This window comes from Streptomyces tyrfis, assembly GCF_037034285.1.
Lineage (GTDB): Bacteria > Actinomycetota > Actinomycetes > Streptomycetales > Streptomycetaceae > Streptomyces.
The window spans coordinates 114,680-172,350 of the sequence record NZ_JBAGJZ010000010.1 but is presented as its reverse complement, the minus strand read 5'-3'; the positions used below and the strand labels follow the sequence as shown (position 1 = coordinate 172,350).

Below are 57,671 nucleotides of genomic sequence, written 5' to 3'. Positions count from 1 at the left end.
AGTCGCCGCCGGAAGGCTTCGGCGGATACGCGCGGTGCGTGCTGGAGAGCCTGGCGCTGGCGCATCGCAGAACGCTGCGCCGGGCCGCGGAACTCGCCGGGTACCAGCCGGACCGGATCCATCTGGTCGGCGGAGGCTCGCGCAACGAACTGCTGTGCCAGTGGACCGCGGACGCCACCGGGCTCCCCGTCACGGCCGGCCCCGCCGAGGCGACCGCGTTGGGCAACATCCTGGTGCAGGCTCGGGCCCACGGCCTGGTGGGCGGCTTGACGGACATGCGGCGACTCGTCGCCCGGACCCAGAAGCTGCGCCACTACGCCCCGCTCGGGAACCGACGGGCCTGGGACCGGGCCGCCGAGCGGTTGGAGCCGCTCGGGACTGCGCAGGCCCGGCGGCCGGCCGGTTGACCGCCGGAAGGCGGCATCGCGGAACGGCTCCGGCTCCGGCCCCGGCTCCGGCGGGTGGGCCGGTCGGGCCTCGACGGCGGCGCAGACGCCGGCGGCCCCGGGTGACGCACCGTGCCGCGCGTCGGCGGCCACGGCTGCGGCGGCTCCTCCGGCGCGCTCCGGTCGTCCCCCTCCTCTACGACCCCTGCGACGCGTGACGCGAGGGGCCGCACCGCGGGCCCGCCCCGGCGCCTGGCACCTGTGCCAGGCGTCAGGCGTCAGGCGTCAGGCGTCAGGCGTCAGGCGTCAGGCGAGAGACCGGTCGCCCCGTGCGGCGTCATCGGCCCGCGCCTCCCCCGAGCCGCCCCCGGGAGCGGCGGCCAGGCCGAGTTCGCGGCCGCCCAGCGGAGCGAAGAAGCGCGTCACGTCCTCGTCCGTGACCTCGGCCAGCGCGGCCGGGCGCCACCGGGGCCGGCCGTCCTTCTCGATGATCCGGGCGCGCACGCCCTCCACCAGATCGGGCCCGGCGAAGGCGGTGCACGAGGTGCGGTACTCCTGGTCCAGCACCGCCTCCAGGCTGCCGAGCCGACGGGCCCGGCGCAGCGCGGCGAGGGTCACCTTGAGCGCGGTGGGCGACTTGGCGCGGATCGACTCGGCGGCCTCCTTGGCCGCGGGAGCGCCGCTGCCGTCGAGCCGGTCGAGGATCTCCTCGACCGTGTCGGCCCGGTAGCAGCCGTCGATCCATGCGCGGTGCTCCGTCAGCACGCCCTCCGGCGCGGGCGAGGCGTGGGCCCGTACGGTCGCCTCGATCTCGTGGGGCGTACGGCATCCGGCGAGTGCCGCGGTGAGGGCCGTGCGGGACCGCGTCGGCACGAAGTGGTCGGCGAGCCCGCACAGCAGGGCGTCGCCCGCCCCCACCGCGTCCGCCGTCAGCGCCAGATGGGTGCCGAGTTCGCCGGGGGCGGAGGCGAGCAGGTGCGTGCCGCCCACGTCGGGGACGAAGCCGATGGCGGTCTCGGGCATGGCGACGCGCGAGCGCTCGGTGACGACGCGGACACCGCCGTGGGCCGAGATCCCGACGCCGCCGCCCATCACGATCCCGTCCATGATCGCCACATAGGGCTTGGGGTACCGGGCGATCCGGGCGTTGAGCCGGTACTCGTCGCGCCAGAACGCCAGGGACGCGGTGCCGCCCGCTCTGGCGTCGTCGTGGATCGAGCGGATGTCGCCGCCCGCGCACAGGCCCCGCTCCCCCGCGCCGCTGATCAGGACCGCGATGACGGTGGCGTCGCGCTCCGCCTCGGTGAGCTCTTCGTCGAGGCGGCGCACCATGGTGTGGTTCAGCGCGTTGAGGACGTGGGGCCGGTTGAGCGTGATGTGCCGGATGTGTCCCTCGGTGTGCGTCAGAACGGGGTCGTCGTCATGGTTCATGCGTGCGCTCCGGTCAGCCGTTGTGCCGCGTCGTCCGTCGCTCCCGGACGATCTTCCAGCGTTCACATTGTCATGGGCGGGTCCAGGGGGTCGGCGGCAGGGGTCCCGAGGCGGCGGGGCCGGAGGCAGGGCGTCGCGGCCGGGCGGCGGGCCGGGTCCCGGCGGCCGGCCCGCTGTGGCGGCCTTCCGTCACCGGCTCGACAATTGAGGGACCCGTACGGGCCGTGCCGCCCGTGAGCCCCGCCGGACGACCTCCGGAGCAGGAATGAGCGATCACGACCGGCAGCCGAGCACCCACGCCGCGTCCCGTCGGCTGATCGGAAAGCCGCCGGGACGCGGATCCGCGACGGCGGAACGGCTCGCGATGAACCGGACGGGCAGTTTCGAGTGGGATCTGGACGCCGGGACGCTGGACATCGACGACGCCGGCCTGCTGGTCGTCGGCCTGGACCCGGTGTCCTTCGACTCCAGGCCCGAGTCGCTGATGGAACGGCTCGACCCGTCGGAACGGGCCCGGCTCGACGAGGCCGTCGGCGACGCGATCGAGTCCGGCCGCAGCTCCTACAGCGTCCATGTCCGGGTTCCGCTCGACGGCGGCCGGGACCAGTGGACCCATGTCCAGGCCCGTGTCCTGCGCGACGACGACGAGCGGCCCCACCGGGTCGTCGGGGTGGTGCGGGACGCGACGGCGGAGGTGGCGCACACGGCGTTCTTGCTGGATCTGGAGAAGTGGCGGCAGCGCCAGACCAGCATCGTCGAACGCACCACGAGCGCGTTGTCGCGGGCGGTGACCGTGGACGACGTGACCGCGGCGCTCACCGGGCCGGGCGGCCTGGCCCGGCTGGACGCGGACGGGCTCGCGCTCGCCCTGGTGGACAACGCGGCGCTGAACGTCATCGCGCTCAGTGGCGACCCGCTGGAGGCGATCGCGGAACTCGGCTCCGGCGGCGAGCCGGACCGGAGCCTTCCGCTGGCGGACGCGGTGCTCAGCGGCCGACCCCGGTTCCTCTCCTCCGTCTCTGCGCTGGTCCAGCGCTACCCCGCGGTGGCGCCGTACGCGGACCGGCTCGACTTCCGGTCGGCCGCCTATCTGCCGCTGGTCGCCCAGGCGCGCACGCTCGGTTCTCTGGCGCTCTACTACCGCGAACCCACGGCCTTCCACGCGGACGAACGCAACCTGTGCCTGGGGCTGGCCGCCATCGTGGCGCAGTCACTCCAGCGGGCGAAGCTGTTCGACGAGGAACGCGAATTCGCCACCGGCCTCCAGTCGGCCATGCTCCCCCGGCGCATCCAGGAGATCCGGGGCGGCGAGATCGCCGTGCGGTACCACGCCGCCTGGAGCGGACGCCAGGTCGGTGGGGACTGGTACGACGTGATCGCGCTGCCCAAGGGGCGGTTCGGGGTCGTGGTGGGCGACGTGGAGGGTCATGACACGCACGCGGCCGCCATCATGGGACAGTTGCGCATCGCGCTGCGCGCGTACGCCGGTGAGGGGCATCCGCCGTCGACGGTACTGGCCCGGGCCTCGCGCTTCCTCGCCGAGCTGGACACGGAACGCTTTGCGACCTGCGCATACGCCCAGGTCGATCTCGCTTCGGGCACCGTGCGCGCGGTGCGTGCGGGGCATTTCGGCCCGTTGATCCGGCACATGGACGGACGGGTCGGCAGTCCGCAGGTGCGGGGCGGTCTGCCGCTCGGCCTCTCGACGGCTCTCGGGGACGAGGAGTATCCGGAAACTCGCCTGGACCTGGTGCCGGGCGAGACGCTCGTCCTGTACACCGACGGGCTGGTGGAGGAGCCGGGGGCCGATGTCGACGTGGGCGTACGGGCACTGGCACATGAGGTGAGCGCGGGGCCGGAGGGCGCCCAGGCGCTGGCCGACCATCTGTCGGACCGGCTCTGGGAGCGCTGGGGATCGGGGGACGACGTCGCCCTGCTGGTGCTGCGGCGGCACCCGGACCCCGGTTCGCCGCGGGCTCCGAGGCTGCACCAGTACGTGCACCAGGCGGATCCGGAGGGGCTGTCCGACGCCCGCACCATGGTGCGTCAGGCGCTCTGCGACTGGGGCATGGCCGAACTGGCCGACGACACCGAGCTGGTGACCGACGAACTGCTGGTGAACGTGCTGCTGCACACCGAGGGCGGCGCGGTGCTGACCCTGGAAGTGCTGCCGGAGCCCGTCCGCCGGGTCCGGCTGTCGGTCCAGGACCGTTCCAGCGTCTGGCCCCGGCGGCGCAGCCCGGGTGAGACCGCGACCTCGGGGCGGGGGCTGCTGCTCCTGGACGCCGTCACCGTGCGCTGGGGCATCGAGCCGCGCGGCGAGGGCAAGGCCGTCTGGTGCGAGATCGGGCCGTCGGCGTCGCCCGGCCGCCCTGCGGCCCCGCCGCCGGCGCGGATCTGACGGATGCGCGAAGGGGTGCGCCGCCCGGCGCGGGACGGCACACCCCCGACCGGCGGTCCCAGGGGCACGGTCAGGTGCCGGGACCACCGAGTGGCATCAGTGCTGGACGGTACGGCGCTTGCGCACGGACCACATGATGCCGCCGCCGGCCAGCAGGACGGCCACCGCGGCCCCAGCGATGACCGGCGTGGCGGACGAGGATCCCGTCTCGGCCAGGTCCGGCGCGCCGGGGCCCGGGGAGACGGGCGCGGTCACGGACTCCGACGGCGTCCCGGAGGGCGACGCGCTTTCGGTCGGCGCCTCGGAGGAGGGCGTCTCCGAAGGCGTGGCCTCGGACGCGGACGGCGTGGGGGTGGCCTCGGACGGCGTGGGCGACGGGCGGGAGCCCTCGCAGACCGGCGCCCGCTTGGTGTCCTCGCGTGAGAACTGGTCGCCGTCACCGGCCTTGACGACGAGGTGAACGGTCAGTTCCTCGTCGTGCGCCGGCAGTGCGAGCTTCTTGTGGAACTCCTTGCCGAAGGTCTCGGTGGGCAGGAGGTCCTTGCCGTCGACGGTGACGGTCACCTGGTTGGTGACCTTGCCGTTGTAGGCGGTCAGGTCGAGGCTCACCTCGTCGCAGGTCACGGCCCAGGTGGGGGTGTGAGCCGCGGCCGGGCCGGCGGTGAGTACAACGCCGGTCAGGCCGACGACCGCCGCGGCCGCGAGTGTCCCCGCGGCGCGCAGCGATCTCCTGGGTATGGTCATGAAGTTTCTTCCTCCGCGTATGTTTCACCCGCCGAACGGCGGTGGGGCGCAGAGTACTGCCCCTACGGATCCGGCTCATGACCGCCCCATGAACGAACCGACGTCACAACTTCCCTCGTGTGCACGCTGGTTGGGGCATTTCGGACGGCGCGTCACGGCTCCGTCGGGCCGCGGCGGGCGAGGAGCCCCCGGCCGGCGCCGGGCATTCGGTCACGGTCGGTGTGCGGCCGACGCCGGTCCGGAGCCGGGATGCCCGCCCGTCGGCACGCGCCCCGGCCCTCCCGGGGTTTCCGCGTTCCCCGGCCGCTCCCCTGCGGCTCCCCCGCCGCTCCCCCGCGAAGTACTCAGATCTGGCCGTCCTCCTCGTCCCCCGACTGACGCACGGCGACGCCGAGGTGCTCGCCGACCCTGTTGACGAGCAGGGTCATCTCGTAGGCGACCTGCCCCACATCGGCGTCGGCCGCGCTCAGCACGCACAGGCAACTGCCCTCGCCCGCGGCGGTCACGAACAGCAACGCCTCGTCGAACTCCACCATGGTCTGCCGGGCACGTCCCGCGCGGAAGTGGCGTCCCGATCCCCGGGCGAGGCTGTGCAGCCCGGACGAGACGGCCGCGAGGTGTTCCGCGTCCTCACGCGCCAGTCCCGTGCTCGCGCCGGTCACCAGCCCGTCGTTCGACAGCACCAGTGCGTGCCGTATGTGCCCGACCCGGTTGGTGAGATCGTCAAGGAGCCAGTCGAGTTCCTTGTCCAGCGCCATGTGCCCGCTCCTCCCCGTTCATGTGTTCCCCGTACCCCACGTTTCGCGTAAGCCTTGCGCACGGGTCACGAACGGGCAAGCACTCCTCGGTCATGTGGCCGGGGTTCCGGTCATCCGTAGGAGAGGTCGGCGCAGGGGTCGTCGTCGGCCGAGCGGGCCTCCTCGGCGACGGTGGGCGGCACCGCGGATGAGGGCGCGGTGCGGGGCGCGTCCGCCGGGTCCGCCGCGTAGGAGGCGCCGAGAACGACGCGCAGGCCGGAGGCGTCGGACGCCTCCGTCGTGGCGCCGGGCAGCAGCCGGGCGGTCTTCTCGGCCTCGTCCCGCAGCCCCGGCCCGTACTCGACGACGGTCGAGGCGTGGTCCTGACTGCTCGCGGTGGCCGTGGCGGTGACAGTGAACCCCTGGGAGCGCAGCACTCCGGCGGCCCGGGCCGCGAGCCCGCTGACGGTGGTGCCGTTGTAGACGGCGACGCTGACGCCCTTTCCGGGGAGGGGGTCGGCGGTCGCGGACGGGTCGGGGTCGCCGTTCTTCCCGTCCCGTCCGGCGGACCGGCTGCCGCTGGCGTCCTCGCCGTCGACCGTGCGGTCGGCCTTCAGCGCCGCCCACAGCGCGTCGGCGTCGGGTTCGACGATCGCGACGCGGGCTCCCTCGTACCGCCAGGGGACGGTGACGAACTTGGTGTTGTGCAGGTCGACGTTCTTCATCGACATGGCGAAGGAGAGCAGCCGGTCCGCGGAGCCGAGCCCGGGGTCGACCGTCATCGCGTCGGAGGCCGCGTCGGCGAGCGGCAGCAGCGTGCCGGGGTTCATGCCGCGCGACTTGACCTTCTTGATGAGGGAGGCCACGAACGCCTGCTGGCGCTTGATGCGTCCCAGGTCCGAGCCGTCGCCGATGCCGTGTCGCAGCCGGACGTAGTCGAGGGCCCGCTTCCCGGAGACCGTCTGCGGCCCCTTGGCGAAGATCAGGGGCCCCTGGGTGGGCAGCTTGGGGCTGAGGTCTCGCTGGTGGATGTCGTGGGGCAGGCAGACGGGCACGCCGCCGACCGCCGAGGTCAGCGCGGAGAAGCCGGCGAAGTCCACGACGACGGTGTGGTCGACGCGCAGGCCGGTGAGGTGTTCGACGGTGTTCTGGGTGCAGGCCGGATTGCCCTCGGCGGTCTCGCCCACCGAGAACGCCGCGTTGAACATGGCGTCGTGCTGCGGGGCGGTCCAGGCGCCGTCGGGAAGTCGGCAGGCGGGGATGTCGACCAGCGAGTCCCGGGGGATCGACACCGCGACGGCGTGCCTGCGGTCGCCGTACACGTGGAGGAGGAAGGCGGTGTCGGAGCGGCCCACCGCGCCGGTGCCGCCGCCCAGTTCGCCGTTGGATCCGGCCCGCGAGTCCGATCCGATGACCAGCACGTTCTGTCCCATCGACGAACCGGGCGGCCGGTCACCGGAGATGCCGTCCGCGCTGAAGGTGTCGATGCCGCCGCCCAGTTTCAGGTAGACCCATCCGGCGCCCGAGACGAGCAGCACGAGGAACGACAGTCCGGTCACGGCTGTCCGACGCAGGCGGCTGCCGCGTGTCCTGCCCGTTGCCGCCTTGCGGCTTGTTGTCATGGGCCACCCCGTTCGTCCGGTACAAGGAGGAGGATCCGGCTCCCGAGGGGGAGACGCGTTCGACCGCCCTGTGGTTTTACAGTTGCGCGATGTGGCGAGTGCCGTTGGTTCGAGTGGATCACCGGACCTGCCCACAGCCAGCCTGAAGCACTTCCCGGTGGGACCGGGTGCAAACACCGGCCGAACCGCCGGAAGATAGAGAAATGTGACAGACACCCGCTCCGCCGCGGGCCGGAGTTCCGCGCCGGCCGCACCGCGACGACCGTGACGGGACGCGGGGACGGCGGGTCGGCGTGGCCCCCGCCCGCTTTCACTTCAGGAATTGCGCAATCATGGGAACCATGGGCCCGTCGACGGCGTTCACCCTGGTGACGACCGAAGGCGCGCCGATCGCAGGATCGCCGAAGCGCTGTATCAGTGGAGGATGTTCATGGGTGTGAGCCTGGCCAAGGGCGGCAATGTCTCCTTGTCGAAGGAGGCGCCCGGCCTGACCGCCGTGACGGTGGGCCTGGGCTGGGACGTGCGGACGACGACCGGCGCGGACCATGACCTGGACGCGAGCGCGCTGCTGTGCTCGCAGTCCGGAAAGGTCCTCTCCGACCTGCACTTCGTCTTCTACAACAACCTGACGAGCCCCGACGGCTCGGTCCAGCACACCGGTGACAACCTGACCGGTGAGGGCGAGGGCGACGACGAGTCGATCAATGTGGACCTGACGGCCGTGCCCGCCGATGTGGCCAAGATCGTGTTTCCGGTCTCCATCCACGAGGCCCAGAGCCGTGGTCAGAGCTTCGGTCAGGTCCGCAACGCCTTCATCCGCGTGGTGAACCGGGCGAACGGCGTCGAACTCGCCCGCTACGACCTCAGCGAGGACGCCTCGACCGAGACCGCCATGGTCTTCGGCGAGCTCTACCGGCACGGCGCGGAGTGGAAGTTCCGCGCGGTGGGCCAGGGTTACGCCTCGGGGCTGGCCGGAATCGCGTCCGACTACGGGGTCAACGTCTGATCCCGGATCTCCGGCAAACGTCGCGCCCGGCCCTCCTCGCGGTCCTTGCCCCGCCATCGGATCGCGGAGCGGGCCGGGCGCGCCTTCCGTTCAGGTCACTGCTGCTCCGCCGCGCCGGCGCGGCGGCCGTGCGGAACCGGGCACCCGCGCACGCCCGGGGTGGGGAACGTCCCGAGCGCGGAGACCTCGTAGCCGTCCGGGTATCCCTTGATCTCGGGGTTCTGCCGTGCGTAGTGCGGGCTGGTGCGCGGCGGCAGCAGCCGCACGGCCCGCGCCCGCAGACGCAGCGCGCCCTGGGTGAGGCCGCGGGCCACCGGGCCCGGGCGTTCGTACCGGAACGCCTTCAGCAGCGAGTCGTCGAGAAGCGCGAGGGCCGCCTTCCGCGCGAGAGGGGCGAGCGGGCGCGGATACCAGGAGCCCATCAGGTCCAGCGTGGCGTCGGAGACCCGGCGCCCGCCCTCGTCCCAGCCGAAGTGCTCGGCCTCGTAGGAGTCCAGCGTGCGCTCGAAGTCCTCGTACGTCTCCGGCAGGTCCTTGATGCCCATGTGGGCGCCGAGCGTGCGGTAGTAGGCGGCGCACGCCCGCAGTTCGTGGGGGGACAGCCGGCGCCAGCCGTAGGCGTCGATCCACCGCTTCGGCGTGACGACGAAGGTGCACAGCACATAGCGCATGTCGTCGTTGCCGATGTCGTAGCTTCGGTGCATCTGGTTGATGCGACGGATGGCCGTCCGCCCGGTCTCGTCCGCGAAGCCGTGCTCCACGACCGTGTCGAGCAGGAGCGCGGTGTCGTCGTAGCGCTTCTGCGGACGGTCCGTCAGTTCTGCGGTCTCGGCGAGCAGCCGGCCGATGCTGGGGACGGCATAGGTGCGGTACAGGGCGAGTTCGAGGGCGCGGGTGATGTCCCAGGGGAACTCGTAGGTCGCCGTGATCCGGTAGATCCGCAGGAAGTCCCGCTCCGGGTCGAGACGTTGGATCTCCCTCAGGCGGTCGTACCGTTTCACCGCTCTGCCCCCCTTGCGTCGTCCGGAGCGCCCACTCTACGACGACGGGAGCTCCAAGGGACGGAAAGCGCCGGTCCGGTGGACCGGATCGGGTCCGTCCGCCGTCGTCCCGGGAACGCCGCGCGCCGGTCCATGAACCGGTTGTCAGGACCTCGACGAGCGGGTCGCCACCTCGTTAGGGTGCGCCGACGACCACCGTGACGGACGAGGAGGACGCCGTGGCAGGGACGAGCGACGCGGTCGCCGACGACGCGCTGTATGTGCTGACCGCGGCGCTGCTCACGCCCGCGCAGTTCCCGAGCCTGCTCGGCGACGACTATCCCGCCGCCTGCGCGGTGTTCGGCCTCGAACCGTGGGAGCGGGGGTACGGCCTGGTCCTGGGCCAGGACGGGGACGGTGCGCGCTGGACCGTGGTCGTGGACGACGTGTCGCCGGTGGCCGTGGCGATCGCCGCCTGGGACTGCGGAATCGAGCACGACCTGTCGCCCGACGATCGTTCGATGGTCTGTGCGCTGCCGGGCTGGCCGCTCCCGGTCGCGGTCGCCGCCCCGGGGCTGGACGCCCCGCACGATCCGCCGCCGGATCCGGAGGTGGAGGGCGCCGGTCCGGCCCCGCTGTCGCCTCCCGACATGGAGTCCTGGGGACCGGCCCAACGACGCCTGGGCGCGGACGAGATCGCCCGGCAATGGACCTCCTGGCGGGAACGACTGGACGACGAAGCGGCCTCCGACGATGCGGCCTCCGACGCACCGGACACCGCGAACGGCTCGGGAGGCAGCCCGGCGAACGGGCCGGGGAACGGTCCGGGGAACGGAACCGCGTCCGCGCCCGCCGCCTCCCCGCCCGCCGTGTCGCACCCCGGTCTGGGGCGGGTGTTGGCGGAGGCCCGCGCCTATCTGGACGCTCCGCCTCCCCCGGGCAGGGTCAGGTCCTCCTTCGCCGCGGGCGACGCCCGGATGCTGCGGGTCGACGGCCCCGGCTGGTCCCTGGTCGCCAGGACGGACGACATGGCCTTCGTCCTCCTCGACGACGAACCGGGCACGGTGCTTCCGGTCGGGCGCGGCGCCGAACTGCCCGGTCTGCTGGGGGCCCTGGACGCCCTCGCGGTACGGCCGGCCTGACCGGACCGCCGTCGACGGGCTGGCCCCTCGGCAGGCCGGGCCCGCGCATCCCGCGCTCGGCGGCGACAGCTCGCGTCACCGCGCCCCGGCGTCGGCGGCCCGCCTCGGCCCGGCCGGCTCCGGGCGCACGGCGGGCGACCGGCGCCGGGCGATGCCCTCCCGGCGCGGGGCGACGTCGCAGTGCGGTACGCGCCCCGCACCGTGCGCGCCCCGCTGGGTCAGCGGCCCAACTCCTTGCGGGTGATCCTGCGCAGTCTGCGCCGCTGGCCGGGGTCGAGCGCCAGATAGCCGACCGCCGGCACTCCGACCAGGACCAGCAGCGACAGCCAGAAGCCGATGAACGGCATCAGGATGACCGCCGCGGCGACTCCTCCGAGAGCGATCTTCGCACTGTTCGACATCGTCCACGCCTCCTTCGCGGCCTCAGCCGCTCCTGCTCCGGGAACGTCCGCGCGCGCCCGTCGGTTCCGGCCGCGGCCGGATGTCACCTGAGCGGCTCCCCGACCTCGTGCATGTGCCGGAGCGCCTGCCGGTACGACTCGACGATCCCGGTCTCCGTGTACGGCATGCCGAGCGCCTCGCAGTGGGCCCGTACCAGGGGCTGCGCCAGGCGCAGGTGCGGGCGGGGCATGCTCGGGAAGAGGTGGTGCTCGATCTGGTAGTTGAGTCCGCCGAGGAACCAGTCGGTGAGAGCGCCGCCGCGTACGTTGCGCGACGTGAGCACCTGCCGCTGGAGGTGTCCCCAGCGGTCGCCGTTCGGGTCCGGCATCTCCATGCCCTTGTGGTTGGGCGCGAAGGCCATGCCCAGGTGGAGTCCGAAGAGCGCGTGGTGCAGGAGTGCGAAGGCGACGGCCTTGCCCGGGGACATGGCCGTGAGCAGCAGCGTCGCGTAGAGACCGAGGTGGGCGACCAGGAGCAGTGCCGACAGGGCGCGTTCCCGGGCGGGCTGGCGGCTCAGGTACTGGAAGCCGGAGACCTTGAGGGCGATGCCTTCGAGGAGCAGCATGGGGAAGAAGAGACCGGCCTGGTGGCGGGTGACGAAACGGGCGAGTCCCTCCCGCCGGGCCGCCTGTTCCCGCGTCCAGACCAGGGCTCCGACGCCGACGTCCGGGTCCTTGTCGATGTGGTTGGGATGAGCGTGGTGGCGCACGTGCTTGTCGTTCCACCACGCCTCGTTCATGCCCAGCAGCAGATTGCCGTGGAAGAGGCCGATGGCCCGGCTCGTCCCGCGGCGGCCGGATATCTGGGCGTGCCCGGCGTCGTGTCCGATGAACGCGGTGCGGGACCAGAAGAGCGCGAGCGGAAGTGCGAGCAGCAGGGTCAACCAGCGGTCGCCGATGAGCTGCATTCCGGCGGCCACGGCGCCCAGGGCGAGCAGATTGACGGCGATGCCGACCGCGTACCAGCCGGTGCGGCGCTCCAGGAGTCCCTGCCCCCTCACCGCCTGGAGCAGGGGGGCGAAGTCGCTCCCCCGGCCGGGAACGGCGCCGCGGCCCCCCGCTCCTGCGACGTCTCCCGCGCCGTCACGGGCGTCTCCCGTAACGGTGGTCATGGCCTGGGACATGGGGTCTCCGGTCTCTGGAGGCTGCGCTGACCCGTCGAAACGTACGGCCGACGGGGGTGGGGCGGCCATGGCGCCACCACCCCGGCCCCACGGGGGCCAGCCCCCCTTCCGCTCAGGGGGGTTGGCCGCACCGGGGGCCGCCCGGCACGGACACGGGGCCGCCGGCACGGACACGGGGGCGGTGCGGCGAGCGCGCGAGGACCGCGACGCGAGGGCGCGGAGGCCGCCGGGAGCGGACAGCCGAAGGACACGGAAGTGAGGCGGATCACAGTATCCTCCGCAACGGATCGCGCACCGATGGAGTACCCTCGGGCCCCTACCACTCACTAGTCAAATTTGAGGAATTCGGCCATCGCTGTGCACAGGTTCCCTGCCGCAACGCTTTCCGAGGTCTCCGCGCTCTCCGTCTGCTCCGTGGTCTTCCTGCCCGGGGAGCCCTTCCGTACCGGCCGTATCGCCTTCTGGCACCCGGACGGGAGCGGGCCTCCCGAAGGGCCCGGTTCCATCGAGGAGCTGACCGTCGTCGGCTCCGACGCGCAGGTGTACACCGTTCCCTCACGGGCGCTTCCGATCCGGGACGCGCTGCCTGTGCTGACCCGCGCCAGGCTCTCGCAGCACGCCTCGGGCGCCGCCGCGTTCTGGGGCGCCGCCGCTCTGCTCGCCCTGCGGTTCGCGGCGCGCGGACTGCTGCTGCCCGGGCTCACCGCGAACGGTCACGACGTCTGGCGGGCCGGTCCGCTGACGGCGGAGGACCAGTCGGGCATCCGCAGGCTCGCCGCCTCGATGCCGCCGCTCGCCCATGCCGTGCCGCTCGACGCGTCGGCGCGTCCCCTGCTGCTGCCCGAACCGGAGCGGCTGCTGCGCGCGTTCCTCGACGCGGTGGCGGACGGCCTGCCGCGCACGCCGGCCGCGGCGCTCGCCGCCGGGGGCCCGGCGTTCGCCTCGGACGAGCCGCACCGCCCGTCCGGCGTACGCGCCTGGGCCGCCGACGTCGCGGCCGGGCTCGACGCGGGCGTCCGGCTCTCGCTGCGGGTGGAGGTGACAGGCCTCGTGGCCCCGGAGGCGGAGGCCGTCTCGTCCACCGGGTGCGCGGGCGGCCCGTCCTTCCGGGCCGTCCTGCAAGTCCACTCGACCGGAGACCCGGCCCTGGTCGCCGACGCGGCCGACGTCTGGGCGGGGACGGGGCCGGCCGCCGCGTTCGGGCCCCGCGCCCGGATGGACGCGCTGCTGGCGCTGCGGCGGGCCGCCCGGGCCTGGCCCGCGCTGACGCCCCTGCTGTCGGCTGCCGTGCCCGATTCCGTCGAACCGGCCGACGAGGAGATCGCGGACCTCCTCGGCCCGGCCGGGCGGGCCCTGGCCGCGGCCGGGGTGCCGGTCCACTGGCCCCGGGAGATGGTCCGCACCCTCACCTCGGGTGCGGTGGTCGGCTCGCCCGAGGACGCCTCGGAGCGGGGAGCGCGGGGGCCGGCCCGAGCCGGGTCGGAGCCGCCGTCGCTGCTGTCGGCCGACGCGCTGCTGTCGTTCGACTGGTGGTTCGCGCTGGGCGACCAGAAGCTCGGCCGCGCGGAGCTGGACCGGCTCGCCGAGGCCGGCAGGCCGGTGGTGCGGCTGCGCGACCGGTGGGTGCTCGTCGATCCCGAGGAGGTGCGGCGCGCCCGGGAGACGCAGGACCGCAAGGTCGCTCCGATCGACGCGCTGAGGGCCGTGTTGACCGGTTCCACCGAGGTCGACGGCCGCCGGGTCGCCGTAGAGGCCGGCGGCCGGCTGGAGCGGCTGCGCCGCGCGCTGGCCGATCCGGAGTCCGACGTGGCACGGGGTGAACGACGGACGGTCGGTCAGCCACCGGGCCTGGCCGCCGCCCTGCGCGACTATCAGCTGCGCGGTCTGAACTGGCTGCACACCATGACGTCGCTCGGCCTCGGCGGCTGCCTCGCCGACGACATGGGGCTGGGCAAGACCATCACCCTGATCGCCCTTCATCTGCACCGGCACGACGCCGACCCGGCCGCCGGACCGACGCTCGTGGTGTGCCCGGCCTCGCTCCTGGGGAACTGGCAGCGGGAGATCGAGAAGTTCGCGCCGGGCACGCCGGTCCGCCGCTTCCACGGCGGCTCGCGCAGCCTCGCCGGTCTGGCGGCCGGCGAGTTCGTCCTCACCACCTACGGCACGATGCGGCTGGACGCGGCGCGACTCGCCGGGGTCGGGTGGGGGCTGGTGGTCGCGGACGAGGCCCAGCACGTCAAGAACCCCTACTCGGCGACCGCCAGGCGGCTTCGGTCGGTCGGCGGGCAGGCGCGGGTCGCGCTCACCGGCACCCCGGTGGAGAACAACCTGTCGGAGCTGTGGGCGATCCTCGACTGGACCACGCCCGGTCTGCTGGGCCCCCTGGGAACCTTCCGCACCCGGTACGCACGGGCGGCGGAGGGCGGCGACCCGGCGGCGGCCGAACGGCTCGCGGCGCTGGTGCGTCCGTTCCTGCTGCGGCGGCGCAAATCGGATCCCGGCATCGCCCCGGAGCTCCCGCCGAAGACCGAGACGGACCGGACGGTGTCGCTGACGGCGGAACAGGCCGGGCTCTACGAAGCGGTGGTGCGGGAGACGCTGGACGCGATCGCGGGCGCCGACGGCTTCGCCCGGCGCGGGCTGATCGTGAAGCTGCTGACGGCCCTGAAGCAGATCTGCAATCACCCGGCGCAGTACCTCGACGAGGACGAGCCGCGGATCGAGGGCCGTTCGGGAAAGGTGGAGCTGCTGGACGAACTCCTCGGCACGATCCTGGCGGAGGAGTCGAGCGTGCTCGTGTTCACGCAGTACGTACGGATGGCCCGGCTGCTCGAACGGCATCTGGCGGCGCGGGGCGTGCGTTCCCAGCTCCTGCACGGCGGGACACCGGTCGCTCGGCGGGAGGCCATGGTGGAACAGTTCCAGGCGGGCGAGGTCCCCGTCTTCCTGCTGTCGCTGAAGGCGGCCGGCACCGGTCTGAATCTCACCCGCGCCGCACACGTCGTGCACGTCGACCGGTGGTGGAACCCCGCGGTGGAGGCGCAGGCGACCGACCGTGCGTACCGGATCGGCCAGACCCAGCCGGTGCAGGTCCACCGGCTCATCGCCGAGGGCACGGTCGAGGACCGGATCGCTGCCCTGCTGGCCCGGAAGCAGGGGCTGGCGGACGCGGTGCTCGGCTCCGGCGAGGCGGCGCTGACCGAGCTGACGGACGCGGAACTGGCCGAACTGGTGGAGCTGCGAGGGGACGCGCGATGAACGACGTGTACGGGAGCGGGGCGTACGGGAGCGACGGGTACGAGGCGGACGACCCGGCGCCGGAACGCACCTTCGCCGCACTGCCGCCCGCCCGCGGGCGCGGCTTCGCCGAATCCTGGTGGGGCCGGGCGTGGCTGAGGGCCCTGGAGGACTCCGCGCTGGACCAGGCCCAGCTCAAGAGGGGGCGCGGGGCCGCCCGCGAGGGCCGGGTCGGCGCGGTCTCGGTGCGGCCTGGCGGGATCACCGCGATCGTCCGGGACCGGAACTCATCGGCGTACCGCGCCGACGTGCTGTTCCAGGAGCTGGGCGGGGCGGACTGGGAGCGCTTCCTGGACGTGGCCGCCGCCCGCTCCGGGCATGTCGCGGCGCTCCTCGACCACGAGCTGACACCCCATCTGGTCGAGGACGCGGCGGCGGCCGGGGTGGAACTCCTGCCGGGCATCGGCGATCTGGAGCCGGAGTGCGCCTGCGAGGCGTGGGACCACTGCCCGCACACCACCGCGTTGTGCTACCAGGTGGCGCGGCTGCTCGACCGGGACCCGTTCGTGCTGCTGCTCATGCGGGGGCGCGGCGAACGCCGCCTCCTGGACGAGCTCCAGACGCGCATCGCGGCTCGCGCCGCCGAGCACGGCCCGTCCGGCCGGGACGCCCCGTCCGACGGGCCGGACGTCGCGGAGACGGGGACAGGGACAGCGACGGGGACGGCGGAGCGGGGCGTCCGGGCGGACGAGGCGTTCGCCGCGCGGGACATCCTGCCCCCGCTGCCCGCTCCCCCGCCGCTGCCGGAGGAGCCGGGGCCGGTGCCGTCGCTGGACACGGAGGCCGAGCCGGGACCCGGCATCGATCCGGCGGCCCTGGAGACGCTGGCCTCGGACGCCGCGGCGCGCGCTCTCTGGATGCTGGGGGACGCTCTCGCGCCCGGCCATGCACGGCAGCCGCCGCACGCCGCGCTGACAACCCGTCAGGACGCTGTGCGGCTGGCCGCGGAGGCCCGGCCGGAGCCCCGGCTCGTCCAGCGGCTGGCCGCGGGATCGGGGCGTTCCCCGGCCGGGCTCGACGCGGCGGTGCGCGCGTGGCGGTACGGCGGGGCGGCGGGGGTCGACGTGCTCGACGAGGAGTGGACGCCGGACCCCGAGACCCTGGCCGGGGCACAGGCCCGGCTCGCCGGCGCGTGGGAGGAGGACGAGCGGCCCCGGCTGCGCGCGGCGGGCAACCGCTGGACGGCCGAGGGCCAGGGCGTGCAGCTCCGGTACGGGAGGGACGGCCGCTGGTGGCCGTACCGCGAGGAGGACGGGCAGTGGGTGCCGGCCGGACCGGCGGACGACGACCCGGCGGCGGCGCTGGCCGGTTCGACCGGCTCGGAGGGCTGAGGGAGGCTCACCGCTGGTTCGCCGTCATCACCCTGGCTGCGGCGTGCCGACGACGGGGCGGGCGAGGACCGGGACCGAGGCGTCGAGGGCCGGGAGCCGGGGTTTCGAGGGCCGGGAGCCGGGGTTTCGGGGCCGAGGGCCGGGGTTTCGAGGGCCGGGAGCCGGGGTTTCGGGGCCGAGGGCCGGGGTTTCGAGGGCCGGGAGCCGGGGTTTCGGGGCCGAGGGCCGGGAGCCGGAGCCTTCCGCCCGGGCCGCCGTCGCCTGCCGCCCCGGCGCCCACCTCGGCGTCACCCTTCTTCGTCGGACGGAGGGACGAGACCCGGTCACGGCGGAGTACGCCCACCGGTTCGACCTGGTGGACGCCTTCAACCCGGGCGAGGACGACGCATCCGAGTTGGAGATCTCCTCCGTCGTCGCGATCGGCCGGGACGGTCTCCTGGCCGAGTCGCGCACCGACGAGGCGGCCCGGCCGCACCGGGTGCCGTACTCCCGCGGCCCCGCACCGCCGGTGCCGTACCCGCCCGTCACCGCACCCCGGCCGGTTCCGCGGGCCGCCGGTTCCCGCCCTCCCCGCGCACGCGCTTGCGCCATCTCACGTCTTCCGCCGCTCGCGCGCCGCCCCGTACGGTTGGGCGCGCGAAAGCTCGGTCGTACATCGGGCAACGCCTTCCGGACATCGGACGAAGGGGGACGCGGGTGCCGGTGGATTCGGGCAGCGGGCTGTTACACGACGCCAACGGGCCGCGCGAGGGCCTCTGCCGGAGCATCAGTGACGCCGTCGCCGGACGCGTGCACCCGGTCCCGGCGTTCGCGCTGCTCGCTCCGCACCGCCGCTCCGCCGCCGCCGGGGTGGCCGCACGGCTCGTGGTCGCGGTCGGCCCGGAGCCGGACTTCACCCTGGCCCCGGTGATCGCGTCCGTTCCAGCGACCGCCGTGATCGTCACCGTGAACATCGAGGTATACGTCGCACGTCCTGGCGACCCCGGTCCGCGCCGGGCGCTTCCTGCGGCGGCGACGAGATGCCCTCCGCCTCGTGCCCCGCCTCCTCTTCCCGGTTCCGAGCAACGCGGCGCTCGTGCCCGCGCCGCCGACTCCCGCCGGGATCGCGGCATTCGACTGGCGAACGTGCACGACACGAAGCACGAAGATGTGCGGCACGGAACACGAACGTGTGTGCAACACGCACCACACCGATGTCGCGCCGATCCGCAAGGAGCGATGGCGCGATGGTCGGCAGGTGTTCCCCCTCGCGGGGGCACGCACCGCCGTCTGCGGAAACCCGCGGTGCGGTCGTCGGGCCGCCGACCGCACCGCCCCCTGCCCCCCCCCCACTCCCTGTTCCTATTCCCGCCCCCCTCCCCATCCCCCACACCACAGGAGTTCTCATGCACCGCAGAAGGATCCTTCAGGGCGCGGCAGCCACGGCCGCGGCTGCACTGCTGCCTGCCTCCGGCCGCGCCCTCGCCGCCATGGCGGGCGACACCGACTACCCGGGAGCCCACTGGACGCCCGCGTCCGCGTCCAACTACACGGCGTCGAACCGTCCTTCGGCCTATCCGGTCGGCTACGTGATCATTCACGTCACGCAGGAGACGTTCACGAACACGCTCGGGATCTTCCAGAATCCGGCCAAGCAGGTCTCCGCCCACTACGTGGTGCGTTCGGGGGACGGCTACGTCGCCCAGTGCGTCCGCGAACAGGACATCGCCTGGCACGCGGGCAACTGGGACTACAACACGCGCAGCATCGGCATCGAGCACGAGGGCTGGGTGGATCAGCCCTCGTACTTCACCAACGCCATGTACGAGCGGTCGGCGCTGCTGACCGCCTCGATCTGCGACCGCCACGGCATCCCCAAGGACCGCGCGCACATCCTCGGTCACGCGCAGGTCCCGGGCACCGACCACACCGATCCCGGCCCCAACTGGGACTGGGTGCGCTACATCCGTCTCGTCAACCTCTACTCGACCGGCTGACGCGTCCCGCCGTCACGCCCGGTCGGCCTGCCGGGGCACGCGCCGCGGTTGCCGCGTCCGCCGGCCGGCGGTCACCATGGGTGTGCACGACGCGCCTGGACGGGAGAGTGAGTTGACGGATCCCTGGGTGGCCCTGGCAGCCGGCACGGACCCGGGACGGCGGCTCGGCCAACTTCGCCGCGCGCACGAGGCGTTCACCACGGCCGGGCGGCTGGAACGGCCGGTGCGGCCGGTGGTCGGCGAGTCATGGCTCCGCTCCGCCCGGGCGCGGGTCAGCCCCGACGGCACGGCCCCGGTCGAGCTGGGCGCGGACGACCTGGGGCCGTACCGGGACGGACACCCGCTGGCCCGGGTCATGCCGGTGATCCGCGAACTGATGTGCGCGTACGCGACGGACGGGGAGCACCTGCTCGCCGTGTGCGACGCGCACGGCAGGCTGCTGTGGGTCGAGGGCCATCCGGGAGCCCGACGGGCGGCGGGCCGCATGAACTTCGTGGAGGGGGCCCGCTGGGCGGAGTCGGTGGCCGGGACGAACGCGCCGGGCACGGCCCTCGCCGTCGACCGGCCGGTGCAGGTCTTCGCCGCCGAGCACTTCCGGCGACCGGTCCAGCGGTGGACGTGCGCGGCGGCGCCGCTGCACGACCCGCGCACGGGGCGGGTGCTGGGCGCGGTGGACATCACCGGTGGGGACCGGCTCGCACATCCGCACAGTCTGGCGTTCGTGCAGGCGGTGGCGCGCGCCGCCGAGTCGCAGCTGGCCCTGCTCGTGCCCGCGCCCGACGGGGAGACCGTGCAGCTCACCGCGCTGGGCCGGGACGAGGCGCTGCTCGTCGCGGGCGGCCGCCGGATCCGGCTCAGCCGACGGCACAGCGAGATCCTGGTGACCCTGGCCCGGCACCCCGAGGGCCTCGGCGGCGACGAGCTCCTCGTCGAGCTCTACGAGGACGAGTCGGTGACCCCGGTGACGTTGCGGGCCGAACTCTCCCGGCTCCGGCGGCTGCTGGGGCCGGAGCTGCTGCTGTCCCGCCCCTACCGTCTCTCGGCCCGTGTGGAGGCCGACTTCGAGACGGTGGCGCGCAGGCTGGCGTCCGGGGCGGTGGCGTCGGCGCTCGGCGCGTACACGGGCCCGTTGCTGCCCGGTTCGCAGGCGCCGTCCGTCGTACGGTTGCGGCGCCGGCTGGACGAACAGGCGCGATCGGCCCTGATCGCGCGCGGTGACCCGGGGCTGCTGGCCGACTGGGCGCACAGCCCATGGGGCGAGGACGACCTGCCGGTCTGGCGCGCGCTCGCGGCGGCCGTGCCCGCGGACCGGCGTCCGGCGCTGCTGGCCAGGGTCCGGGCGCTGGAGACGGAACAGGGATAGGGATAGCGGGGCGCGCCGCCGCGTGTGTGCAACGGGTTCGCAACGTGCCGCGGTCTACGCTCGCGCCCAGAGCCGTCCAACGGCGGGCGGCACCGGAGCCGGGAGGCCACAGAGATGACCCGATACGCCGCGCCGGGCACCGAGGGCGCCATCGTCTCGTACGAGTCCCGCTACGACCACTGGATCGGCGGCGCCTATGTGCCGCCGTCCCGCGGCCAGTACTTCGAGAACCCCAGTCCGGTGAACGGCCGGCCCTTCACCGAGGTCGCCCGCGGCACCGCCGAGGACGTCGAACGGGCCCTGGACGCGGCGCACGCGGCGGCCCCGGCGTGGGGCGCCACGGCCGCGGGCGACCGGGCTTCGCTGCTGAACCGGATCGCCGACCGGATGGAGGCGCATCTGGAGGAGCTGGCGGTCGCCGAGAGCTGGGACAACGGCAAGCCGGTGCGGGAGACCCTGGCCGCCGACATCCCGCTGGCCATCGACCACTTCCGTTACTTCGCGGGTGCGCTGCGCGCCCAGGAGGGTTCGCTCAGCCAGATCGACGACGACACCGTCGCGTACCACTTCCACGAGCCGCTGGGGGTGGTGGCGCAGATCATCCCGTGGAACTTCCCCATCCTGATGGCGACGTGGAAGCTGGCGCCCGCGCTCGCGGCGGGCAACGCGGTGGTCCTGAAGCCGGCCGAGCAGACCCCGGCCTCCATCCATGTGTGGCTGAAGCTGGTGGCCGACCTCCTGCCGCCGGGCGTCGTCAACATCGTCAACGGCTTCGGCGCGGAGGCCGGCAAGCCTCTCGCGTCCAGCCCGCGCGTCGCGAAGATCGCCTTCACCGGCGAGACGACGACGGGCCGGCTGATCATGCAGTACGCCTCGGAGAACATCAAGCCGGTGACGCTGGAGCTGGGCGGCAAGTCCCCGAACATCTTCTTCGACGACGTATGGAACGAGGACGACGACTTCCGCGACAAGGCTCTGGAGGGCTTCACCATGTTCGCCCTCAACCAGGGCGAGGTGTGCACCTGTCCGTCGCGCGCGCTGATCCAGCGCGGCCACTACGACGACTTCCTGCAGGCCGGCATCGCCCGTACCGAGAAGATCGTGCCCGGCCATCCGCTGGACACGGACACGATGATCGGCGCCCAGGCGTCCAACGACCAGCTGCAGAAGATCCTTTCGTACCTGGACATCGGCCGGCAGGAGGGCGCGAAGATCCTGACCGGCGGCCAACGGATCGAGCACGGCGGCGAGTTGGCGGGCGGCTACTACGTGCAGCCGACGGTCTTCGAGGGCGACAACCGGATGCGGGTCTTCCAGGAGGAGATCTTCGGCCCGGTCGTGGCGGTGGCGTCCTTCACCGACTTCGACGACGCGATCAGGACGGCGAACGACACCCTGTACGGTCTCGGCGCGGGCGTCTGGACCAGGGACGTCAACACCGCGTACCGCGCGGGCCGCGCCATCCAGGCGGGCCGGGTCTGGACGAACTGCTACCACGCCTACCCGGCCCACGCCGCCTTCGGCGGATACAAGCAGTCGGGGATCGGCCGGGAGAACCACCGCATGATGCTGGAGCACTACCAGCAGACGAAGAACCTCCTGGTGTCGTACTCCCCGAAGAAGCTCGGCTTCTTCTAGAGGCATAAAAAGAGGCGCCTGACCTGGGCTTTTACCCGTCAGGCGCCTTTTGCTCGCCCCGCGTGGGCAGGGGCCGCGTCTACGCCGTGACTCCCGGTTCATCCCACCGGTATCCCACTGCTGACCAGCACCTCCGGACCAGTCGCGGACCAAAACTCCGGCTCAGTCCGCAGGGGGCCTCACCTCGGCTGACGCGGTCCCACTCCTCCATGGACTGCTCGATGAGGCGGTTGGCCTGCTCCCGCACGCCGTCCAGGAACTTGGCGTAGTGCCGGAAGAGGACTTCGATGCTCTGACCCGCGCGGCAAGCACATTCGGCCGGGTCCACACCGGAGTACAACCAGAACGAGATGCCCGCGTGCCGGAGATCGTAGGGCCGCTTGGCCGGCCCGGAGGTGAGCTCCACTCGTGTCAGCACGTACTTCCGCGCCCGCGCCCACGTCGTGCCATAGGCCGCCGGGTCCACGTAGTTGCCGGCCTGGTTCCGGAACAGCCGGCCGTCCGATGCCACACCCAAGCGTTCGATGTGTGCGCGGAGGATACGTACGCACTGGGGCGAAATGGGCACAGGCCGAGTCGCGGTAGCTGCGCGACGCTTGAGCGAGTGCACCCCATGCACGGCGCCGCCATGTCAACGAGCATGAATCCAAGGCGTTTCGGATCAATAGGGAGCAGGCAGCACCGGGGACCGGCTGTCTCTGCGGGGCCCGGCGCCCTCGCCCTCAGAGAGCGGCGAGACGTGAAGGCCGTAGAGTCGCGCAAGAGGACTGCCGCTGCCGACCGTACCCATCAAACCAACGTTCATTTGCTGGACCCGCTGACCGGCCGCGCCAACGTCCCGGACCTCATCAGTCGGCGCCGACCGCTCCCCTGGATCGCGCCGGCTCCATTCGCGGGACTTCGGCGCGGCACCTTGTTGTCGCCTGACTTGAACTGGTGAAATGCCAGAGTTTCCCGCCAATTCGGGGCTCCACTCACCAAGGCGACCGGAGGATGGATGGACGCGCAAAGAATCGCTCCAGAACAGATCGCGAGGGCTGCCGCCGAGGGCGTCGCAATCGCGCTCGCCGCCCGGAACATCTCGGGCGACATCGAGTCCCTCAGACCTGTCGTTGCCGGATATTTTCCCGATGCACTCTTCGAAGTGACGCTGGAGCGAGATGCAGCCACGGGAGGATTCCAGGTGAGGAATATTGAGCCGCACCAGCCTGGTCAGTAGCATTCATGCCGCACGACGAGACGGGCAGAAGCAGTGAAGAACTCCTCTGTCCCAGTGCACCGGCGCAGCCCGAGTCGGTTCTGATCGGAGTCGTTTCCGGATCAGTGGATGACACGCGGATCATTCCGACCGAACGTGCGATGCCGGTGACTCCCGAGCTCATCGATATGACAGGGCCTGTCGCCCCCACCGAGGTCTTTCGGTTCGCGGCCACATGCCGCACCAATGGCTGTATTCACTTCAAGAATGCAGCCTGCCAAATCGCCGTACGCAGCGCCGCATTGCTGGATGAGGTGGTCACCGAACTGCCAAAGTGTCCGATCCGGACGCAGTGCCGCTGGTTTCATCAGGAGGGCGGAGATCTATGCCGACGCTGCCCGCAGATCGTGACAAGGCAGTTTGCACCCTCTGCCGAAATGCTGCATATCGTGAATGAGACCGATCCCCCGCCGGCGGCCTCCGGGTGCGAGTGAATCCACACGGCCAAATGGCTTAAACCAAATCCGCCGGCGGTCGACGAGGGCCGGGCGTGCCCTGTTCGGCCTACGACGGATTCGGTTCTACGACCAATGCAATGGGCCGTCAGTTGCACTACATGAGGACTCTCTCGCACACGCACTGTTCGTCCTGGTATCCACACAGCCACCCCCAGCTGCTGGACCCGGGCAAATCCCGGACAACTGGATCGTCCTGGTCGGTGATCCACCTCTGCTTGCTGGTTTCCCAGACGTGATCTTTCACGACGACCGACACGTTGTTCACCGGGTGGCCAAGCTCCCTGAGCGTGCCTGTGGGGTTCTCGAGGAATTTCGGGAACTCCTCCTGGTCGAACTTGAGGTAGAACACGGGCGGCAGATAGCCATCACCGTTCTCCGGCTGCAGTTTCACGATCTCAGGCAATGGAGTCACTCCTTCAGTAGCTCGGCGTCTTTCTCACTGATCCTTCCTCTCAGGGTTCGCGCGCTACCGGATCTCATTCTCCTGCGCGGGCATTCCAGCGATTGAAGTGCAGTCCGCCCCTGGCCGGAGTACACGAAGCGACCTGCCGGGCCTGAACTCCGCAGCACCCTGGACGGCGCTCCCGCACGCAGCCCTTCTTCGGCCGTGGTCCTTCCCTTCCCCGGGAACGGTCGACCGGTCACCGACGACGCTGTCACCGGGCCGCTGCCGGGGCGACCGCTGCTGGCCGATTGGAGTGAAACGGCCCGCGTCGGGCCCGCGGCCTCGTCGTTTCGGGCGTACGTCGACGCGCCGCGCCTCGAAGGTTTGTGCACGCTTGACTGGGGTCCGGAAGCCGCGAGCGGCGTCGACCGAGCCGGTCCGCCGGCCCCGAGCGACCACCGCACCGACGGGAGCACACCATGACCGGGACCCCCGAGCCCTTCGACGACACTGCGGGGATGCCATCCCTGCCAGGCTGTGCCGAGGACGCGATCGGCGCCCTGAAGCAGATGTTCGTGGACCTGACTCAGGGCGCGCGGATGGCCCGCGGCCAGGATCCGGTAAGGCGGCCGGTTTTCCTCAAGCCGCACGGCATTGCCTGCGGCACGCTCACGGTCGCCGACGACCTGCCGCCCGAGATGCGCGTCGGCTTCCTGGAGAACGCCCGTACCCAGGCCGGCGGCCTGAACGCCTGGGTGCGGTTCTCCAGCGACACCGTGCCCGGCCTTCCCGACCTGAAGACCACCCTCGGCATCGGCCTCAAGCTGTTCGGCGTGCCCGGCCCGAAGCTGCTGGAGGGCTACACCGAGGCCGGCACCCAGGACCTGCTGCTGCAGAACCACGACGTCTTCTTCGTCGACACCGCCCAGGACATGTGCGAGTTCACCAAGGCCGGTGTCATCGACGGCAGTTACGACAATTACTTGGAAGCCCACCCGGTCACCCGCGAAATCCTCGACGCGATGGCCAAGTTCGAGCCGAGCGTGCTCACCGCCACCTACTGGGGCGTGCTCCCCTACGCTTTCGGACCCGAGCGCTTCGTCAAGTACAAGCTGGTGCCCGCGGGTTGCGAGCCCGGCGACCCGGCCGCCACGCCGCCCGACGAGAACCCCGCCTACCTCGGCGCCGACCTGGCCCACCGGCTCGCGGCCGGTCCGGCCGTCTTCGATCTGATGCTCCAGTTCCGCACCGACGACGAGACGATGCCGCTGGACATGGCGACCGTGCGCTGGAAGGAGTCCGAGAGCGTTCCCGTGAAGGCGGCCCGGCTGACCCTCCAGCAGCAGGACATCACCGCCCGCGGTCAGGCCGCGTACGGCGAGAACCTCGCCCTCAACCCCTGGCACAGCCTCGCGGAGCACCGCCCGATCGGCAGCATCGCCGACGTGCGCAGGGCGGTGTACCTGGCCTCGGCCGAACAACGTCGCGATGTGAACGGCGTCCCGACGGCCGAGCCCGGCCCCGCCCGCCCGCAGATCACCCCGCCGGCGGCCCGCGACACCCGGATCGTCCGGGCCGCCGTGCACCCGGCCATCGGTGTGGCCCGGGTCGGCGACAGCACGATGGACGACTTCGTCCTCGCCCCCGAGGTCGACGAGCCGTCCCCGCTGCCCGCCGGGAGCTACAAGGACGTCACCGGCGCCCTCAAGCGCCAGGCCGTCCGGTTCCGGGTCTACGGCTACAACGCCGCCGGCGAGCCGGTCGCCGAACTGACCGCCGACAACGCCGACCTGCGCTGGACCGTGCACATCGCCAACTCCAAGGCGGCCTGGTACCAGTTCCAGATCGCCCTCGACATCCCGGAGGCGGGCCAGGCCGACGACAGCAACCTGCGCAACCCCACGATTCCGGCCGCCCAGCGCGACCACCTCCTGACCATCGACCCCGGCCCCCGTTCGGTACGCGGCCGTAGCCGTTCAGCCCCCGAGCACCGCTTCGACACCGGCACATTCATGGGCAAACCCGTCTACCTCGGCGAGCTGCGCACCGACGACAAAGGGCGGCTGATCTTCCTCGGCGGCCGCGGCGCCTCGGCTTCGGCGACCGGCGCCCCCGCCGACACCTTCGCCAACAACGACGGCTGGCACGACGACGTCTCCGACGGCCCGGTCACCGCCGAGGTGACCATCGGCGGACGGCCGATCCCGGTCGAACCGGCCTGGGTGGTGACCGCACCGCCCAACTACGCGCCGGAACTCACCTCGGTGCGCACGATGTACGACCTGGTGCGGGACGCCTTCGTGACCGAGGGCCGCCTCCCCGAACCACAGCAGGTTTCATTCACCCGCGACATCCTGCCCGTGCTGCGCCGCCTGTGCGATCTGCAGTGGGTCAACAAGGGACTGGCCATCCAGTTCGGCTTCGGCGGACGCGAGGACCTCCTCGCCCCCGCGCGAATCACCGAGTTGGCGGACCCCTCGCCGGTTCAGCGGGAGTTCCGTCGGCAGATCTGGCTCGCCGTCCGCGACTACGACCGCGACAGCATGTCACCGGTGCCCTGGCCGGCGGTCTACGGCGACGCGATGAACGTGCCGCCCCAGTCCGTACGTCAGCATGTGACGCTCTCCGCGCTCCAGTACCGGTTCCTTGAGCGGTGGGCCGGCGGGGACTTCGTCAACGACTACGACCCGCACGCCGCGCCGCCCGCCACCCTCGACGACGTCCCGTTCCCCGACCAGCCCGCGACCCTCGACCGGGCGGCCCTGTCGTTCTGCCTCGCCGACGCCTTCCACCCCGGCTGCGAGCTCACCTGGCCGATGCGCCACACCACCTTGTACACCAGCCCCTTCCGGATCCGTCACCGCGATCCGCTCACGCCCAGGCCCTCCTACGGCCCGAAGCTCACCGCGGAGATCGCGCTCTCCTTCGACGGACCGCTCTACGCCCAGGCGCCGGGTGACCTGACCCGGTGGATGGCCGTGCCCTGGCAGACCGACACCGCGAGCTGCCGGGCCGGTTACGAGTACGGCTCCGGCCTCGGTCCCTACGACCCGTTCTTGCCGACCTTCTGGCCGGCCCGGGTGCCCAACCACGTGCTCGCCGAGGAGGACTACGACGTCGTGGTCGACGCCTCCCGCCCGATCGCCGATCGCCTGGCCGCGTTCCAGACCCGGCGCACCTGGCTCCGCTGGCTGCCCCGCGACTACCTGGCCGCCATCAACGCGATGGTGCAGGACTTCGGCAAGCTCGGTGTGGTCGAGCGCCGCCCCGGGCCCACCGACGATCCCCGTCTCCCGGCCGAGGTCCTGGTGGAGTCCGAGGTGAGCTTCCCGCCCGAGCCCGCGCCACCGGCCGGGCGCAACCTGATCACCGTGCACGTGGACCGCGGCGCCGACCCGGTCCTGGGCGCGGCCGCCCTGGCCACCGCGGTCGCCGTGGCGGACGCTCCCGACGAGGAGGTCTCGGCCGGGTTCATCGACAAGGTCAAGCGCTTCCGGCCGAGCCGGTGACCCCCGACCCGCCGCATCGCGTGCGCCCGCCCGGACGCGTCGACGCCGTCGTGGCGGGCGGCGGTCCGGCCGGCGCTGTGGCGGCGCTCGTCCTGGCTCGGGCCGGCCACCGCGTCCAGCTGCTGGACGACGGCGGCCGGGCCCCGCCACGCGCCGCGCCCCGCGGCCGGCCCGTGTTCAAGATCGGGGAGTTCCTGCCGCCCGTCGCCCGGCCGCTGCTGAGCGACCTCGGACTGCTGGACGGCTTCCTGGCCTCCGGCCACCCCGTCTCCACCGGCACATATGCTGCCTGGGGGTCGGCGGCGCTGCACGGTCGCAGCCACCTGTTCGACCCGTACGGGCACGGCTGGCACCTCGACCGGCTTCGCTTCGACGCCTTTCTGCGGGACGCGGCCGTCGCGGCCGGCGCCGAACTTCGGCAGGCCACCGCACTGGACCGGCTCGACGACCGCCTGATCGTCCGCGAAAGGGCCACCGGCGCCGTGGCGGAGCTGTCCGCCCGCTGGGCGGTCGACGCCACCGGCCGACGCTGTGTCATCGGCCGCAGGCACGGCCACCGCCAGCGGCAGGACCGGCTCGTAGCCGCGTACGTCGTGTTCTCCGACCGCTGCCCGGCGGACCCGGCAGCACAAGCAGACGCCGACGCCCGCACCTTGGTGGAGGCGGCTCCGCACGGCTGGTGGTACACCACCCGGATCCCGGCCGGGCGCCTGGTCGCCCACCTGACCGACGCCGACCTCGTGGAGCCGCCGCTGCGCACCCCGCAGGGTTTCTGGCACGCGCTCAGCCGCACCGTCCATGTCCGGCGTCGCCTGGCCGGGCACGGTCCGGCCGTAGCTCCCGTACCGTGCTGGTCACCTGCGCACGGCCTGCGGCTCACGCCGACGGCCGGGCCCGGCTGGGTGGCGGCGGGGGACGCCGCCCTCGCCTTCGACCCGCTCTCCTCGCAGGGCATCCTCACCGCGCTGCACACCGGTGCCCGCGCCGGCCGGACCGTGGCCGACTGCCTCGCCGACGAACGACGCACGAGCGCCGCGCTCGCCGACTACACTGCGTTCCTGGATGGGATCGCGGCAGCCTACCGAAAGAACCATGCATATGCGTACGGCCAGGAGCAACGCTGGCCCCTGAGCCCTTTCTGGGCTCGCCGCCGAGCGGGCGCGCAGCCTCCGCCCGGCGTTGCGTGAACGCGCCGGAACATCCGTCCAAGGAGTCAGCCATGACTGCTCGGACGCTCGCCATGCTGCATGCGACGGAGGTCGCCCAGGCCATACAGGACCGCCGGCACAGCGTCACCCCGATCACCGGCAAGGTCACCGTGATCCGTGCCCACGTGAGCGGCACGAGTGGCCCCGCCACCGAGGCGTTCAATTCCCGCGAGCACGGGCGCCTACCTCGACTTCGGAGACGTCGGGCGCGACCGGGCCGTCGCCGCCGTGCAGCTCGACCTCGGCGACCGTGACGGCGCGCTCGGGAACCTGTCCCACGGCTTCGACGCGGGACCCCGGATGGCCCGCATCCGTCCACGTGAAGACCCTCCTGAAAGCCCTGCGCACCCACCGCCGTGTTGCCGAGGTCCGCGATCTGGAAGACCGCGCCCGGCACGTCGCCGCCCTGGAGGCCGTCTGACACCGGACACCGGAAGAACAGCGGCCCCCGCCGACGGGTGGGTGAGGAACCGCTGCTCTCCTGTGCCGGGTCAGGCGTCAGCCGCCTTCTTCGCAGTCATGGCCGCGTCGGCGGCCTCGGGGCCATCGTCGGCCGACCGCAGGCCGACGGCTGGGACGACGACGGCCTTGATGACCTCGACGACCTGCCCGACGGCCCAGAGCAGGCCGAACGACGAAGCCGTCACGAGCCACGGCACCACGACCGGCCAGAAGCCGACCTGACACGGCGGCCCTGGGGCGGGCGACCAGCTCGTCGTGCCCGAGTCGTCCAGCCGGTCGGGTGACATGCACACACGTCCCGGCGGACACCGCGGCCCTGGCCCTCACCAACCCCCCTTCGTCGCCGCGTACATGGTCGGTCTCAACCGCGAGTTCGTCCGCGAGCTGCGCCGGCGCGAATACCCGACCGACCAGCGCGGCACCTGCTTCGCCTCGTTCTGGGGGTATGGCACGGATCTGCCGCCGCTGCACACCTGGCAGCTCGACCTGCCGCTGGGCGCGCACCTGACCGCCCCGCCCGACCGCGTCGTCCTGCTCCTGCGCGGCGCACTTGCTGCGCCGCTGCCCCGGGGCGGTCATCTACGCGGCGCCGCTGACCGGCACCGACCCCGACGAGGACCACGCCCGGTATCCGGTCTTTCGCGGCGGCCTGAACCCCGAGACGGCCATGCTGGGCTTCGACAGGGGCCGCTTCACCGCCCACGGCCGAACCGGCAGTGGGTCACCGACCTGACCACGATCCCCGCCCGGGAGGGTCCGTTGTGGCCGTCCGCGATCCGCGACGCGGTCTCCCGCGGGTCGTGGCCCGGGAGACCTCCGCCCACGCGGGCGCCGACTGGCCCTCACTTCGCTCGAATACGCCCTGGCCGGCCGCGAAGTCACCCCCGGCGAACTCGTCGACCCACGCCGGCCACGGCTGTCGACACACGTCCGTGAAACTCCACGGCTTCCACGACCCCGGCCGCATCCAGGGACGGCTCGGCCGCCTCAGCCCCATCGAGTTCGAGGAGGAGCACTACGCCGGCCTGGCAGGGATGGAACCAGTGCACCTGAGACCACGTCTGCCCGCCCTGACCACCTGGTCGGCCATTTCCGCGCAACGGCGGACCTCACACCGGTGAGGCAGCGCCCGTCCGGCTCGAAGACGCGTCTGCGTCTGCTGCGCTCGGACGCCGGACCAGGTACTTCGACGAGGACGTCCCGTCACCGCCGAGTGTGCGACGGAGCGGTTCGTTCGACAGACCCGATGGACACGGCTGGCGGCGGCAGCCCTCTTCCGCCCTGATGGGACCGACAGCACTCCGTCGGTTCATCGGCTGCTCGGGTTGGCGCATCTCCGAGCCCGGGCGGACGATGAAGACAGAGGCACTCGGCACCGTGGGCCGTACTCGGACCGCGGCCGGCACGTGGAGGTCGGACATGGCCCGATCCGGTTCCCTCGCATCGTCCACGATTCCCGGCTCGCTCAAGCCCGGCGGGACCGAGTCGGAGTGCCACCCCTGGAAGATTCGGCTGGTCGAGCACCCCGAGCGCTTCGAGTCGTCGTTCTTCCGTGCCGCGAAGAGGACGGCGCACAAGATTCTCGACGAGATGAGCGACACGGATCTGCCGTACGGGCCCCGGCCCGTCGGCTCCGAGCACTGGGAGATGCACCACGGAGGCAGCCTCTGGGTCAAGGGAGCGGGCGGCTGGCGGATGTACCGGGCCCGGGTGGGCGTCGAGTGGAGCATGCAGTTCTGCGCTGAGCCGGTGAAGGTCGACCGGCTCAGGCAGGACGCTGCCGAACTCATCCATGCCTTCCCGCTGACCCTGCCGGCCCTCGCCGGGCTGGGATACGAGGAGGCCGACGCACTGCTGCGCACCCCGATCAGGGACGCGGACGGGGTGGAGGCGTGGACCGACGCGTTGTTCAACGCGTGCGTGCCCATGACCCACGGCAACCACCAGGGGATTCTGCCCAAGGTGCCCGGTGAGCACCACTATCCCTGGCCCGTCAAGGGGGCGGACTTCGTCCGGTACGACGACTTCCAGCTGTGGGTGACCCTGCCCGACGGTACCCATGGCGCCGTCGCTCCGGTGGACCGGCGGGGCTCCGGAGACGGGCACGTCCGCCTGGTGCACGTGCCTGAGGGCAGCAGGGCGGCGGAGACAGTGGCCGAGGCGCAGGAGCAGGGGCTGATGGCGGTCCTGCCGCCGAACAGTTCCGCCGCGCTCCAGGCGTTCGCCGGGCAGATCGACCCCGAACGACGCACCGCGGCCGGCCACCTGGCTACGGGCCGGGCCCGCGGGAACGGCCGAGGCTCCCGCCCACACAAGGCGCGAGCGTCAGGCGGATGAAGTGCGCTACCGCCATCCGTACCGATCGGAGCACATCCCATGACCGACGACATCCGAAGCCCCTCGCTCAGGTCCGTTGCCACGACGCCGTGTGCGATCGTGCCACCGCATCTGCTCAACCGGCTGGCCCGCGCCGAGGACCCGGCCGTGCACGATCCTGCCCGCCGCACTCTTGCGCTCGACGCGGCACAGCGCGTCCAACGCAGGCTGACGGCCGAGATCAGCTCGACCGCCGCCCCGCCGACGCGCGGCCCCGACCACTCCGACCGCACGATCTGCGACGTCGAGCACCGGCAGGAGTTGCCCGGCAGACGCATACGTGGGGAAGGCGAGGCCGACGTGCCGGACGCATCGGTCAACCACGCCTACGACGGTCTTGGAGCCACCTTCGACTTCTATCTGCACACCCTGTCCCGCTTCTCCATCGACGGGGCCGGCCTCCCACTGGATGCCAGCGTTCACTACCGCCGGGACTACGACAACGCCTTCTGGGACGGCGAGCAGATGGTCTTCGGCGACGGGGACGGTCGCATCTTCGGCGACTTCACCGACTCCCCCGACGTCATCGGTCACGAGCTCACCCACGGCGTCACCCAGTACACCGCCAACCTGGCGTACATGGGCCAGTCCGGAGCCCTGAACGAGCATCTGTCCGACGTATTCGGGTCCCTGGTCGAGCAGTACGCCAAGGACGAGTCGGCCGAGGAAGCGAACTGGCTGATCGGAGAGGAACTGCTGCGCCCCGGAGTACAGGGCGTCGCGCTGCGCTCGCTGAAGGCGCCCGGCACCGCGTACGACGATGACGAGCTCGGCAAGGACCCACAGCCCGCCCACATGAACGACTATGTGCACACCTTCGCCGACAGCGGCGGCGTGCACATCAACTCGGGCATCCCCAACCACGCCTTCTACCTCGCCGCGACTGAGCTCGGCGGCCACGCCTGGGATCGAGCCGGCCATATCTGGTACGACGTGCTCACCGGTGGCACGCTCGCCGGCGACGCCGACTTCACGTCCTTTGCACGACTGACGGCGGACGCCGCCGATGCCTACGGGCCACAGGAGCACGGGGCGGTACTCCGGGCGTGGGACGCGGTCGGCGTACCTGCGGGCTGAGCCGGCCAGTTCCCCGGTAGACCGGTAGAACCGAGCGCCCGCATGGATCCGCAGAAAGGGCTTCTGCGCCTACGGCCGGGCGCTCGTTCCCCGCTGACGAGGGCCGGCACGAGTTCCTCGTTCGCCGCAGCACCGGCGACAGCGAACCTCCTGTCCGAAGTCCGAGGGGGGCTCGTGCGTGTAGGCCGTCCGGCGGCATCCGGATGGTGATCCGAAGGATCGCCACGGACGATGGTGCTCGGGTCCCTGCGCAGCACCAGGTCTCCTGTTCCGCTGCGGGGATCGGAAGCTCCGCGACGCCGCCGTGCGATACGTGCCGCAGGAAGCCCGGCAGGCGCTCGCCAGGCGGCGCCGCACCCGTGCAGTGCCGCAGTGACGGTCGAAGGAGAACCCTGTGGGTCCAGTTGGAGTTGGCCGGTGCCTGCCGGCGAGACTCTTCGTGGTCGGCTTGAGTGTGTGTTCCGGTCGCGGTCACCGTCGGCGCCTGGTGGAAGACCTGCGGCGTCCGGAGATGATCACGTGAGGACTCCCCCGGGGGCCGGTGTCGGCTCGCACCTGCGGGCGCCACTGATCACAACGGACACCAGGCGGTCACCGGCTGCCGTGGTGTTGATCCTGCTGGTCCTGCTCCCGACGGCGCTGCTGCTGGGTTGGTGGGGCATCGAAGACCTCAGCGGGGCCCTGACCTACTCGGGGCGCATCACCGGTGCCATCCTCATCCTGGTCTCGGCCCTCTCGTTGTTGGGCGCTGCCGCGGTCGTGGACCACTGGTGCCGGAGCAGCTTCCCCTACTCCGGGATGGTCGCACTGATCAGCACGGTCGCGGCATTGCTGGCCAACGCCATGCTCCTGCTGGAGACATTCAGGGACGGCGATTCCACGCTTTACCGGGTACTGTTCAGCCTGCTCACGGCAGGTTCCGCTTGGGCTGTTGTCACGGTGTGGCGGACATCGGTCGTAATCCCCGCTCCGAAGCGGGTGGCCGCGGCACTGGTCGTCTCCACGGGTCTCGCGATGGCGAATTTCGGCTACGAGCACCTCTACCAGCCGTCCCAGCACGGCGCCAGGCCCCTCGTCAGCATCGCCGTGGGAAAGCCTGTGCTGAGTATGGACCACAAGGAATTCGCCGTACCGGTCGACATCAGGATCGAGAACCACAGCGATGTGGGCTTTTTCGTTCTCGGCACCGAATTCCATGCCATGGGCGAACGGGTGTCGCTCAGCCAGACGGACCGGCTCCGCAAGCAGTGGCGTGCAGATGCCGAGACGTTCCGCGACTTCCAGTTGCAACACCCGCTCTCCCGAAAGGAGATCTATCAGCCCGGCCAGTTGGTGTTGGCGCAGCCATGGGTACCTGCCGGGAACTGGATCGAGGCGAACGATGCGTTCGTCACCCAAACGGTTGTGCAACTGCCCATCGACACGCCGTATGACCAGTTGGCGCTCTACGCCTCCGCGCATTTGGCACGCAAGGACCGACTCAGTCTGGAGCAGATCCGGGTGAACGGGTATTCCTGGGGTGGCGGCAAGGTACCCCAGTGGGTCAAGGAGAACAAGAACCTCGACTCCGTCGTCTCCCGCGGCCGGGTATACGAAAACAATTCCATTGACCAGCATACGATGGCCCCCCGCTACGTCACTGTCTATTGGCAGTTCGGCACACACGGTGCAGGCCTTTCGGAATCCATCACGCGAAACGGCGAGGAAAACCGCATCCTGTCCGGAGCGGAAATTCGCAGGATGTTGATCCGGTACGGCTTGGTCACCGCCGAAACGGGTCCGATCAAACGAACGCTCTGGGACATCAAGAACCGGCGATGACCGGCATGGCCGCACGGCGCGCGCGGGAGTGCTCATCCAGTCGCTCCAGCCACACCACGAGGGCGAGAGAACTGTTCACACGGTCCCAGGAGTAGGGGTCCCCCATGCCGAACTGCGCCTCCCTCACCGCCCGGCACAGCGTCTCGACGTCGAACATCTCCGCGATCAGCGGATGCCTCGCGGAGCGGCAGAGGTCGATGAGTTCGTCGCCATGTGTCCGCAGGCCTCGGGCGTAGAGCTGATTGAAGGGGGCCTTGACGACCCGGCCGCCGATCCTGGGCGGAAGCAGGTCCGCCATCGCCTCGCGCAGCACCGCCTTCGGGCGACCCGGTTGGAACGCGGCCTCGATGGGGAGGCGGCGCATCAGGGCGATGACCTCCGGGTCGAGGAAAGGGTGCGAGAGGAAGAACCCGTCCTGCCGTGCGCGGCGCCAGGACAGCGGGTCGGGAGCGGTGATGTAATTGGCGGCCTGGTAGAGGGACTGTTCGGGCTTCCGCCCGAAGACGAAGCGGCTCTCCGCGATGCTGGCCTCACGGAAGCCGTGAGCCCGCGCGAATCCGGAACGCAGCCATCGGGGGCGGGCGAAGTTGCCGAGGCCGCCGAGTACCGTTCCGCGGCGGCGGACGAGCGCTGTGACCCGTTCGGCGGCCAGCGGAAGAGCGGGCCGCACCACATAGGCGGAGACGATGTCCCACAAGCCCCGCTCGCTGCCCGCGGCCCAGTCACGTGCCTGGCTCGTCATCAGCCGGAGCTGTCCCGTGCGGGCCAGCCTGTGCAGGTGAAGCGGGTTGGCGTCCGCAATCGGATCGGCCCCACAGCCGGTCAGGAGGGTATCGCAGCCCAGATCCGCCGCAGCGGCATGAAGCCTGCTCCAGAACGGGGCGCGGAAGGCGTGCGCATGAGGCTCGTCCGGGTCTCCCGCGTGGTGCTGGAAGTCGTCGAAGTCGGCCATGTCGTCGACATCGACGATCACCGGGCGGGCTGCGGGCGCGTACCGGCGGATCTCCGCCATCGCCTCGTCGATATAAGGCTGTTCGGCAGCGAGTTCTCCCCTTCCGAAGCGCCCGGCGAGCAGGACGAGGTCCCGAGGGTGGCCCTGTCCCGCGGCCAGCAGACGTGCCGCCAGCAGCGCGACGCTGGTGGAGTCGGTGCCGCCGGAAACATGGCATGCCGTCATCCTGCCCATACGGCGTTCGACGGCGTGCTCCAATGCGAGGCGCAGGCCCTTCGCGGCCTCACCGGGGCCGGGTTCGTCCGCTGTCCGTACCGACGGATCGTGGGCCTGACGGACGTGTCGCAGCACCCGCCCACGCATCTGCCCCGTGACCGAAAGTTCCACCACCTCGCCACCGAGTATGCGGTGTACTCCGGCGAAGGGGGTGAGTTCCGAGTGGGGTTGCGCCATGTTCCCGGTCAGGTACCGGCAGAAGTAGCGCCGTTCCAGTTCCGCTCCGTCGCCCAGCCGGCGCGCCGAGGTACTCACCGCGGTGACACGGCCACCGGACTCCCTGAAGAACAAGGGGATGCGGGCGTGCTCGTCCCGCATCAGCAGGATGCGGTCGCGGTACGCCACGACGGCCGCATAGTCGCCGGTCGGCAGGCGCGGCGCCGCTTGCGACCGGCCCCAGTCGTCGAGGATGCCTCGCGCTCCCGCCACTCGCTCACGGATGGAGCCGACCCAGCCGACGACCACCGCGGTCCCGGCCCGTGAGGAAACCGTCGTCACGAGCCCCTGCCGCGCCATGGCCTCGGCTGCCCAGAGCTTCGGGACGCCCCTGTCCCATTCGAGGCGCAGTGCTTCCACGTCACCGCCCTCCGCCGCCGACCGAGAGAACCGGCGCGAACGCGTGCCCGCGCGGATCGGCGTCAGGGATGCACAGGCCTGCTGAAGACGTCCAGGCGTGCAGGGCGAACGGGTGCTCGCGTACACCGACGTGAAGTACGGCCTTCAAGCCGCGCCGCCGCAGCAGGACGAATGCCGTCACAGCCTCGGCCTTGCAGTCGTCGTTGACGAACCAGCTTCTGCGACCGTGTGATTGCACTGCCCGTTTCAGCCGTTCGACGTCCTCCGTGGCGGCGGGGTCCGCACGGGCGTATTCCGGGGTCGCCAAGGACAGGAGCCGAAGGGCACGCCCGAATCCCACGGTCCGGATCAGCAGGTACACTCCGCGCAGCCAGAGCCCGATCGCGAGGTCCGACCGCCGCCCCCGGCGGGCCGGCGCACACCCGGCGCGGATGAGACCGGTGACGATTTCGGCGCGTTCCTCAGGGATTCCATCAGCGAGCTTCCGAATGTCCGCCGTCGCCAATCCAAGGAAACGTGTACGCCGCCAGTCCGCGATCAGCGCTCCGTCGGACATCCTGGTGACACGGCAGTACGGTGACAGGGTCCGTGTCAAGGCCACCAGGGCATCGGTATCCTCTGCCACCGCACATCCTCCAAGGCCGGCCCTACGCCGTTCCCACAGCGGACTCGGTCCGACGTGGGGACGGCGTCAGGATTGGTACCCGTGACCGTCGTAGAAGCCGCCGCTGAAGCCCCGGATCAGACGGCCGTTGCCGAGAAGGACGAGCCCACACGGCATACGATGGCGCAGCAGTCGGAGAAACATCGCCTACCTCCAAATCAGGAAGTATCGATCAACTTCAGGCTACTCTGCCCTGATTGCCCCGCAACCTGACAAGACACCCGCGTCGCGAAGCACAAGTGATTCGCGACGCGGCCGAAAGCAGGGGCCGGGGGTGGTGGGCCGCCGCGGGGACAGCTGCCGGGGCGGGGGCCCGTCTCCCCTGCCCCCCGTTATCTTTTTCGCGGGTCCTGCAATGGGGCTGCTGGCCTTCGGGTCCGGCATGACTGTGTCCCCCTGTCGAACGGATGACCTGGGGGTGGTGTCACCGGGCCCGGGAGGTGCTGTCGGAGACGCTGATCAGAGGTCCGGCCGCCACCCGGTCCGGCGCAATGCCGGACAGCTCGCAGGTGACAGGTCTGCATAACGTGGATGCGCGAGTACGACACCACTGCCGAGGCCGGCACGTGCAACCCGCCTGGAGGGGGCGCGATGTTCGAGATCGAAGACGTGGGCGTGTTCCTGGGCCTGGGCGTCGGTAAGAGTGCCCATCACGGGCACGGGCTGACCCCGGCCGGGAAGAAGGTCTTCGACAAGCAGCTGCCCAACAGCGAGCCGAAGCTGCGGGCCGTCTTCGGCAAGCTGACCGCAAAGTTCGGCACGGTGCTGGTGATCGTGGACCAGCCCGCCTCGATCGGCGCCCTGCCACTGACCGTGGCCCGGGACGCAGGCTGCCGGGTCGCCTGCCTGCCCGGCCTGGCGATGCGGCGGATCGCCGACCTCTACCCGGGCGAGGCGAACACCGACGCCAGGGACGCCGCCGTGATCGCGGACGCCGCCCGCACCATGCCACACACCCTGCGGTCCCTGGAGCCGACCGACGAGATCACCGCCGAACTCACGGTCCTGGTCGGTTTCGACCAGGACCTCGCCGCCGAGGCCACCCGCACCAGCAACCGGATACGCGGCCTGCTCACCCAGTTCCACCCCAGCCTGGAACGCGTCCTCGGCCCCCGCCCCGACCACCAGGCCGTCACCTGGCTCCTGGAGCGCTACGGCTCCGCGGCCGGCCTGCGCAGAGCCGGCCGCCGCAGACGCGTCGAACTGATCCGGCCCAAGGCCCCGCGCATGGCCCAACAGCTCATCGACGACGTCTTCGACGCACTCGACGAACAGACCGTCGTCGTCCCCGGCACCGGCACCCTCGACATCGTCATCCCCACCCCGGCCGCATCCCCGGCCGCCGTCCACGCCCAGCGCCGGGCCCTGGAAGCCCAGATCAACACCCTGCTGGAGGCCCACCCTCCTTCCCCGGTCCTGACATCGATGCCCGGCGTCGGCGTCAGGACCGCCGCCGTCCTGCTGGTCACCGCCGGCGACGGCACCAGCTTCCCCACCTCCGCCCACCTCGCCTCCTACGCCGGCCTCGCCCCCACCACGAAACAGTCGGGCACCTCGATCCACGGCGAACACGCACCCCGAGGCGGAAACCGGCAGCTCAAACGCGCCATGTTCCTCTCCGCCTTCGCCTGCATGAACGCCGACCCCGCCTCCCGCATCTACCACGACCGCCAGCGAGCACGCGGCAAGACCCACACCCAAGCCCTCCTCCGCCTCGCCCGCCAACGCATCAGCGTCCTGTTCGCCATGCTCCGCGACGGCACCTTCTACGAACCCCGCGCCCCCAAGAACGTCGAACTCGCCGCATGACCCCAGCAAGTCGAACCACCCCAAAGCGAACCTCGGCGCCTTGACGAAAGACATAGAGGCACCCCCCAGCGGAGTGAGCACCTTCATCCGCATCTGGTCGAGCGCTTCGACGAGTACACCGGCAGCCTGACCCGTCCGGCCGCAAGAGCCTCCGACGCGACGTCCGAATGCCGCCAGCACCGGCCCCGTCCAGGGGCGACGATCGAACCGCCGGCCGCGAACGACTCGCCCGGCGCGCACACCCCCCGGGGATGAGACCCGCCGCACTCCGCCCATCGAAAGACCTCCCGTGAACGACACCCTCTTCACCACCACAGCCGCCGCCCCGGTCCCCACCGGCACCATGCCCGTCGAAGGCTCACAGGTCCTGCCCGCGCTCGCCGCGGTCAACTGGCAGGACGTGCGGGAGCAACTGGACCGGGACGGCATCGCGCTCACCAGGCCCCTGCTGTCCCCCGCCCAGTGCCGGGAGATGGCCGGCACCTTCGACGACGCGGAGCTGTTCCGCTCCACCGTGGTGATGCAGCGCTACGGCTTCGGCCGGGGCACCTACCGCTACTACGCCGACCCGGCCGCCCTGCCGGTGCTGGACGCCCTGCGCGAGCGGCTGTATCCGCCGCTGGCGCGGATCGCCAACGAGTGGGCGGCGCGGCTGGGCGAGCGCACCTTCCCCGACGCCCTCGCCGAACTGCACGCCGAGTGCGCCGCCGCCGGGCAGCACCGCCCCACCCCGCTGATCCTGCGCTACGGTCCGGGCGACTACGCCTGCCTGCACCAGGACGTATACGGCGACCTCGTCTTCCCGCTGCAGGCCACGATCATGCTGGAGCGGCCCGACGAGGACTTCACCGGCGGGGAGAACGTCTTCGTCGAGCAGCGGCCCCGCTCCCAGTCCCGCGCCATCGTCGCGCGACCGCAGCTCGGCCAGGCCGTGATCTTCCCCGTCCGGCACCGCCCCGCCCCGGGCAGCCGCGGATTCCGGCGCCACCCGATGCGCCATGGAACCAACACCGTCGAGTCCGGCCGGCGCACCACCCTCGGCGTGATCTTCCACAACGCCCGCTGACCACGAGCCCCGGCCATGCCCCCGCTTCCCACTGACCCCCTCCCCTCCCCACCGGAGGCGCCATGTGCACCGTGATGACCGCGCCGCCACCTGCGGAAAGCCATCGCGACCGCCCCGAACGCGTAGTCCGAATACCGCCAGTACCATCCACCGAGGAGGGGCAAAATGGCTGATATGAGCGCCATCTGACGGGCGGCCGAAAAGTCGAGCATGGCCACGGATCCGGCGACCGCCCTGTTCGCCCCGGCCGAAAGTCCGCCCGGCGACCTGCTGCCGACCGACGAACCCGACCCCGGCACCCGCACCGGGGCGACCGTTGAGCGGCCGCTGACCTCCGTGCCGACGGCCGGCCGGCACGTCACCGACTTCGATGGCGTCCCACCGCCTTCTGCATCGAGTGCGCCACCCACGGCACCGGCTTCCACCGCCGTGTCCGGGCCTCCTCGCAGAACGCCCCTACGGCACCGCCACTGCCCGGCTCCGCCGCCCACCCCGCAGAACGCCCCGCACCCAAGGACACCACCGTGAACACACAGACCGCCGACCACCCGGCCACCGCCCGTCTCCCCGACACCGACTGGGCCGCCCTGACCGCCGAACTCGACGCCCTCGGCTGCGCCCTGACGCCGCGTCTGCTCGGCCCCGCGCAATGCCGGGAGATCGCCGCCCTCTACGACAGGCCCGAACTGTTCCGCACCACCGTCGACATGGCCCGCCACCGCTTCGGCTCCGGTCAGTACCGCTACTTCACCCACGACTTGCCCGAACCCGTCGCCGCCCTGCGCGAAGCCCTCTACCCGCACCTGCTCACCATCGCCCGCGCCTGGGCCGACAAGCTCGACCGCCCCGCCCCCTGGCCCGACACCCTCACCGAGTGGACCGCCATGTGTCACGCCGCCGGCCAGGACAAGAGCTCCCAGATCCTGCTGCGTTACGGCCCCGGTGACTGGAACGCCCTGCACCGCGACATCTTCGGCGACCTCGTCTTCCCCCTCCAGGTCGTCATCGGCCTCGACGCCTACGGCACCGACTACACCGGCGGTGAGTTCCTCCTCGTCGAGCAGCGCCCCCGCGCCCAGTCCCGCGGCACCGCCACCGCCCTCCCCCAGGGCCACGGCCTGGTATTCACCACCCGCGACCGCCCCGTCCCCTCCGCCCGCGGTCACCGCGCCGGGCCCGTCCGCCATGGCGTCAGCACCGTGCGCACCGGCCGCCGCCATGCCCTCGGCCTCGTCTTCCACGACGCCTGACACCCACAGCCATGCCCGCCACCCCCATGCCGGCCACCGACGGACCCGCCGAGCGCCGCGAGGGTCGCGCCTCTCCCGCCCCGCACCTCTACACCCTGACCGGACCGGACGACCAGCCCTACCCCAGCACCACGCCCGGCACCTACGGCGGCCACCGCCGAGGCCGCCTCTACGGACGCCTCGACTGCCCCTCCGCCCGGCGCGCCGTCGCCGCCGGCGGCTACGTGCGCCACCGCGTCTTCTTCGCCGACGAAGCCACCGCGCTCACCGCCGGCTACCGGCCCTGCGCGGTATGCCTGCCCGAGAGGTACCGGCAGTGGAAATCCCTCCGAAGGACCCGCACCCCATGAACCAGCACCCCGCTCCCGCCCGCTCGCCCCTGCTGTCCGCACCCGAGCGCACCGCCTTCGGCGACCTGCCCGCACCGGCCCCGCACACCGCCCCCGAACTCGTCGCCCTGCTGCGCCTGCTCACCGGCCACCGCCGCCCGCGCCTGCACAGCGTCGCCATCGGCCACAGCCGCGACGACGCCTCCCGCGCGGCCGCCGCGGCATTCGCCGACGCCTGGCAGGCCGCCGACGGCACCGTCCTCACCGTCGTCGACTGGCCCGAACAGGCCGCTTCCTGGCTGCGGCCCGCCCATCGCCTCACCGCCCGGGAACCCGACGCCCTCGTCATCGCGGCCGCCCCGCTCGGCTGGGCACAACTCGCCCGGCGCCTGCACCACAGCACCCCCTGGCGCCCGGACCGCACCTTCGGCTTCGCGTCCCTCGCCGAACCGGCAGTCGCCGCACTCGCCGGCCCCGGCGTCCTCGACGGCGTCCGCGGCGCGGGTGCGGACGGCGGCACCTGGCGCATCGACCACGGCGGCTGGATCACCTCCCTGCCGCCCCTCACCCCCCGGTACGAGGGGACGACGCCGCCTCCTGGATCCGCAGCCGCCGCCATTCGCGCGGCGTGACCCCGTAGGCCGCGCGGAACCGGCGGGTGAAATGGCTGGGGCTCGTGAACCCGCAGCGGGCCGCCACGGCGGACACGGGGAGGCCGATGTGGCGCGGGGAGGTCAGCAGGCGGCAGGCCGCTTCCAGCCGCTCGCCGATGACCCACTGTTCCAGGCTGATGCCGGCGCGGGCGAGGACGGCGTACAACTGGCGCCGGGAGACGGCGTGTTCCCTGGCGATGCGGTCCGGGGTGAGTTCGGGGTCGGCGAGGTGGCGACGTACGTACGCCATGATCCGGGCGGCCAGGGAGTCGTCCAGGGCCGAGCGGACCCGGCGGTCGTCCTCGTCGTGCGCCGCCGAGGTGAGCAGCGCCCGGACCAGCTCGATGGTGGCGTTGGACAGGGCGGCGGCGCCGGGGTCGGCCGCCAGGGCCCCGGGGTCCCGCCAGAAGGCGCGCAGGTGAGTCAGGACCAGGTCGTGCAGGGGGCTCGCGCGCAGACGTAAGGAGGCGCGGACGACGGTGTCCACCGATACGGCGAGGTGCTCCACGTCGATGGTGATGGCCTGGGAGGCGCCCTCACCGGACCAGCCGTACCGGCGGGGCGCGAGCTCGTGGAAGACAGCGACGTCGTCCGAGCCCAGGGTGTAGCGCTCGCCGCCGTTCTCGGCGTGGTGGACGCCGCGGCTCTGGAGCGAGACGGACACCACCGGGCGGTCTCGGTGCCATCGCACGTGTCTGGCCGTGCGCCGCACCTCGAAGCCGGTGCTGCGCGCGTCGACGAGGTCGAGCGCACCCACCCGCCACGCCTCGACGCGTGCGCGCATCCCGGTGTCGGGCACCTCGTGGACGATGTCGTTCGGCACCGACGCGTCCGTCAGTGCGTGGTGGAACGCCTCCACCCGGTCCTGCGGATCGAACGTGTCCAGGTCCAGCAACAGCACGCGGTCCCCCTCCGAATCGGGCCCGTCGGGCGCCTCCGCCGCATTGTCGGACAACCGGCGGCCTCGTGACGGCCAAATGCTGCACGGAGGGTCAAGTCACCTGCACTCTGAGGCAACTTGGGCCGCTCCTACCCGGCTACGTTCTGGATTGCCACGCGAACCCGATGCGAGGGACGCGCGCCGACGGCTTCCGGGCCGCCCCCGTCCCCACCGAGAGGCCGGACCATGACCGACCGTGCACCCGTCACCCCCGTCACCCCTGTCGCACCCGTTCCGGAGCCGGCCGCGACCGGGTTCGCCCAGGCCACGGCCGAGCCGCCGTACCTGTTCCAGATCCCGCCGGCCGAGGGGCGCAAGGCCGTCGACGAGGTGCAGTCCGGCCCGGTCGCCGTGCCCGCCGTGGACGAGGAGTGGGCGACCGCGGCCGGTGGTCCGACCGGTGAGGTCCGGGCCCGCGTCGTCCGGCCATCGGGCACCACGAGACCGCTCCCGGTCGTCCTCTGCCCCCACGGCGCGGGCCGGATGTTCTCCCCGGTCACCGACGCGAGCTTCGACACCGGCTCCCACCACCGGTTCGCCGAAGGCTACTTCCTGCGCCGCGACGGCATGCAGTGGTTCTGGGACCAGTGCACGACCGATGAGACCGACCGCGCCCGGATCACCGCCTCCCCGCTCCGCGCCGCCGGAGTGCCGGTCACCGCCGTCCGCCACCAGGGCGTCATCCACGACTTCGTGATGCTCGACGCCCTGCGCGAGACGTACGCGGCCCAGTCGGCGATCGAGCTCGCCACCCGTACGCTGCACAAGGCCCTGACCGATGACTGAGCCGACCTCGCCGACCGCGGACACGGGCGACGAGCCGCTCGGCGGCGGACGGCACTTCGAGCCCGACCTACGCCGGATGACGCGGATCAATCTGCGGCCGATCGCGTCCCCGATGCCCCTCGGCTTCTACACCGTCGCCATCGCCTCGGTGATCGTCGGCTGCTTCCAGCTGGGCGTCTTCGAGGAGGGCGGGCGGCGGGCCGTCGGCCTGGCGATCCTGCCCGCCTTCGTCCTCCAACTCCTGGTGGGAGTCCTCGCCTTCGGCGCTCGGGACGTCCTGGCCGCCACGCTGATGGCCTGCTTCTCCGGCCTGTGGCTGGCTAGTTCGCTGACCCTGGTCCTCGATCCGCCGGACGGCGTGCGCGTCCTGGGCGTCCTCAACGCCGTCTTCGCGCTCTTCGCCCTGCTGATGGCAGTCGTGGCGGGGCGCAAGCGTGCCCTGTGGCTGGTGCTGTGCACAGCCGTCCCCCGGTTCACCGTGGCGGCGCTCGCCAACCTCACCGGGGCCGAGTGGCTGGGAACCCTCTCCGGATGCCTCGGGCTGCTGCTGGCCTCCGTCGCCCTGTACACGGCGTTCGCGCTGATGCTGGAGGACATGCGCGGCGAGGAGGTTCTGCCCATCGGCCGCAGCGGCCCCGCCCATCACGCCGTCGAGGGCAGCCTGTCCGTCCAGCTGAGCAACCTCGAACGGCAGGCCGGCGTACGCCGCACCCTCTGAGCCTCCGCCCGATTCGAGGCCCCGCGCGCCCGGCCCTCGCCGTCAGCCCGATTCGCTCGGTCCGTGACGTACGGCTCCTGACATACGGCCCCCGAGACGTCCGCTCCCCTCCCATCGCGACGATCGAAAGCGAGCACCATGGCCAGCATGCCCGTCGGCGGGATCACCCCCGCTCACGGCTCACCGGACGGGGAACACGCAGACCTCGTCCTGCGTAACGGCAAGATCCACACCCAGGATCCGCAACGGCCCGCCGCCACGGCGCTCGCGGTGCGCGGCGGCCGGATCACGGCCCTGGGCGACGACGGCGACATCGCCGGTCTCGTCGGACCCGGGACCCGGGTCGTCGACGCGCTCGGCCGACGGGTCGTCCCCGGACTGAACGACTCCCATCTGCACGTCATCCGAGGCGGCCTGAACTATGTGCTGGAGCTGCGCTGGGACGGCGTCCGCTCCCTGCGCCGGGCCCTCGCGATGCTGCGCGCCCAGGCCGAGCGGACGCCCAAGGGCCAGTGGATCCGGGTCGTGGGCGGCTGGACGGCGGAGCAGTTCGCCGAACGCCGGATGCCCACCCCGGCCGAGCTCACCGCCGCCGCGCCCGACACACCGGTCTTCGTCCTGCACCTCTACCAGTCCGCGATCCTCAACCGGGCCGCCGTGCGCGCCGGCGGGTTCACCCGGGACACCCCCGACCCGAAGGGCGGGCACATCGTCCGCGACCGGAACGGAGAGCCCAACGGCCTGCTCCTCGCGGCCCCCGGCGCGCTGATCCTCTACTCCACCCTCGCCAAGGCGCCCGCCCTCGACGAGGCCGACAGGAAGGTCTCCACCCGCCACTTCCTGCGCGAGCTGAACCGCTTCGGGCTGACCTCGGCCGTCGACGCCGCGGGCGGGTTCCAGAGCTTCCCGGAGAACTACGCCACCGTCACCGAGCTGGCCCGGGCCGGCGAGCTCAGCGTACGGATCGGCTATCACCTGTTCCCGCAGACCGCAGGCCAGGAACTCGCGGACCTGCGCCGCTGGACCGAGACCGTGCGACCGGGCGACGGCGACGAGTGGCTGCGGCTCAACGGCGCCGGGGAGAATCTGACCTGGGCCGCCGCGGACTTCGAGAACTTCTCCGAGCCCCGGCCCGAGCTCGCCGCCGGTTACGAGGGCGAGTTCGAGCAGGCGGTCCGGCTGCTGATGGAACACGGCTGGGGCTTCCGGCTGCACGCGACGTACGACGAGACCATCCGCCGCGACCTCGCCGTCTTCGAGAAGCTCGCCGCCGACGGGCTGTTCCCGGCCGGGAACCGCTGGCTTTTCGACCACGCCGAGACGGTCTCGCCGCACAGCCTGGAACGGATCGCCGCGCTCGGCGGCGCGATCGGCGTGCAGAACCGGATGTCCTTCCAAGGCCGGGTGTTCGCCGAGCGGTACGGGGCCGAGGCCGCCGCCGGCGCACCGCCCGTCACCGACATGCTGCGGCTCGGGATCCCCGTCGCGGCCGGCACCGACGCCACCCGCGTCTCCTCGTACAACCCCTGGGTCGCCCTGCACTGGCTGGTCACCGGCCGCACCGTCGGCGGTCTGTCGCTGCGCCCGGCCGGCCGGCTCGTCTCCCGCGAGCGGGCGCTGGAGCTGTACACCCTGGGCGGGGCCCGGATCACCGGCGAGGAAGCGGACAAGGGCGTCCTCGCGGAGAACCGCTTCGCGGACTTCGCCGTTCTCTCCCACGACTACCTCACCGTCCCGGCGGACGACATCCCGCACATCGAGTCCGTGCTGACGGCCGTCGGCGGCCGGATCGTGTACGCGGCGGACACCTACGAGGGCATGGACGAGGCCGTGCCGCCCGTCAGCCCGGCCTGGAGTCCGGTCGCCCACTTCGGCGGCTACCAGGCCGCCCTCCCTCCGTCGGCCGGCGGTGCCCGCCAGGCCGATCTGCTGGCCGAGGCCGCCGCCGAGTCCGAGCAGCACCGCCAGTGGCGCGTCGCCCGCGGGTCGGCCCCTGCGGAGCGGACGTCGGCCTCCGACCCGTGTTTCGTGCCGTGACGCCGTGGAACCCCACAGCGTCCCCCTGCGGCCTTCGCGGCCATTCCGCCCCATCCCATCCCACTGATCAACGAGAGGACCCCTCGATGACCGACTTCGCGCTCGACCTCCACTCCGTGCAGGCCTCCCCGAGCCCGGACCTGCTCACCCCCGACAACGCGATGATGCTGTTCGTCGACCACCAGCCGCAGATGTTCTTCGGCGCCGGAAGCGCCGACCGGGTCGCCGTCGTCAACGCCACCGTCGGACTGGCCAAGGCCGCCCGGGTCTTCGACGTGCCCGTCGTCCTGTCCACCGTCGCCGCCGAGTCCTTCTCCGGACCGATCCTGCCGCAGCTGCGCGCGGTCTTCCCCGAGCAGGAAGTGGTCGACCGGACCAGCATGAATGCCTGGGAGGACCCCGCGCTGGTCGACGCGGTGAAGGCCACCGGACGCAGCAAGATCATCCTGTCCGGCCTGTGGACCGAGGTCTGCCTGGTCCTGCCCGCCCTCTCCGCGCTCAACCAGGGGTACGAGGTGTACGTCGTCGCCGACGCCTCCGCCGGTGTCACCCCGGCCGCCCACGAGCACGCCATGCAGCGGATGACCGCGGCCGGCGCCGTGCCCGTCACCTGGCTCCAGGTCCTGCTGGAACTCCAGCGCGACTGGGCGCGCACCGAGACGTACGCCGCGACGACGGACGTGGTCAAGGAGCACGGCGGCGCCTACGGCCTGGGCGTGGTCTACGCCCACTCCATGATCGACCCGCACGCCGCGGGCTGAGCGGAGCCGACATGGACACCGGTCTGCTGCTTCTCCGCCTCGTGGCGGGCCTGCTGATCGCCGGACACGGCATACAGAAGGTCAGCTTCCGTCTGGGCGGCAGCGGTCTGGCCGGCGGCGCCGAGGAGTTCCGGCACGACGGCTTCCGCGGCGGGGCGCTCACCGCGCTCTCCGCGGGGGCCGGTCAGATCGGCTCCGGCCTGCTGCTCGCCGCCGGCGCGCTCACCCCGCTCGCCGCCGCCGGGGCGATCGGCGTGATGACCGTCGCCCTCACCGTGAAATGGCCCCACGGCCTGTGGGTGCAGAAGGACGGATACGAGTACCCGCTGGTCCTGATCGTCATCGCCGCCGCCCTTTCGCTCACCGGCCCGGGCCGTCACTCCGCCGACCAGGCCCTGGGCCTGCTGCCCTGGCCCGGATGGTCGGCCGCGACCGCCGTGGCGGTCGGAGCGGCCTGCGGACTGGCCGCCAGGGTTCTGCTCCACCGCCCCGCCGCGCCTCTCCCCCTCCCCTCCGAGGCGGAGCGATCCGAACAGCGACCGGGGTGACGACACCGGCGGCGGCGAGGAGGCCCGCGCCTCGGCTATCCACGGGGTGCGCACCGCTCCGGGCGCGTACGTCGCGTCATCGCCGCCGCCCGAGTTGGCTTCGGACATGCAGTCCCGGCCCCGAGAGGAGTGCGGACGGCCGAGGCGCCGGTCCCGAACCCCTGCCCTCGGGCCCGGGTCAGCAGCTCCGGGCGGCGTCCAGGATCACCCGGGGCGATGTCCGCCGGCGGCCCCCGGAGCCCGTGCGGCGACGAAGACCAGCCCGGCGACGTTCGGCGCGAGTCCCACCTGGGAGATCATCGTTCCGCCGTAGGAGTGGGCGACCAGCAGGGTGGGGCCGTCCTGACGCGCCGGCGCGCGCTCGGTGGCCGCGGCGTCGTCCCGCAACGAGGTGAGCGGGTTCTGCACGGCGGTGCCCCCCAGGCCTGCCGCCCTGAGCAGCGGGATCACCTTCGACCAGGAGGAGCCGTCCGCGTAGGCGCCGTGGACGAGCGTGACGTGACCCGCCGGAGAACGCCCACGCGGGGCCGCTTGTGCCGAGGGACCGCCGGCCGGCGGGGCTGCGGCCGCGCCGGCGCCGAGCGACGAGAACTGGCGACGTGTGATCACTGGTCCTCCCGATGGAGGACAGCAGGACAAACCTTTGCAGCTCCGGCCGCGGCGGGCGAGTCGTGTTCGTCCGCCCGTGGGGTGCGGGGCCGTGAACGGCCGTCTCCGCTGCTTCGATCACGCCAACGGCCCCGGTCGCGCCACCCGGCGGTTCGACTTCACCGTTACCGTCGAGAAGACCGGGCCGGTCGCCCCGACCGAGCCGGTCGCCCTGACCGGGATCGGAAGGGAGGAAGACCGATGGCAGCAGTGCGCAGCTCGCGTTTCGCGGGCAAGGTCGCCGTGGTGACCGGAGGCAGCCGAGGGATCGGCGCGGCGGTCGCCGCGCGCCTGGCCGCGGAGGGGGCTGCCGTCGTCATCGGCTACCGGGACAACCAGGAGGCGGCGCAGGCCGCAGCCTCCTCGCTCTGCGCCGACGGCGGCCGTGCCGTGGCGCTGCGCGCCGACGTCACCGACCCCGACCAGACGAAAGGCCTTGTCGAACGGGCGGTGGCAGAGTTCGGGCGGCTCGACGTGCTGGCGTCCTGCGCGGGCATCGAGCACTTCGACTCCCTGGAGAACATCGCCCCGGCCGACTTCGACCGCGTCTTCGCCGTCAACACCCGAGGCCAGCTCTTCGCCGTGCAGCACGCCGCCGCCCACATGCGTGCGGGCGGCCGGATCGTGCTCACCTCCTCCGTGAGCGCCTCCCGGGCGGTGTTCGGCCACACTCTGTACGCGGCGTCCAAGGCCGCCGTGGAAGCCATGGTCCTCAACCTGTCCGCCGAACTCGGCCGACGCGGCATCACCGTCAACGCCATCGCCCCCGGCGGCACGGCCACCGACATGGCGGCCGAGCATGCCCACAGCTACCAGCACCCCGCGGTCCGGGACACCATGCCACTGTCTCAATGGCTCGCGGTCCACGGGGCGCTCGGCCGGCTGGCGCAGCCGGAGGAGATCGCCGCGGGCTACGCCTTCCTCGCCTCCGACGACGCCGCCTATATGACCGGCCGCACTCTGCCTGTCGACGGCGGCTACTTCTGAGAGCGCCGCATCCGGTGCCCCGGCCACACCGTCGGCCGGTCCCCCTCGGCACGGCAGGGCTCTGCCGGTATGCCATGGGGCGGGGCGTCAGCGGTCGCCGGCCGCTGCCCGGCCGCGACGACAACGGCCGCCCCCGTCGGGGCCGCCGCGCCGCGCACCGGGTCGTGCGCTTCAGCGGGAGGGAGTCTCGCGCACCGGGTGCTTGCTCAGGATCGAGACCCGGTTGAAGGCATTGATGGTGATGGCCACCCAGATCACCGCGGACAGCTCGTCGTCGTTCAGCACCTCGCGGGCCTCGGCGTACGCCCGCTCCTGGGCGAGGGCGTCGGCGGGGTGGGTGGTGGCCTCGGCGAGGGCGAGGGCGGCGCGCTCGCGGGCGGTGAAGAGCTCGGTGTCGCGCCAGGCGGCGAGCACTCCGATGCGCCGGGTGGTCTCACCGGCCCGCAGCGCGGCCCGGGTGTGCACGTCGAGGCAGTAGGCGCAGCCGTTGAGCTGGGAGACGCGGAGGTTGACCAGCTCGACCAGGATCCGGTCGAGACCGGCGTCGGCGGCGGTCGTGCGGACGGCGTCGGCCGTCTTCACCAGTGCCTGGTACGCGGCGGGGCTCTGCTTGTCGAGATAGATCCGTCCGGTGGACCGGAGGGCTGCCACGACCTGTGCCGTCTCGCTCACCCTGTGCTCCTTCGTCTGTTGCCGGGTTTTGCCGTCACGGCTATCATCCCCCATGATTGTTGAAATCAAAACTATTTTGGGAGGGGCAGGGAGATGAGCGACACAGAGGTCGAGATCCTCACGGCCCGGGACGTACCGCTGGGCGGCCCGCGCGCCATGACCGTACACCGCACGCTGCCGCAGCGGGCCCGGACGCTCATCGGGGCCTGGTGCTTCGCCGACCACTACGGCCCCGACCTGGTCGCCGACTCCGGCGGCATGGATGTCGCCCCGCACCCGCACACCGGGCTGCAGACCGTGAGCTGGCTCTTCACCGGCGAGATCGAACACCGCGACAGCCTGGGCACCCACGCCTTCGTACGGCCCGGGGAGATCAACCTCATGACCGGCGGGCACGGCATCAGCCACACAGAGGTCTCCACACCCGACACCACCGTCCTGCACGGCGTCCAGCTCTGGCTGGCCCTCCCCGACGCACACCGCCACGCGCCCCGCGACTTCCAGCACCACGCCCCAGCGCCGCTGCGCGTCGACGGCGCCGAACTCCGGGTCTTCCTGGGCACACTGGCCGGCGAGACCTCCCCCGTCCGCACCTTCACCCCGCTCCTGGGCGCCGAACTCCTCCTCGATCCCGGCGCCACCGTCACCCTCGACGTCGACCCGGCCTTCGAACACGGCCTGCTCGTCGACGAGGGCGACATCCGCCTCGCCGGCACGGTGCTCCGCCCCGCCGAACTCGGCTATGTGGCCACGGGACGGACGACGCTCACGCTCACCAACACCTCCGACCACCGCGCACGGGCCATCCTGCTCGGCGGCACGCCGTTCGGCGAGGAGATCGTCATGTGGTGGAACTTCATCGGCCGCAGCCACCAGGACATCGTCGAAGCGCGGGAGGAATGGGAGCGGGCCTCCGACCGTTTCGGCAGCGTCGACGGCTACCCCGGCGACCGGCTGCCGGCCCCCGCCCTGCCGAACGCCGTCATCGCACCCCGCAAAAACCCCTCCCACCACTGATCCCCCCACTGACTCCCCACTGACTCCCCACCGAGAGGACCGCCATGAGCGAGCAGACCACCACCCCCCTCGTCCGCCGCGTCGACGCCCGCCACCGCTACGAGATCCTCGTCGACGACAAGCGCGCCGGGCTGACCGCCTACCGCGACCGCGACGACCGGCGGGTCTTCTTCCACACCGAGATCGACGACGCCTACGCCGGCCAGGGCCTCGCCACGATCCTCGTCGAGCAGGCCCTGACCGACGTCCGCGCCTCCGGGATGCGGATCGTCCCCGTCTGCCCGTACGTGGCCAAGTTCCTCAAGAAGCACCAGGAGTTCGCGGACATCACCGACCCCGTGACCCCCGAGGTCCTCACATGGCTCGACGCCCGGCTGGGACGCTGACACATCCTCGGCAGCGCGACCGCCCGCCCGGGCCGTCCGGTCCATGGGCACGCCCGAGCGGATGGCGGCCCACCCCGCATCACACGCCGGACACGATCCGAGGCCACCGCCGAGGCAGAGGCGAGCATGGTGACGAGCGAAGTCCCACCCGCGAAACTCCCGGCGGCGTACGACGACGAGGCCGACGGCCCCGAACCCCAACTGCACGCGCAGGGCGGTAGGGCCGGGCGATGAGGACCGCCTGCTCCTCATCGCCCGGGTCCCAGTGCTCCCCCGCCGAGCAGGAGGTCGGGTCGTCTCCGTGGCCGAGCCTCAACGCGCGGCCGGGGCGGCCGTGGTCGGGGTGGCGCCGACCAGGGCGCCGGTGAGCAGGGCGGTGAGGTTGGCCTCGGTGAGGCGCACGGGATTGGAGGCCGGGGCGGAGGTGAGGACCCGGCCCACGGCCCCGGGGAGGTCGCTGCCGGTGAGCCCGTAGTCGGCCAGCCGGCTCGGGGCGTCGAGCGTGCCGCACAGACGGTTGAGCGCGGCCACCGCTCCGGCGGCAGGGTCCTCGCCCGCCGCATCGGGGCCGCCCAGGGCGGTGGCGAGACGGGCGGCCGACTCCGGGACGGCGGGCGCGTTGAGCGCGAGCACATGGGGCAGCACGGCGGCGTGGGTCTGGGCGTGCGGGAGGTCGAAGGCGCCGCCGAGAACGTGGCAGATCTTGTGGTGCAGCCCGGAACCGGCGGAAGCGAAGGCCACCGCGGCCAGGTAGCACCCGTACAGAGCCCGCTCCCTCGCCTCCAGATCGTGCGAGTTCTGTGCGATGCCGGGCAGGGCCGACGCCAGGGCGCGTGCCCCCTCCAGGGCCAGGGCCTGGTTGATGGGATCCGTCCTGGGCGCCCACAGGGAGTCCACGCAGTGCGCCAGGCTGTTGAGCCCGGACGCCACCGACAGGCCCACGGGCAGGGAAAGGGTGAGGGCCGCGTCGTAGATCACCGCGGCCGGCAGCACGCGGTCGTCGACACCGGTGGTCTTGGTGCGGTCCTCGGTCATCCCCCACACGTTCGTGGCCTCGGACCCGGCGTACGTGGTCGGCACCGCCACGATGGGAATGCCGAGGGTCAGGGCAACCGCCTTGGCCAGCCCCGTCGTCGAACCGCCGCCGACGCACACGAGGAGATCGGTCTCGTCCGAGGCGGCGGCCTCCCGGGCCGCCTCGGCCTTGGCCACCGGCACGTGCTGGACCACCTCGTCGAACCACCGGGCGACGTCGATGTCCCGGCACACCTGCTCGGCGAGCGGCCGTTCGAACTCGGAGGCGATCACCATCACACGGGACGCCCGATGTCGCCGGACTTCCGCGGCGAGATGCGCGGCGGCCCGTCCGGCGCCGAACAGCACCCGCTGGCCCAGAGTCGTGTGCTCGAAGTTCATGGTCATGGACATACCGCGCTTTCTTCCGTTGCCGACCGACGACGGCCGATGTTGCCCGGTCAGACGCAGTCCGGCCGGCGGAGCGTCGAAGGAGCGCCGCGGTCGCCCGGCGGGGACGGCGGTGAGGGCGGTGGCGGCCGCAGAGAAATGCGGGCGGACGACGAAGAAGCCGCCTTCGTCCGCGTCCGCGGCCGCGGCCCGGGGTCACCTGTCGCCGTCACCGCGGTCCGCGGCCGGGCTGAGGGAGTCGACGTCCTTCATGAAGTTCAGCATCCGGGCGTTGAGCAGCTCGGGGTGGTCGATCGCGGGGCCGTGGCCGGTGTCGGCGATGATCTCGGCTCGGGCTCCGGGAACCAGGCGCGGCACGCGCTCCAGTTGCCGCTTGGGGTGCACGAGCAGGCTTCGCTTGCCCAGGACGAGGTAGAGCGGGGTGCCGATGGTGCGCAGCTCCTCCTCGGTCAGCGGCAGCGGCGCGGGACGGCGTATCCGGAAGGCCCGGACGCCCGCCTGAATCCACGCGCGCAGCTCGGGAACGACGATGACCGGCTGCTCCAGCCAGGAGGCGAGGCGCGGGCGCAGCGCCTTCGGGGCGAAGGTCGCGAAGAGGCTGACGAAGATCCAGGCGAAGAAGCGCAGGCCCACTTTCTCCAGGCCGCCGGGGTCGAGCAGGGTGACCGAGGCGAGCCTGCCGGGCCTGCGGTGCGCCTGGTTGAGGACCAGCCAGCCACCGTAGGAGGAACCGACGAGGTGAACCCGGTCGAGGCCGAGCGCGTCGAGCGCCTCGTCGAGCCACTGGGCCGCGCGCTCCGGCTGCCACATCGGCTCGCGGTGCACGCTGCGACCGGGATCGCCGGGGGTGTCCAGCGCGTACACGGGGCGTTGGGCACTGAGCCCGGGGGTGTTGGGGTACCACTGGGCGGAGCAGCCCCCGGACCCGTGGATCAGGACGATCGGCGTACGGGACTCGTCGGCGGGGTCCGTCGGGCCGTACCGGTAGACGTGCGTGGTGCCGAAGCTCGTCTCCACGTCCGTCTCGGACCGGGCGGGCGCGCCCATGGCGTAGAGGACGTCGCAGGCGGCGAAGTACCGGTCGCGCAAGGCGTCGTTCACGTAGCGGCCGATGTCGCGGCGTGGGCTGGTTCGGGTCGCGGGCACGGTCACGGGGCGCCTCCGGAGAGATCGATTCTTCGTGATACGACCGTACCACGATGGTGGTACAGCGGTATCATGAGGTGGTCTGGACCGGGAACTGACCACTGTCGGGCGGAGATACGACCCATGCCAAAGCTCGTGGACCACGAGGAACGGCGCACTCAGATCGCCGAAGCCCTCATCCGGGTCGCCGCACGGCGCGGACTGCACGCGGTCGGCATGCGCGACGTGGCCGCCGAGGCCGGAGTGTCGCTGCGGCTGGTGCAGTACTACTTCCAGACCAAGGAGAAACTGCTCTTCTACGGGCTGCAGCATCTGACCGCCCTCTTCACCGCACGCGTGAGCGCCCGCCTGCGCCCCGCCGATCAGGACCCGGACCCGCGCACCACCGTCGAAGCGCTGCTCCTGGCCTCCCTCCCGGCCGACGAGGAGAGCCGTGCCTTCCACCTCCTCTACACCTCGTACGCGATCCTGTCCGTGACCGACGGAGCACTTGCCGCCCAGCCCTTCATCGACAACCCCGACGCCGCCGAGAGCGCCCTGACCCACCTGCTGCGACAGGCGCAGGAAGCCGGTCTGGCCGACCGCGACGCCGACGCGCGCACGGAGGCGATCAGTCTTCTGGCCATGGCTGCGGGCCTGGGCACCAGCATTCTGGTGGGCCAGCGGAAGCCGGAGTCGGCCGTCGCGGTGCTGCGCCACCACCTGGACCGGATCTTCACGGGAACCGGAGACCTTCCGCCGCACACGTGATCCCGGCGGAGTCCGTCGCGCACCGGCCACTGCCGCAGGAACGTCCGGCGCCCTGACGACATCCGCTCGACGACCGCTCGTCGGCGACCCGTTGACTCGACTCAACAACCTCGCGACCGCCCACCGTGCCCACGCACTGACCGAACCGGCCTGCCACCGGGTGATGTTCGAGCGGGCGGTCCCCGGCTTCCGGCCGAGTGCCGAAGCCCTGGGCGCGGCCGAGAGCGCCTTCGACGCCTCCGTCGCGGCCGTTCAGGCGTGCGTCGATCCCGGTGTGCTCGGTCCGGGAGACGCGCACGAGATCTCAAAGGTCCTCTGGGCGGCGGCACATGGGGCGATGAGCCCGGAGATCGCCGGCCACTTCCCGCCGGAGAAGGCGGCCCGCCGCTTCGACACGCTGATGGCGGCGGTGGGACGGGCGTTCCTCGCCGGCGAGCGGGGACGAGGACGGGCGTCATGACGGTCAACCGGTATCTGTCGGGGAGCTGCGCGCAGGTCACCGAGGAGGTCACCGCGTTCGATCTGCCGGTCACCGGCCGGATCCCGGCCCACCTCGACGGCCGCTGTCCGCGAAACGGCCCGAATCCGCTCGGCATCGAGGACCCCGCCGCCCACATCCGAAACGCTCGGCGCCGGCATGGTGCACGGCGTCCGCATCCGCGACGGCCGCGCCGAGTGGTACCGCAACCGCAGGGTGCGCTCGTCCTCGGTCGTCGACCGGCTGGGGAACCGCGGCGCGGGACGCCCGTCGACGAGTGGCTGGACATGGCGCCGAACGTGCGGGGCGCGGGGCTCGCGGGCCGCACGTTCGCCCTGGTGGAGGCCGGGATACGCCCGTACGAACTCGGCTACGACCTCGATACGGTGGGCTCCTGCGACCTCGGGGCGACCCCCGAGGGCCACAGCTCCACCGCCCACTCCGTCGAGGGTTCCGGACGGGTCGATCGGGTGCGGCGGGCGAACGCGCCCGAACCCGGCCCCCGGCCGCCGTGGCGGAACTCGCCGCCACGGCTGCCGGGGCTCGTGCGTCGTGGGCCGTCGTCGGTCACTTGCCGGGATTCTTCCGGTGGGGGCGCAGCGGGACGATGTCGAGGACGGCCATCATGCCCATGTCCTCGTGGTTGAGGATGTGGCAGTGCAGGACCGTCCTCCCGGTGAAGTGCGTGAAGTGGACGCGGATGACGCTGGAGCCGCGCCTGGGCACGTTCACCGTGTCGTAGACGCTGTGGGAGGGGTCTTCGGCCTTCCCGTTGGTGCTCATCAGCTGGAAGTGGTCGGTGTGCAGGTGGAAGCTGTGGTCCTCGTCGGTGTCGTTGCGGACGGTCCACTCCTCGACGGTGCCGAGGGTGGAGGTGAAGTCGGTCCGGTCCGGGTCGAACGTCCGGCCGTTGATGTAGAAGACCGTGCCCGCCGTGTTCTCCGTGTAGACCATCGTCTTGCGGGCCGCGATGGTCGCGTCGCTCAGGTCCTCCTGCGGGGCGAAGCGGCTCGGGATCGTTGCCCGGGGCACGGGCGTCCCGGTGGTGACGACGGTCGCGAGGTCGGCGCGGGGGAACTGGTTCCCCGCCGGGCCCGTGTCGTACGGCAACGTCTCCAGGCGGGCGGTGCCGGGGGCGCCGCCCTGGACCAGGACGTCGAAGCGTGCGGCGGCGGGGATGAGCAGCGTGTCCTCGGCGCGGATCCTGCGGACCGGAACGCCGTCCTGGGCGATCACGTGGAAGCGGGCGCCGGGCAGGTGCAGCTTGTAGTAGATGTTGGCGCCGATGTTGGCCAGACGCCACAGCTGGGTCTCGCCCGGCCGGATGCGGATCACGGGGTCGTGCTGGCCGTTGACGGTGCGGTTGGTGGGCGCGCCGATGCTCAGGGGGTGGGTCTTGATCGCGTCGCCCTCGACCTGGAAGTCCTTGAGCGCGACGGTGTGCTCGGTGATGCGGCGCAGCGACGGCGGCAGGTGCCGTCGCAGGCCGTCGACGACGATGATGCCCGACTCCCCACCGGCGACCTGGGCGGCGGAGAGCATGTCGGCGTGCGAGTGGTACCAGTAGGTGCCGGTGGGGTGGTCGCGCGGGAGCCGGTAGGCGTAGTGGTACGACTGCCCGTACTTGATGGAGATGAAGATGTCGTCGGCGGGGGCGCGCGGCGAGACCATGAGTCCGTGCGTGTGCAGGTTGGTGTACTTGTCGGTCCTGTTGGTCATGGTCAGGTCGATGCGGTCCCCCGGGCGCACGCGCAGCGTCGGCGGCATGTAGGCGCCGTTGTACGTCGTCGCGTACAGCCGGCGGTCGCCGACCCGGACCTTGCGCCGCTCCACGACGATGGTCGCCCTGAGCACACCGCCGCGGCTGACGAGCTCCGGCGGATCCCGGAGCAGGGGGCCGGTGCTCTTCGGGGAGGGGCCGTCCTTCGCCGCGGGACTGTAGGCGGCACGTGTGTATTCCCCGTGCTCCCCCGGTGGGCGCCCCACGCCTGCGGACAGCGCGGCCGCGATGAGCGCCAGGCCGGCGGCCGCCGAGGTCAGCGGGAAACGGATGCTGGTTCGGGTCACGTCTCTCCCTGGGAATCCGTGCGACCGCGGGGAAGAGCGGGCGGCCGGAGCGAGTGCCGGAACGCGGACGGTCCGCGGACTCCGGATCGTACGAGTGATGCATGGGCGGGGAGGCCGGACCACACCGGACGGCGCCCTCGTCCACTCGAACGAACCTCGGCGGCGATCACCCGTCCCGGAGGAAAACGCCTCCGCCTCGCAACGGGCGGGGACGCGGACGGCCGGGACGGTGTCGGGCCATTGTGCTCTCCTGGCCCTCCGGGTCGTTCCTCGGACCGGCGCTCCGCGTCCCCTCCCGGAAACAGGGTTGGACCACCAGACTTCCCGGTCGTGGAAGGGCTGTCATCTCCGGGCGCGCGGTGGGGTGACCCGCGGGTCCGCGCATTCGAGCCGCCTCGCATCGTGCTTCGGAGGCCTTCCGGAACGCCGGATGCCGGCCGTGCCGCGGCCGGGCGCCCCCTGGCGGAGGGCGGGGACGGGTCGCTCCCGCACTGCGGCGGCCCACGTCCTCCTCGGTTCTCACGCCTCCGGCCCCAGGACGTCCGCCCGAGCGGC

At 72.1% G+C, this 57,671-nt stretch carries 51 protein-coding genes (1 of these 51 cut by a window edge); 33 read left to right on the top strand and 18 right to left on the bottom strand.

The genetic code is table 11. The features are described from left to right. A protein-coding gene (locus WA762_RS10630) for a rhamnulokinase (RefSeq protein WP_443080561.1) crosses the window boundary here: on the top strand, positions 1-407 show its 3' end. Its footprint begins 1,120 nt before the window's first position; only the last 407 of its 1,527 coding nucleotides appear in the window; its start codon lies off the left edge, out of view; it ends in the stop codon at positions 405-407. A 285-nt stretch (positions 408-692) separates the two neighbouring features. Here WA762_RS10630 and WA762_RS10625 read toward each other — a convergent pair whose 3' ends face one another. Beyond that, complete coding sequence (locus WA762_RS10625) at positions 693-1,817, bottom strand: enoyl-CoA hydratase/isomerase family protein (RefSeq protein ID WP_335935089.1); 1,125 nt, start codon at positions 1,815-1,817, stop codon at positions 693-695. Between the two features lie 265 nt (positions 1,818-2,082). On the opposite strand from WA762_RS10625, the gene WA762_RS10620 reads away from it, so the two are divergent. After that, a complete protein-coding gene (locus tag WA762_RS10620) occupies positions 2,083-4,218 on the top strand; it encodes a SpoIIE family protein phosphatase (RefSeq protein ID WP_335935088.1) in 2,136 nt (711 codons plus the stop codon). Between the two features lie 96 nt (positions 4,219-4,314). Here WA762_RS10620 and WA762_RS10615 read toward each other — a convergent pair whose 3' ends face one another. From WA762_RS10615 to WA762_RS10605, 3 genes are all read right to left on the bottom strand, one after another. Then, positions 4,315-4,962, bottom strand: a complete 648-nt coding sequence (locus WA762_RS10615; RefSeq protein ID WP_335935086.1) for an LAETG motif-containing sortase-dependent surface protein — start codon at positions 4,960-4,962, stop codon at positions 4,315-4,317. 344 nt (positions 4,963-5,306) lie between these two features. Next, positions 5,307-5,720, bottom strand: coding sequence for a roadblock/LC7 domain-containing protein (locus WA762_RS10610; protein WP_335935084.1), 414 nt, complete (start codon positions 5,718-5,720; stop codon positions 5,307-5,309). A 110-nt stretch (positions 5,721-5,830) separates the two neighbouring features. Beyond that, on the bottom strand, positions 5,831-7,321 hold the full coding sequence (locus tag WA762_RS10605; RefSeq protein WP_443080560.1) for an LCP family protein: 1,491 nt from the start codon (positions 7,319-7,321) through the stop codon (positions 5,831-5,833). Positions 7,322-7,751: 430 nt separating this feature from the next. Here WA762_RS10605 and WA762_RS10600 point away from each other — a divergent pair, with 430 nt between their 5' ends. Further along, positions 7,752-8,327: a TerD family protein gene (locus WA762_RS10600; RefSeq protein ID WP_335935082.1), complete on the top strand. Its 576-nt coding sequence runs from the start codon at positions 7,752-7,754 to the stop codon at positions 8,325-8,327. A 95-nt stretch (positions 8,328-8,422) separates the two neighbouring features. Here WA762_RS10600 and WA762_RS10595 read toward each other — a convergent pair whose 3' ends face one another. Further along, positions 8,423-9,328, bottom strand: a complete 906-nt coding sequence (locus WA762_RS10595) for an oxygenase MpaB family protein (RefSeq protein WP_335935081.1) — start codon at positions 9,326-9,328, stop codon at positions 8,423-8,425. Between the two features lie 218 nt (positions 9,329-9,546). On the opposite strand from WA762_RS10595, the gene WA762_RS10590 reads away from it, so the two are divergent. Then, entirely contained in the window at positions 9,547-10,449 is a 903-nt protein-coding gene (locus tag WA762_RS10590) for a hypothetical protein (protein ID WP_335935080.1), read from the top strand. A gap of 218 nt (positions 10,450-10,667) precedes the next feature. Here WA762_RS10590 and WA762_RS10585 read toward each other — a convergent pair whose 3' ends face one another. Both WA762_RS10585 and WA762_RS10580 read right to left on the bottom strand, forming a co-directional pair. Next, positions 10,668-10,850: a hypothetical protein gene (locus tag WA762_RS10585; protein ID WP_335935079.1), complete on the bottom strand. Its 183-nt coding sequence runs from the start codon at positions 10,848-10,850 to the stop codon at positions 10,668-10,670. An 83-nt stretch (positions 10,851-10,933) separates the two neighbouring features. Beyond that, on the bottom strand, positions 10,934-12,013 hold the full coding sequence (locus WA762_RS10580) for a fatty acid desaturase family protein (RefSeq protein WP_335935078.1): 1,080 nt from the start codon (positions 12,011-12,013) through the stop codon (positions 10,934-10,936). 357 nt (positions 12,014-12,370) lie between these two features. Between WA762_RS10580 and WA762_RS10575 the strand changes: the two genes are divergently transcribed. The 5 genes from WA762_RS10575 (at position 12,371) to exaC (ending at position 21,621) form a co-directional block, all read left to right on the top strand. Further along, a complete protein-coding gene (locus WA762_RS10575; protein ID WP_335935076.1) occupies positions 12,371-15,274 on the top strand; it encodes a DEAD/DEAH box helicase in 2,904 nt (967 codons plus the stop codon). Beyond that, on the top strand, positions 15,271-16,644 hold the full coding sequence (locus WA762_RS10570) for an SWF or SNF family helicase (RefSeq protein ID WP_335935074.1): 1,374 nt from the start codon (positions 15,271-15,273) through the stop codon (positions 16,642-16,644). The genes WA762_RS10575 and WA762_RS10570 overlap by 4 nt, the downstream gene beginning before the upstream one ends. A gap of 1,385 nt (positions 16,645-18,029) precedes the next feature. Continuing rightward, positions 18,030-18,620: an N-acetylmuramoyl-L-alanine amidase gene (locus WA762_RS10565; RefSeq protein ID WP_335935073.1), complete on the top strand. Its 591-nt coding sequence runs from the start codon at positions 18,030-18,032 to the stop codon at positions 18,618-18,620. 76 nt (positions 18,621-18,696) lie between these two features. Next, entirely contained in the window at positions 18,697-19,983 is a 1,287-nt protein-coding gene (locus tag WA762_RS10560; RefSeq protein WP_443080559.1) for a GAF domain-containing protein, read from the top strand. Between the two features lie 114 nt (positions 19,984-20,097). Further along, a complete protein-coding gene (gene exaC, locus WA762_RS10555; protein ID WP_335935070.1) occupies positions 20,098-21,621 on the top strand; it encodes an acetaldehyde dehydrogenase ExaC in 1,524 nt (507 codons plus the stop codon). Between the two features lie 79 nt (positions 21,622-21,700). On the opposite strand, the gene WA762_RS10550 is transcribed toward exaC, so the two are convergent. Beyond that, positions 21,701-22,138 carry a hypothetical protein gene (locus WA762_RS10550; protein ID WP_335935068.1) on the bottom strand — a complete coding sequence of 146 codons (438 nt, stop codon included), beginning with the start codon at positions 22,136-22,138 and terminating at the stop codon, positions 21,701-21,703. Positions 22,139-22,618: 480 nt separating this feature from the next. Here WA762_RS10550 and WA762_RS10545 point away from each other — a divergent pair, with 480 nt between their 5' ends. Continuing rightward, on the top strand, positions 22,619-22,840 hold the full coding sequence (locus WA762_RS10545; protein ID WP_335935067.1) for a hypothetical protein: 222 nt from the start codon (positions 22,619-22,621) through the stop codon (positions 22,838-22,840). 5 nt (positions 22,841-22,845) lie between these two features. Further along, complete coding sequence (locus tag WA762_RS10540; protein WP_335935066.1) at positions 22,846-23,313, top strand: hypothetical protein; 468 nt, start codon at positions 22,846-22,848, stop codon at positions 23,311-23,313. Positions 23,314-23,431: 118 nt separating this feature from the next. On the opposite strand, the gene WA762_RS10535 is transcribed toward WA762_RS10540, so the two are convergent. Next, positions 23,432-23,740, bottom strand: coding sequence for a nickel-dependent lactate racemase family protein (locus WA762_RS10535; protein ID WP_335935065.1), 309 nt, complete (start codon positions 23,738-23,740; stop codon positions 23,432-23,434). A 500-nt stretch (positions 23,741-24,240) separates the two neighbouring features. On the opposite strand from WA762_RS10535, the gene WA762_RS10530 reads away from it, so the two are divergent. Together WA762_RS10530 and WA762_RS10525 are read left to right on the top strand one after the other, a co-directional pair. Continuing rightward, positions 24,241-27,231: a LodA/GoxA family CTQ-dependent oxidase gene (locus tag WA762_RS10530; RefSeq protein WP_335935064.1), complete on the top strand. Its 2,991-nt coding sequence runs from the start codon at positions 24,241-24,243 to the stop codon at positions 27,229-27,231. Continuing rightward, a complete protein-coding gene (locus WA762_RS10525; RefSeq protein ID WP_335935063.1) occupies positions 27,228-28,418 on the top strand; it encodes a tryptophan 7-halogenase in 1,191 nt (396 codons plus the stop codon). Before WA762_RS10530 ends, WA762_RS10525 begins: the two co-directional genes overlap by 4 nt. Before the next feature lie 512 nt (positions 28,419-28,930). Here WA762_RS10525 and WA762_RS10520 read toward each other — a convergent pair. Then, the gene (locus tag WA762_RS10520; RefSeq protein WP_335935062.1) at positions 28,931-29,188 is read right to left on the bottom strand and encodes a hypothetical protein; all 258 of its coding nucleotides are present in this window, start codon (positions 29,186-29,188) and stop codon (positions 28,931-28,933) included. Positions 29,189-29,451: 263 nt separating this feature from the next. On the opposite strand from WA762_RS10520, the gene WA762_RS10515 reads away from it, so the two are divergent. The 5 genes from WA762_RS10515 to WA762_RS10495 all read left to right on the top strand — a co-directional run bounded on the left by WA762_RS10515 (position 29,452) and on the right by WA762_RS10495 (position 34,175). After that, complete coding sequence (locus WA762_RS10515; RefSeq protein WP_335935061.1) at positions 29,452-29,634, top strand: hypothetical protein; 183 nt, start codon at positions 29,452-29,454, stop codon at positions 29,632-29,634. Positions 29,635-29,833: 199 nt separating this feature from the next. Next, complete coding sequence (locus WA762_RS10510) at positions 29,834-30,022, top strand: hypothetical protein (RefSeq protein ID WP_335935060.1); 189 nt, start codon at positions 29,834-29,836, stop codon at positions 30,020-30,022. A gap of 298 nt (positions 30,023-30,320) precedes the next feature. Next, the gene (locus WA762_RS10505; RefSeq protein ID WP_335935058.1) at positions 30,321-31,238 is read left to right on the top strand and encodes a DUF6424 family protein; all 918 of its coding nucleotides are present in this window, start codon (positions 30,321-30,323) and stop codon (positions 31,236-31,238) included. A gap of 39 nt (positions 31,239-31,277) precedes the next feature. Beyond that, complete coding sequence (locus WA762_RS10500; protein ID WP_335935056.1) at positions 31,278-32,354, top strand: M4 family metallopeptidase; 1,077 nt, start codon at positions 31,278-31,280, stop codon at positions 32,352-32,354. 606 nt (positions 32,355-32,960) lie between these two features. Continuing rightward, positions 32,961-34,175 (top strand): hypothetical protein, encoded by a 1,215-nt coding sequence (locus WA762_RS10495; protein WP_335935055.1) that lies wholly within the window; start codon positions 32,961-32,963, stop codon positions 34,173-34,175. On the opposite strand, the gene WA762_RS10490 is transcribed toward WA762_RS10495, so the two are convergent. Continuing rightward, the gene (locus WA762_RS10490) at positions 34,159-35,979 is read right to left on the bottom strand and encodes an asparagine synthase-related protein (protein ID WP_335935054.1); all 1,821 of its coding nucleotides are present in this window, start codon (positions 35,977-35,979) and stop codon (positions 34,159-34,161) included. The genes WA762_RS10495 and WA762_RS10490 overlap by 17 nt on opposite strands. Before the next feature lies 1 nt (position 35,980). Beyond that, entirely contained in the window at positions 35,981-36,604 is a 624-nt protein-coding gene (locus WA762_RS10485; RefSeq protein ID WP_335935053.1) for a lasso peptide biosynthesis B2 protein, read from the bottom strand. A 630-nt stretch (positions 36,605-37,234) separates the two neighbouring features. Here WA762_RS10485 and WA762_RS10480 point away from each other — a divergent pair. The 5 genes from WA762_RS10480 to WA762_RS10460 all read left to right on the top strand — a co-directional run bounded on the left by WA762_RS10480 (position 37,235) and on the right by WA762_RS10460 (position 41,729). Next, entirely contained in the window at positions 37,235-38,452 is a 1,218-nt protein-coding gene (locus tag WA762_RS10480) for an IS110 family RNA-guided transposase (RefSeq protein ID WP_335935051.1), read from the top strand. 289 nt (positions 38,453-38,741) lie between these two features. Beyond that, a complete protein-coding gene (locus tag WA762_RS10475; RefSeq protein ID WP_335935049.1) occupies positions 38,742-39,518 on the top strand; it encodes a 2OG-Fe(II) oxygenase in 777 nt (258 codons plus the stop codon). 524 nt (positions 39,519-40,042) lie between these two features. Beyond that, entirely contained in the window at positions 40,043-40,768 is a 726-nt protein-coding gene (locus tag WA762_RS10470) for a 2OG-Fe(II) oxygenase (protein WP_335935047.1), read from the top strand. An 11-nt stretch (positions 40,769-40,779) separates the two neighbouring features. After that, a complete protein-coding gene (locus WA762_RS10465) occupies positions 40,780-41,118 on the top strand; it encodes an Ada metal-binding domain-containing protein (RefSeq protein WP_335935046.1) in 339 nt (112 codons plus the stop codon). Beyond that, positions 41,115-41,729 (top strand): hypothetical protein, encoded by a 615-nt coding sequence (locus WA762_RS10460; protein WP_335935045.1) that lies wholly within the window; start codon positions 41,115-41,117, stop codon positions 41,727-41,729. The genes WA762_RS10465 and WA762_RS10460 overlap by 4 nt, the downstream gene beginning before the upstream one ends. Here the strand turns inward: WA762_RS10460 and WA762_RS10455 are convergent. Beyond that, positions 41,662-42,651, bottom strand: a complete 990-nt coding sequence (locus WA762_RS10455; RefSeq protein ID WP_335935044.1) for an AraC family transcriptional regulator — start codon at positions 42,649-42,651, stop codon at positions 41,662-41,664. The genes WA762_RS10460 and WA762_RS10455 overlap by 68 nt on opposite strands. Positions 42,652-42,876: 225 nt before the next feature. On the opposite strand from WA762_RS10455, the gene WA762_RS10450 reads away from it, so the two are divergent. The 5 genes from WA762_RS10450 to WA762_RS10430 all read left to right on the top strand — a co-directional run bounded on the left by WA762_RS10450 (position 42,877) and on the right by WA762_RS10430 (position 47,540). Then, positions 42,877-43,476 carry an alpha/beta hydrolase fold domain-containing protein gene (locus WA762_RS10450; protein WP_335935043.1) on the top strand — a complete coding sequence of 200 codons (600 nt, stop codon included), beginning with the start codon at positions 42,877-42,879 and terminating at the stop codon, positions 43,474-43,476. Further along, positions 43,469-44,194 carry an acetate uptake transporter family protein gene (locus WA762_RS10445; protein WP_335935042.1) on the top strand — a complete coding sequence of 242 codons (726 nt, stop codon included), beginning with the start codon at positions 43,469-43,471 and terminating at the stop codon, positions 44,192-44,194. The genes WA762_RS10450 and WA762_RS10445 overlap by 8 nt, the downstream gene beginning before the upstream one ends. 138 nt (positions 44,195-44,332) lie before the next feature. Then, the gene (locus tag WA762_RS10440) at positions 44,333-46,231 is read left to right on the top strand and encodes an amidohydrolase (protein WP_335935041.1); all 1,899 of its coding nucleotides are present in this window, start codon (positions 44,333-44,335) and stop codon (positions 46,229-46,231) included. A gap of 86 nt (positions 46,232-46,317) precedes the next feature. After that, on the top strand, positions 46,318-46,992 hold the full coding sequence (locus tag WA762_RS10435) for a hydrolase (protein WP_335935040.1): 675 nt from the start codon (positions 46,318-46,320) through the stop codon (positions 46,990-46,992). An 11-nt stretch (positions 46,993-47,003) separates the two neighbouring features. After that, complete coding sequence (locus WA762_RS10430) at positions 47,004-47,540, top strand: DoxX family protein (RefSeq protein ID WP_335935039.1); 537 nt, start codon at positions 47,004-47,006, stop codon at positions 47,538-47,540. A gap of 204 nt (positions 47,541-47,744) precedes the next feature. Here the strand turns inward: WA762_RS10430 and WA762_RS10425 are convergent, their stop codons facing one another. Continuing rightward, on the bottom strand, positions 47,745-48,149 hold the full coding sequence (locus tag WA762_RS10425; RefSeq protein WP_335935038.1) for an alpha/beta fold hydrolase: 405 nt from the start codon (positions 48,147-48,149) through the stop codon (positions 47,745-47,747). A gap of 240 nt (positions 48,150-48,389) precedes the next feature. On the opposite strand from WA762_RS10425, the gene WA762_RS10420 reads away from it, so the two are divergent. Next, positions 48,390-49,175 carry an SDR family NAD(P)-dependent oxidoreductase gene (locus tag WA762_RS10420; RefSeq protein WP_335935037.1) on the top strand — a complete coding sequence of 262 codons (786 nt, stop codon included), beginning with the start codon at positions 48,390-48,392 and terminating at the stop codon, positions 49,173-49,175. A gap of 171 nt (positions 49,176-49,346) precedes the next feature. Here WA762_RS10420 and WA762_RS10415 read toward each other — a convergent pair whose 3' ends face one another. Next, positions 49,347-49,847, bottom strand: a complete 501-nt coding sequence (locus WA762_RS10415) for a carboxymuconolactone decarboxylase family protein (RefSeq protein ID WP_335935035.1) — start codon at positions 49,845-49,847, stop codon at positions 49,347-49,349. A 93-nt stretch (positions 49,848-49,940) separates the two neighbouring features. On the opposite strand from WA762_RS10415, the gene WA762_RS10410 reads away from it, so the two are divergent. After that, positions 49,941-50,864 (top strand): pirin family protein, encoded by a 924-nt coding sequence (locus WA762_RS10410; RefSeq protein ID WP_335935034.1) that lies wholly within the window; start codon positions 49,941-49,943, stop codon positions 50,862-50,864. Positions 50,865-50,908: 44 nt separating this feature from the next. Beyond that, a complete protein-coding gene (locus tag WA762_RS10405) occupies positions 50,909-51,250 on the top strand; it encodes a GNAT family N-acetyltransferase (protein WP_335935033.1) in 342 nt (113 codons plus the stop codon). A gap of 312 nt (positions 51,251-51,562) precedes the next feature. On the opposite strand, the gene WA762_RS10400 is transcribed toward WA762_RS10405, so the two are convergent. Both WA762_RS10400 and WA762_RS10395 read right to left on the bottom strand, forming a co-directional pair. Continuing rightward, positions 51,563-52,678: a maleylacetate reductase gene (locus WA762_RS10400; RefSeq protein WP_335935031.1), complete on the bottom strand. Its 1,116-nt coding sequence runs from the start codon at positions 52,676-52,678 to the stop codon at positions 51,563-51,565. 192 nt (positions 52,679-52,870) lie between these two features. Then, entirely contained in the window at positions 52,871-53,827 is a 957-nt protein-coding gene (locus tag WA762_RS10395) for an alpha/beta fold hydrolase (RefSeq protein WP_335935030.1), read from the bottom strand. Positions 53,828-53,944: 117 nt separating this feature from the next. On the opposite strand from WA762_RS10395, the gene WA762_RS10390 reads away from it, so the two are divergent. Then, positions 53,945-54,571, top strand: coding sequence for a TetR/AcrR family transcriptional regulator (locus WA762_RS10390; RefSeq protein ID WP_335935028.1), 627 nt, complete (start codon positions 53,945-53,947; stop codon positions 54,569-54,571). Positions 54,572-54,662: 91 nt separating this feature from the next. Beyond that, positions 54,663-55,031, top strand: coding sequence for a TetR-like C-terminal domain-containing protein (locus tag WA762_RS10385; protein WP_335935027.1), 369 nt, complete (start codon positions 54,663-54,665; stop codon positions 55,029-55,031). Between the two features lie 585 nt (positions 55,032-55,616). Here the strand turns inward: WA762_RS10385 and WA762_RS10380 are convergent. Continuing rightward, entirely contained in the window at positions 55,617-57,116 is a 1,500-nt protein-coding gene (locus tag WA762_RS10380; RefSeq protein ID WP_335935026.1) for a multicopper oxidase family protein, read from the bottom strand. Positions 57,117-57,671 lie beyond the last annotated feature (555 nt).

What these genes read in the sequence shown, in the direction of transcription:
- WA762_RS10435 (WP_335935040.1), top strand. Translation starts at nt 46,318, where the DNA reads ATGACCGACTTCGCGCTCGACCTCCACTCCGTGCAGGCCTCCCCGAGC.
- WA762_RS10585 (WP_335935079.1), bottom strand. Translation starts at nt 10,850, where the DNA reads ATGTCGAACAGTGCGAAGATCGCTCTCGGAGGAGTCGCCGCGGCGGTC.
- WA762_RS10625 (WP_335935089.1), bottom strand. Translation starts at nt 1,817, where the DNA reads ATGAACCATGACGACGACCCCGTTCTGACGCACACCGAGGGACACATC.
- WA762_RS10465 (WP_335935046.1), top strand. Translation starts at nt 40,780, where the DNA reads ATGCCCGCCACCCCCATGCCGGCCACCGACGGACCCGCCGAGCGCCGC.
- WA762_RS10410 (WP_335935034.1), top strand. Translation starts at nt 49,941, where the DNA reads ATGAGCGACACAGAGGTCGAGATCCTCACGGCCCGGGACGTACCGCTG.
- WA762_RS10620 (WP_335935088.1), top strand. Translation starts at nt 2,083, where the DNA reads ATGAGCGATCACGACCGGCAGCCGAGCACCCACGCCGCGTCCCGTCGG.
- WA762_RS10520 (WP_335935062.1), bottom strand. Translation starts at nt 29,188, where the DNA reads ATGTCACCCGACCGGCTGGACGACTCGGGCACGACGAGCTGGTCGCCC.
- WA762_RS10580 (WP_335935078.1), bottom strand. Translation starts at nt 12,013, where the DNA reads ATGTCCCAGGCCATGACCACCGTTACGGGAGACGCCCGTGACGGCGCG.
- WA762_RS10430 (WP_335935039.1), top strand. Translation starts at nt 47,004, where the DNA reads ATGGACACCGGTCTGCTGCTTCTCCGCCTCGTGGCGGGCCTGCTGATC.
- WA762_RS10460 (WP_335935045.1), top strand. Translation starts at nt 41,115, where the DNA reads ATGAACCAGCACCCCGCTCCCGCCCGCTCGCCCCTGCTGTCCGCACCC.
- WA762_RS10420 (WP_335935037.1), top strand. Translation starts at nt 48,390, where the DNA reads ATGGCAGCAGTGCGCAGCTCGCGTTTCGCGGGCAAGGTCGCCGTGGTG.
- WA762_RS10450 (WP_335935043.1), top strand. Translation starts at nt 42,877, where the DNA reads ATGACCGACCGTGCACCCGTCACCCCCGTCACCCCTGTCGCACCCGTT.
- WA762_RS10545 (WP_335935067.1), top strand. Translation starts at nt 22,619, where the DNA reads ATGGACGCGCAAAGAATCGCTCCAGAACAGATCGCGAGGGCTGCCGCC.
- WA762_RS10480 (WP_335935051.1), top strand. Translation starts at nt 37,235, where the DNA reads ATGTTCGAGATCGAAGACGTGGGCGTGTTCCTGGGCCTGGGCGTCGGT.
- WA762_RS10500 (WP_335935056.1), top strand. Translation starts at nt 31,278, where the DNA reads ATGACCGACGACATCCGAAGCCCCTCGCTCAGGTCCGTTGCCACGACG.
- WA762_RS10610 (WP_335935084.1), bottom strand. Translation starts at nt 5,720, where the DNA reads ATGGCGCTGGACAAGGAACTCGACTGGCTCCTTGACGATCTCACCAAC.
- WA762_RS10390 (WP_335935028.1), top strand. Translation starts at nt 53,945, where the DNA reads ATGCCAAAGCTCGTGGACCACGAGGAACGGCGCACTCAGATCGCCGAA.
- WA762_RS10600 (WP_335935082.1), top strand. Translation starts at nt 7,752, where the DNA reads ATGGGTGTGAGCCTGGCCAAGGGCGGCAATGTCTCCTTGTCGAAGGAG.
- WA762_RS10570 (WP_335935074.1), top strand. Translation starts at nt 15,271, where the DNA reads ATGAACGACGTGTACGGGAGCGGGGCGTACGGGAGCGACGGGTACGAG.
- exaC (WP_335935070.1), top strand. Translation starts at nt 20,098, where the DNA reads ATGACCCGATACGCCGCGCCGGGCACCGAGGGCGCCATCGTCTCGTAC.
- WA762_RS10540 (WP_335935066.1), top strand. Translation starts at nt 22,846, where the DNA reads ATGCCGCACGACGAGACGGGCAGAAGCAGTGAAGAACTCCTCTGTCCC.
- WA762_RS10405 (WP_335935033.1), top strand. Translation starts at nt 50,909, where the DNA reads ATGAGCGAGCAGACCACCACCCCCCTCGTCCGCCGCGTCGACGCCCGC.
- WA762_RS10440 (WP_335935041.1), top strand. Translation starts at nt 44,333, where the DNA reads ATGGCCAGCATGCCCGTCGGCGGGATCACCCCCGCTCACGGCTCACCG.
- WA762_RS10445 (WP_335935042.1), top strand. Translation starts at nt 43,469, where the DNA reads ATGACTGAGCCGACCTCGCCGACCGCGGACACGGGCGACGAGCCGCTC.
- WA762_RS10560 (WP_443080559.1), top strand. Translation starts at nt 18,697, where the DNA reads ATGGGTGTGCACGACGCGCCTGGACGGGAGAGTGAGTTGACGGATCCC.
- WA762_RS10530 (WP_335935064.1), top strand. Translation starts at nt 24,241, where the DNA reads ATGCCATCCCTGCCAGGCTGTGCCGAGGACGCGATCGGCGCCCTGAAG.
- WA762_RS10400 (WP_335935031.1), bottom strand. Translation starts at nt 52,678, where the DNA reads ATGTCCATGACCATGAACTTCGAGCACACGACTCTGGGCCAGCGGGTG.
- WA762_RS10565 (WP_335935073.1), top strand. Translation starts at nt 18,030, where the DNA reads ATGCACCGCAGAAGGATCCTTCAGGGCGCGGCAGCCACGGCCGCGGCT.
- WA762_RS10615 (WP_335935086.1), bottom strand. Translation starts at nt 4,962, where the DNA reads ATGACCATACCCAGGAGATCGCTGCGCGCCGCGGGGACACTCGCGGCC.
- WA762_RS10505 (WP_335935058.1), top strand. Translation starts at nt 30,321, where the DNA reads ATGGCCCGATCCGGTTCCCTCGCATCGTCCACGATTCCCGGCTCGCTC.
- WA762_RS10605 (WP_443080560.1), bottom strand. Translation starts at nt 7,321, where the DNA reads ATGACAACAAGCCGCAAGGCGGCAACGGGCAGGACACGCGGCAGCCGC.